Origin of the sequence: Candidatus Marimicrobium litorale (assembly GCF_026262645.1) — a bacterium.
GTDB lineage: Bacteria > Pseudomonadota > Gammaproteobacteria > Pseudomonadales > Halieaceae > Marimicrobium > Marimicrobium litorale.
Window position 1 is genome coordinate 2994258 of the sequence record NZ_SHNO01000001.1, and the last position, 56608, is coordinate 3050865.

At 55.3% G+C, this 56608-nt stretch carries 59 protein-coding genes and 1 tRNA gene (2 of these 60 only partly in view); 26 read left to right on the forward strand and 34 right to left on the reverse strand.

Features of this window, described 5'->3' with window-relative positions; genetic code table 11:
- Window positions 1-1505 carry the 5' portion of a penicillin-binding protein 1A gene (locus tag EYC82_RS13530; RefSeq protein WP_279250071.1) on the reverse strand. It extends 934 nt beyond the left edge of the window, so only the first 1505 of its 2439 coding nucleotides appear in the window; it begins with the start codon at window positions 1503-1505; its stop codon lies beyond the left edge, outside the window.
- 172 nt (window positions 1506-1677) lie between these two features.
- Between EYC82_RS13530 and EYC82_RS13535 the strand changes: the two genes are divergently transcribed.
- The 8 genes from EYC82_RS13535 (at window position 1678) to hemE (ending at window position 9563) form a co-directional block, all read left to right on the forward strand.
- Complete coding sequence (locus tag EYC82_RS13535) at window positions 1678-2742, forward strand: pilus assembly protein PilM (protein WP_279250072.1); 1065 nt, start codon at window positions 1678-1680, stop codon at window positions 2740-2742.
- On the forward strand, window positions 2742-3314 hold the full coding sequence (locus tag EYC82_RS13540) for a PilN domain-containing protein (protein ID WP_279250073.1): 573 nt from the start codon (window positions 2742-2744) through the stop codon (window positions 3312-3314). The genes EYC82_RS13535 and EYC82_RS13540 overlap by 1 nt, the downstream gene beginning before the upstream one ends.
- 3 nt (window positions 3315-3317) lie before the next feature.
- Window positions 3318-3932 carry a type IV pilus inner membrane component PilO gene (locus tag EYC82_RS13545; RefSeq protein WP_279250074.1) on the forward strand — a complete coding sequence of 205 codons (615 nt, stop codon included), beginning with the start codon at window positions 3318-3320 and terminating at the stop codon, window positions 3930-3932.
- Between the two features lie 2 nt (window positions 3933-3934).
- Window positions 3935-4468 carry a pilus assembly protein PilP gene (locus EYC82_RS13550; RefSeq protein WP_279250075.1) on the forward strand — a complete coding sequence of 178 codons (534 nt, stop codon included), beginning with the start codon at window positions 3935-3937 and terminating at the stop codon, window positions 4466-4468.
- Window positions 4469-4528: 60 nt separating this feature from the next.
- Window positions 4529-6643 (forward strand): type IV pilus secretin PilQ, encoded by a 2115-nt coding sequence (locus EYC82_RS13555; protein ID WP_423243908.1) that lies wholly within the window; start codon window positions 4529-4531, stop codon window positions 6641-6643.
- Window positions 6644-6657: 14 nt separating this feature from the next.
- Window positions 6658-7176, forward strand: a complete 519-nt coding sequence (gene aroK, locus EYC82_RS13560) for a shikimate kinase AroK (RefSeq protein ID WP_279250076.1) — start codon at window positions 6658-6660, stop codon at window positions 7174-7176.
- Between the two features lie 109 nt (window positions 7177-7285).
- Window positions 7286-8380 (forward strand): 3-dehydroquinate synthase, encoded by a 1095-nt coding sequence (gene aroB, locus EYC82_RS13565; RefSeq protein WP_279250702.1) that lies wholly within the window; start codon window positions 7286-7288, stop codon window positions 8378-8380.
- A gap of 115 nt (window positions 8381-8495) precedes the next feature.
- Window positions 8496-9563 (forward strand): uroporphyrinogen decarboxylase, encoded by a 1068-nt coding sequence (hemE, locus tag EYC82_RS13570; protein ID WP_279250077.1) that lies wholly within the window; start codon window positions 8496-8498, stop codon window positions 9561-9563.
- 48 nt (window positions 9564-9611) lie between these two features.
- On the opposite strand, the gene cysE is transcribed toward hemE, so the two are convergent.
- The gene (gene cysE, locus EYC82_RS13575) at window positions 9612-10442 is read right to left on the reverse strand and encodes a serine O-acetyltransferase (protein ID WP_279250078.1); all 831 of its coding nucleotides are present in this window, start codon (window positions 10440-10442) and stop codon (window positions 9612-9614) included.
- A 49-nt stretch (window positions 10443-10491) separates the two neighbouring features.
- Window positions 10492-11151, reverse strand: a complete 660-nt coding sequence (trmB, locus tag EYC82_RS13580) for a tRNA (guanine(46)-N(7))-methyltransferase TrmB (protein WP_279250079.1) — start codon at window positions 11149-11151, stop codon at window positions 10492-10494.
- A 134-nt stretch (window positions 11152-11285) separates the two neighbouring features.
- Between trmB and EYC82_RS13585 the strand changes: the two genes are divergently transcribed.
- On the forward strand, window positions 11286-12008 hold the full coding sequence (locus EYC82_RS13585) for an acyltransferase (protein ID WP_279250080.1): 723 nt from the start codon (window positions 11286-11288) through the stop codon (window positions 12006-12008).
- An 18-nt stretch (window positions 12009-12026) separates the two neighbouring features.
- On the opposite strand, the gene EYC82_RS13590 is transcribed toward EYC82_RS13585, so the two are convergent.
- The 5 genes from EYC82_RS13590 to EYC82_RS13610 are packed head-to-tail and all read right to left on the reverse strand — an operon-like array spanning window position 12027 to window position 16217.
- Entirely contained in the window at window positions 12027-13007 is a 981-nt protein-coding gene (locus EYC82_RS13590; protein ID WP_279250081.1) for a serine/threonine protein kinase, read from the reverse strand.
- On the reverse strand, window positions 13004-14092 hold the full coding sequence (gene modC / locus EYC82_RS13595; RefSeq protein ID WP_279250082.1) for a molybdenum ABC transporter ATP-binding protein: 1089 nt from the start codon (window positions 14090-14092) through the stop codon (window positions 13004-13006). The genes EYC82_RS13590 and modC overlap by 4 nt, the downstream gene beginning before the upstream one ends.
- A complete protein-coding gene (modB, locus tag EYC82_RS13600; RefSeq protein ID WP_279250083.1) occupies window positions 14089-14775 on the reverse strand; it encodes a molybdate ABC transporter permease subunit in 687 nt (228 codons plus the stop codon). Before modB ends, modC begins: the two co-directional genes overlap by 4 nt.
- Complete coding sequence (gene modA, locus EYC82_RS13605) at window positions 14766-15461, reverse strand: molybdate ABC transporter substrate-binding protein (RefSeq protein WP_279250084.1); 696 nt, start codon at window positions 15459-15461, stop codon at window positions 14766-14768. The genes modB and modA overlap by 10 nt, the downstream gene beginning before the upstream one ends.
- Before the next feature lie 24 nt (window positions 15462-15485).
- Entirely contained in the window at window positions 15486-16217 is a 732-nt protein-coding gene (locus EYC82_RS13610) for a double zinc ribbon domain-containing protein (RefSeq protein ID WP_279250085.1), read from the reverse strand.
- Window positions 16218-16296: 79 nt separating this feature from the next.
- On the opposite strand from EYC82_RS13610, the gene bioB reads away from it, so the two are divergent.
- The 7 genes from bioB (at window position 16297) to EYC82_RS13645 (ending at window position 23131) form a co-directional block, all read left to right on the forward strand.
- The gene (bioB, locus tag EYC82_RS13615) at window positions 16297-17337 is read left to right on the forward strand and encodes a biotin synthase BioB (RefSeq protein ID WP_279250086.1); all 1041 of its coding nucleotides are present in this window, start codon (window positions 16297-16299) and stop codon (window positions 17335-17337) included.
- Between the two features lie 7 nt (window positions 17338-17344).
- A complete protein-coding gene (gene bioF, locus EYC82_RS13620) occupies window positions 17345-18511 on the forward strand; it encodes an 8-amino-7-oxononanoate synthase (protein ID WP_279250087.1) in 1167 nt (388 codons plus the stop codon).
- On the forward strand, window positions 18512-20086 hold the full coding sequence (bioC, locus tag EYC82_RS13625) for a malonyl-ACP O-methyltransferase BioC (protein ID WP_279250088.1): 1575 nt from the start codon (window positions 18512-18514) through the stop codon (window positions 20084-20086).
- Window positions 20083-20760, forward strand: a complete 678-nt coding sequence (gene bioD / locus EYC82_RS13630) for a dethiobiotin synthase (protein WP_279250089.1) — start codon at window positions 20083-20085, stop codon at window positions 20758-20760. Before bioC ends, bioD begins: the two co-directional genes overlap by 4 nt.
- Window positions 20761-20887: 127 nt before the next feature.
- Window positions 20888-22687, forward strand: a complete 1800-nt coding sequence (locus EYC82_RS13635) for an acyl-CoA dehydrogenase C-terminal domain-containing protein (RefSeq protein ID WP_279250090.1) — start codon at window positions 20888-20890, stop codon at window positions 22685-22687.
- 94 nt (window positions 22688-22781) lie between these two features.
- Window positions 22782-22997, forward strand: a complete 216-nt coding sequence (locus EYC82_RS13640) for a DUF3094 family protein (RefSeq protein WP_279250091.1) — start codon at window positions 22782-22784, stop codon at window positions 22995-22997.
- A 57-nt stretch (window positions 22998-23054) separates the two neighbouring features.
- Window positions 23055-23131: transfer RNA gene (locus EYC82_RS13645), tRNA-Pro, on the forward strand.
- A 126-nt stretch (window positions 23132-23257) separates the two neighbouring features.
- On the opposite strand, the gene EYC82_RS13650 is transcribed toward EYC82_RS13645, so the two are convergent.
- The gene (locus EYC82_RS13650; protein ID WP_279250092.1) at window positions 23258-23731 is read right to left on the reverse strand and encodes a Dps family protein; all 474 of its coding nucleotides are present in this window, start codon (window positions 23729-23731) and stop codon (window positions 23258-23260) included.
- A 378-nt stretch (window positions 23732-24109) separates the two neighbouring features.
- Window positions 24110-25111 (reverse strand): EF-P beta-lysylation protein EpmB, encoded by a 1002-nt coding sequence (gene epmB, locus EYC82_RS13655; protein WP_279250093.1) that lies wholly within the window; start codon window positions 25109-25111, stop codon window positions 24110-24112.
- A gap of 149 nt (window positions 25112-25260) precedes the next feature.
- Here epmB and mtnA point away from each other — a divergent pair, with 149 nt between their 5' ends.
- Complete coding sequence (gene mtnA, locus EYC82_RS13660; RefSeq protein WP_279250094.1) at window positions 25261-26340, forward strand: S-methyl-5-thioribose-1-phosphate isomerase; 1080 nt, start codon at window positions 25261-25263, stop codon at window positions 26338-26340.
- A 97-nt stretch (window positions 26341-26437) separates the two neighbouring features.
- On the opposite strand, the gene EYC82_RS13665 is transcribed toward mtnA, so the two are convergent.
- Window positions 26438-26653, reverse strand: coding sequence for a PA3496 family putative envelope integrity protein (locus EYC82_RS13665; protein ID WP_279250095.1), 216 nt, complete (start codon window positions 26651-26653; stop codon window positions 26438-26440).
- Window positions 26654-27103: 450 nt separating this feature from the next.
- Here EYC82_RS13665 and gcvT point away from each other — a divergent pair, with 450 nt between their 5' ends.
- Window positions 27104-28213 carry a glycine cleavage system aminomethyltransferase GcvT gene (gcvT, locus tag EYC82_RS13670; protein WP_279250096.1) on the forward strand — a complete coding sequence of 370 codons (1110 nt, stop codon included), beginning with the start codon at window positions 27104-27106 and terminating at the stop codon, window positions 28211-28213.
- Here the strand turns inward: gcvT and EYC82_RS13675 are convergent.
- The 9 genes from EYC82_RS13675 to EYC82_RS13715 form a co-directional block, all read right to left on the reverse strand.
- Window positions 28185-29276, reverse strand: a complete 1092-nt coding sequence (locus tag EYC82_RS13675) for a hypothetical protein (RefSeq protein WP_279250097.1) — start codon at window positions 29274-29276, stop codon at window positions 28185-28187. The two genes, gcvT and EYC82_RS13675, sit on opposite strands and share 29 nt — an antisense overlap.
- Window positions 29273-30928 carry a VWA domain-containing protein gene (locus EYC82_RS13680; protein WP_279250098.1) on the reverse strand — a complete coding sequence of 552 codons (1656 nt, stop codon included), beginning with the start codon at window positions 30926-30928 and terminating at the stop codon, window positions 29273-29275. The genes EYC82_RS13675 and EYC82_RS13680 overlap by 4 nt, the downstream gene beginning before the upstream one ends.
- The gene (locus EYC82_RS13685; RefSeq protein WP_279250099.1) at window positions 30918-31919 is read right to left on the reverse strand and encodes a vWA domain-containing protein; all 1002 of its coding nucleotides are present in this window, start codon (window positions 31917-31919) and stop codon (window positions 30918-30920) included. Before EYC82_RS13685 ends, EYC82_RS13680 begins: the two co-directional genes overlap by 11 nt.
- A complete protein-coding gene (locus EYC82_RS13690) occupies window positions 31912-32409 on the reverse strand; it encodes a DUF4381 domain-containing protein (RefSeq protein WP_279250100.1) in 498 nt (165 codons plus the stop codon). Before EYC82_RS13690 ends, EYC82_RS13685 begins: the two co-directional genes overlap by 8 nt.
- Window positions 32406-33344 carry a DUF58 domain-containing protein gene (locus EYC82_RS13695; protein ID WP_279250101.1) on the reverse strand — a complete coding sequence of 313 codons (939 nt, stop codon included), beginning with the start codon at window positions 33342-33344 and terminating at the stop codon, window positions 32406-32408. The genes EYC82_RS13690 and EYC82_RS13695 overlap by 4 nt, the downstream gene beginning before the upstream one ends.
- A gap of 6 nt (window positions 33345-33350) precedes the next feature.
- Window positions 33351-34319: an AAA family ATPase gene (locus EYC82_RS13700; protein WP_279250102.1), complete on the reverse strand. Its 969-nt coding sequence runs from the start codon at window positions 34317-34319 to the stop codon at window positions 33351-33353.
- An 80-nt stretch (window positions 34320-34399) separates the two neighbouring features.
- The gene (locus tag EYC82_RS13705) at window positions 34400-34951 is read right to left on the reverse strand and encodes an HNH endonuclease (protein ID WP_279250103.1); all 552 of its coding nucleotides are present in this window, start codon (window positions 34949-34951) and stop codon (window positions 34400-34402) included.
- 168 nt (window positions 34952-35119) lie between these two features.
- Window positions 35120-36139: a DUF4382 domain-containing protein gene (locus tag EYC82_RS13710; RefSeq protein ID WP_279250104.1), complete on the reverse strand. Its 1020-nt coding sequence runs from the start codon at window positions 36137-36139 to the stop codon at window positions 35120-35122.
- A gap of 312 nt (window positions 36140-36451) precedes the next feature.
- Window positions 36452-37288, reverse strand: coding sequence for a Rossmann-fold NAD(P)-binding domain-containing protein (locus EYC82_RS13715; protein ID WP_279250105.1), 837 nt, complete (start codon window positions 37286-37288; stop codon window positions 36452-36454).
- A 54-nt stretch (window positions 37289-37342) separates the two neighbouring features.
- On the opposite strand from EYC82_RS13715, the gene EYC82_RS13720 reads away from it, so the two are divergent.
- Complete coding sequence (locus EYC82_RS13720; protein ID WP_279250106.1) at window positions 37343-38368, forward strand: hypothetical protein; 1026 nt, start codon at window positions 37343-37345, stop codon at window positions 38366-38368.
- Window positions 38369-38493: 125 nt separating this feature from the next.
- Here the strand turns inward: EYC82_RS13720 and EYC82_RS13725 are convergent, their stop codons facing one another.
- Window positions 38494-39558, reverse strand: coding sequence for an NAD(P)H-dependent amine dehydrogenase family protein (locus EYC82_RS13725; RefSeq protein ID WP_279250107.1), 1065 nt, complete (start codon window positions 39556-39558; stop codon window positions 38494-38496).
- 25 nt (window positions 39559-39583) lie between these two features.
- Window positions 39584-40114 carry a nuclear transport factor 2 family protein gene (locus EYC82_RS13730; RefSeq protein ID WP_279250108.1) on the reverse strand — a complete coding sequence of 177 codons (531 nt, stop codon included), beginning with the start codon at window positions 40112-40114 and terminating at the stop codon, window positions 39584-39586.
- Window positions 40115-40361: 247 nt separating this feature from the next.
- Here EYC82_RS13730 and EYC82_RS13735 point away from each other — a divergent pair, with 247 nt between their 5' ends.
- Entirely contained in the window at window positions 40362-41102 is a 741-nt protein-coding gene (locus EYC82_RS13735; protein ID WP_279250109.1) for a glutathione binding-like protein, read from the forward strand.
- A 3-nt stretch (window positions 41103-41105) separates the two neighbouring features.
- On the opposite strand, the gene EYC82_RS13740 is transcribed toward EYC82_RS13735, so the two are convergent.
- Together EYC82_RS13740 and EYC82_RS13745 are read right to left on the reverse strand one after the other, a co-directional pair.
- Complete coding sequence (locus EYC82_RS13740) at window positions 41106-41789, reverse strand: PaaI family thioesterase (protein ID WP_279250110.1); 684 nt, start codon at window positions 41787-41789, stop codon at window positions 41106-41108.
- Window positions 41790-41873: 84 nt separating this feature from the next.
- On the reverse strand, window positions 41874-43355 hold the full coding sequence (locus EYC82_RS13745) for an FAD-dependent oxidoreductase (protein ID WP_279250111.1): 1482 nt from the start codon (window positions 43353-43355) through the stop codon (window positions 41874-41876).
- Window positions 43356-43609: 254 nt separating this feature from the next.
- Between EYC82_RS13745 and EYC82_RS13750 the strand changes: the two genes are divergently transcribed.
- Both EYC82_RS13750 and EYC82_RS13755 read left to right on the forward strand, forming a co-directional pair.
- Window positions 43610-44017 carry a GFA family protein gene (locus tag EYC82_RS13750; RefSeq protein ID WP_279250112.1) on the forward strand — a complete coding sequence of 136 codons (408 nt, stop codon included), beginning with the start codon at window positions 43610-43612 and terminating at the stop codon, window positions 44015-44017.
- Between the two features lie 15 nt (window positions 44018-44032).
- Window positions 44033-44800, forward strand: coding sequence for an enoyl-CoA hydratase/isomerase family protein (locus EYC82_RS13755; protein WP_279250113.1), 768 nt, complete (start codon window positions 44033-44035; stop codon window positions 44798-44800).
- 9 nt (window positions 44801-44809) lie between these two features.
- On the opposite strand, the gene EYC82_RS13760 is transcribed toward EYC82_RS13755, so the two are convergent.
- The 4 genes from EYC82_RS13760 to EYC82_RS13775 all read right to left on the reverse strand — a co-directional run bounded on the left by EYC82_RS13760 (window position 44810) and on the right by EYC82_RS13775 (window position 47578).
- Window positions 44810-45181, reverse strand: a complete 372-nt coding sequence (locus tag EYC82_RS13760) for a cytochrome P450 (RefSeq protein ID WP_341475062.1) — start codon at window positions 45179-45181, stop codon at window positions 44810-44812.
- The gene (locus EYC82_RS13765; protein ID WP_279250115.1) at window positions 45103-45609 is read right to left on the reverse strand and encodes a cytochrome P450; all 507 of its coding nucleotides are present in this window, start codon (window positions 45607-45609) and stop codon (window positions 45103-45105) included. The genes EYC82_RS13760 and EYC82_RS13765 overlap by 79 nt, the downstream gene beginning before the upstream one ends.
- Before the next feature lie 21 nt (window positions 45610-45630).
- A complete protein-coding gene (locus EYC82_RS13770) occupies window positions 45631-46119 on the reverse strand; it encodes a cytochrome P450 (RefSeq protein WP_279250116.1) in 489 nt (162 codons plus the stop codon).
- A gap of 250 nt (window positions 46120-46369) precedes the next feature.
- Entirely contained in the window at window positions 46370-47578 is a 1209-nt protein-coding gene (locus EYC82_RS13775) for a phytanoyl-CoA dioxygenase family protein (protein WP_279250117.1), read from the reverse strand.
- Between the two features lie 188 nt (window positions 47579-47766).
- Between EYC82_RS13775 and EYC82_RS13780 the strand changes: the two genes are divergently transcribed.
- Window positions 47767-48285, forward strand: a complete 519-nt coding sequence (locus EYC82_RS13780) for a hypothetical protein (protein ID WP_279250118.1) — start codon at window positions 47767-47769, stop codon at window positions 48283-48285.
- A 35-nt stretch (window positions 48286-48320) separates the two neighbouring features.
- A complete protein-coding gene (locus EYC82_RS13785) occupies window positions 48321-49190 on the forward strand; it encodes an LLM class F420-dependent oxidoreductase (protein WP_279250119.1) in 870 nt (289 codons plus the stop codon).
- 16 nt (window positions 49191-49206) lie between these two features.
- Here the strand turns inward: EYC82_RS13785 and EYC82_RS13790 are convergent, their stop codons facing one another.
- Both EYC82_RS13790 and EYC82_RS13795 read right to left on the reverse strand, forming a co-directional pair.
- Window positions 49207-50052, reverse strand: coding sequence for a metal-dependent hydrolase (locus EYC82_RS13790; protein ID WP_279250120.1), 846 nt, complete (start codon window positions 50050-50052; stop codon window positions 49207-49209).
- A gap of 92 nt (window positions 50053-50144) precedes the next feature.
- Window positions 50145-50945: a glucose 1-dehydrogenase gene (locus EYC82_RS13795; protein ID WP_279250121.1), complete on the reverse strand. Its 801-nt coding sequence runs from the start codon at window positions 50943-50945 to the stop codon at window positions 50145-50147.
- Window positions 50946-51245: 300 nt separating this feature from the next.
- On the opposite strand from EYC82_RS13795, the gene EYC82_RS13800 reads away from it, so the two are divergent.
- Both EYC82_RS13800 and EYC82_RS13805 read left to right on the forward strand, forming a co-directional pair.
- A complete protein-coding gene (locus EYC82_RS13800) occupies window positions 51246-52676 on the forward strand; it encodes a carotenoid oxygenase family protein (protein WP_279250122.1) in 1431 nt (476 codons plus the stop codon).
- Between the two features lie 248 nt (window positions 52677-52924).
- Window positions 52925-53677 carry a pteridine reductase gene (locus EYC82_RS13805; protein WP_279250123.1) on the forward strand — a complete coding sequence of 251 codons (753 nt, stop codon included), beginning with the start codon at window positions 52925-52927 and terminating at the stop codon, window positions 53675-53677.
- A gap of 11 nt (window positions 53678-53688) precedes the next feature.
- On the opposite strand, the gene EYC82_RS13810 is transcribed toward EYC82_RS13805, so the two are convergent.
- The 4 genes from EYC82_RS13810 to EYC82_RS13825 all read right to left on the reverse strand — a co-directional run.
- On the reverse strand, window positions 53689-54489 hold the full coding sequence (locus tag EYC82_RS13810) for a lysophospholipid acyltransferase family protein (protein WP_279250124.1): 801 nt from the start codon (window positions 54487-54489) through the stop codon (window positions 53689-53691).
- Between the two features lie 136 nt (window positions 54490-54625).
- On the reverse strand, window positions 54626-55057 hold the full coding sequence (locus EYC82_RS13815) for an MAPEG family protein (protein WP_279250125.1): 432 nt from the start codon (window positions 55055-55057) through the stop codon (window positions 54626-54628).
- Between the two features lie 224 nt (window positions 55058-55281).
- Complete coding sequence (locus EYC82_RS13820) at window positions 55282-56262, reverse strand: sialate O-acetylesterase (RefSeq protein ID WP_279250126.1); 981 nt, start codon at window positions 56260-56262, stop codon at window positions 55282-55284.
- Window positions 56263-56539: 277 nt separating this feature from the next.
- A protein-coding gene (locus EYC82_RS13825; RefSeq protein ID WP_279250127.1) for an endonuclease/exonuclease/phosphatase family protein crosses the window boundary here: on the reverse strand, window positions 56540-56608 show its end. The gene runs 1104 nt beyond the window's last position; 69 of the gene's 1173 nt are visible here — the last part of the coding sequence; its start codon lies beyond the right edge, outside the window — the gene reads right to left on this strand; its stop codon occupies window positions 56540-56542.

The following is a 56608-nucleotide window of genomic DNA, read 5'->3' on the forward strand; positions in this document are numbered from 1 at the left end:
TTCTCTGCCCCCTGGCCTTCCATCACGATGGGTGCATCATTGATCACGGTTGCTGCAGTGTAGCCGGCGTCAATAGCGGCACCGTAGAGAAAGGGTTTGAAGTTGGAGCCAGGCTGTCGCCGAGCCTGCGTAGCGCGGTTGAACTTACTTTGCTCAAAGCCCATGCCTCCGACAATACTGACGATAGCGCCATTGTCGGGGTTCAGTGATATCAGCGCGGCCTGCGCAGCGGGAACCTGTGCGAGAAACCAATCTTCTTCCTCATCCTGCGTGACGCGGATCAGGTCACCCACAGCGAAGACCTGGCCGGGTGTTTTGGGCGCAGCGCCCCGGGCGTTCTCCGACAGATAGGGCGTTGCCTGCCGAATGCCATTTTCAAATGACAGTTCCGGTGTGTCGCCCTCCCGGAGTAACAGGCTAACGCCGTTGTCCCCAACGGCGGTGATGATAGCGGGCACCAGGTGGGCAATGGGTGGCGTTTTCTGCAAGGTTTCCCGCCACAGTTTTATGGTGTCTGAAGCGCTGTCCCCAGGAGGAAATTGCCCTTCTGGCCCGCGGTAGCCATGCCGTTTATCGTAACCGATCAGGCCGTCAATGACAGACTGGCTGGCGACTCGCTGCAGCGCGCTGCTAATGGTTGTATAGACATGATAGCCATTGGTATAAGCGGCCATGCCATAGCGCTGGATCATCTCCTGTCGAGCCATCTCAGCGGCATAGTGCGCGGCGAAGCCAAGCTTGGTTCCGTGCAACCGTGCATTAACGGGTTCGCTCAGCGCATCCTCGTAGTGGGCTCGGGTGATGTAGCCCAATGCGTACATTCGTCCCAGAATCCAGTCGCGGCGCTGTCGGCCGGCATCGGGGTTGCTCACCGGGTTAATGCGTGAAGGCGCCTTGGGCACCCCTGCCAACATGGCGTGCTGGGCCAGGCTCAGCTCACCGATGCTCTTGCCGTAGTACACCTGGGATGCGGCTTCAAAGCCGTAGGCCCGGTGGCCAAGGAATATGCGGTTGAAGTAGAGGGCCAGAATTTCCTGTTTATCCAGGTTGCGCTCGATCTCGATAGCCAGAAGGATTTCGTTGAACTTTCGGATAAACGTTCGCTCCCGGCTAAGGAAAAAATTTCGTGCCACCTGCATTGTCAGCGTGCTGCCGCCGGAGCCTTTTTCTCCGGTGAGTAGCAGTTCAGAGACGGCCCGGGCGAGGCCCATAACATCGATCCCGCGGTGCTGAAAAAAATTGTCGTCTTCTGCCGCGAGTAGGGCCTGAACGAACTGATCAGGAATCTCGGTATAGGGCAGCGGTCTGCGCTTCTGCTCGCCAAATTGGCCGATTAGTTCGCCCTCGCGGGTATAGACCAGCATGGGTGTTTGAAGTTTTACCTCTCGCAGGGTTTCTACGTCCGGCAGGCCTGGTGCGAGATACAAGTAGACGCCAGCGAGCAACCACACCGAGGACAGGAGGCCGTAGAGGAGCACTCTCAGAATCAGACGAAAAAAGCCCATTTATTCCTTTTTAAAACAGTTACTTATTGTCAGGCGCTGCGAAAATGGCGCGAGGTAATTGGTAATTATAAGCTTTTTTTTAAGTTTGATATATTTTGTCCGTGGTATATCTTCAATTAATGTAAATAAGCATAAGAACAAGCTAAGTTAGTGAAACTGATAGGGAAAAATCTTGTTAGAGCTATTTCGAAAGGGCAAGTCGGCTCAGATTCTTGGGCTCGACATCAGTTCGACGACAGTGAAGTTACTGGAGTTGAGTCGGACGGGAGTCGGCTACCGAGTTGAGAGTTATGCGGTGAGCTCGTTGCCGCAAGACGCTGTGATCGAAAAAAGCGTAAACGATGTTGACGGCGTAAGCAATGCCATTCGCACGGTTCTGGCGCAATCGCAAACCAAAGTAAAAGTCGTGGCGGCCGCAGTGGCGGGATCCTCTGTTATTACCAAGCTTATTGATATGCCCGAGGGACTAAGCGATGACGAAATGGAGCTCCAGTTAGCTCTGGAGGCCGACCAGTACATCCCTTATCCACTGGAAGAAGTGTCGATGGATTTCGAGGTACAGGGCCCTTCCCCCGACAGTGAAGGCCGGGTAGAAGTTCTGCTCGCGGCCTGCCGCCGGGAGACGATTGAGGCGCGTGTGGCGGCGATTGAAGGCTCTGACCTCGAGCCAAAAATTATGGATGTAGAAGCCTATGCGATGGAGCGGGCCTACACCCAGCTGCAATCGCAACTTGGCCTGAATAATGAAAGCAAAGTAGCCATAGTGGATATTGGCGCCACAATGACGACCTTGAGCGTGCTGCATAACGGGCAAACTATCTACACGCGAGAGCAGTTGTTTGGCGGCAAACAGCTCACAGATGAGATTATGCGGCGCTACGGCCTCCCGCTCGAAGAGGCGGGTCTCGCCAAGAAGCAGGGCGGTTTGCCTGACGATTACGAGCCAGAGGTGCTTGAACCGTTTAAGGATGCGGTAGTACAGCAAGTTCAGCGGTCATTACAGTTCTTTTTTTCCTCCAGTCACTATAACGACGTCGACCACATCATACTGGCCGGTGGGGTCGCCTCTATGGACGGACTGGAGCAATTAGTCCAGAAGCGGCTTGGCACATTGACGTCCCTTGCCAACCCCTTTGCTCAGATGTCGATTTCATCTCGGGTGAATACCGTGGCCCTCAATGGCGATGCGCCGGCAATGATGATCGCCTGCGGATTGGCCATGCGGAGTTTTGACTGATGGCACGGATCAACCTATTGCCATGGCGCGAAGAGCGGCGCCAGCAGTTGAAGAAAGATTTTTTCGTTTCGGTTGCCCTCGTGGTGGCACTCGCTGGTGTTCTGGTTTTGCTGGCTGATCGTATTGTCGCCAACCAGATTGACTCACAGGAGTCGCGCAACGCGTATATGACTAAGAATATCAAGACACTAGACAAGGCCGTGCGTGAAATTCGTGATTTGCAGAAGCGCCGTAATCAGTTGTTGGACCGTATGCGCGTTATTCAAGAGCTGCAGGGTAACAGACCCATTATTGTCCGAGTGCTTGATCAGCTGGTTCGAACGGTTCCCGACGGAGTTTTCTATAAGAAACTTGACGCCCGGGGTAAGAAGATCGCGATTGGTGGAGTGGCCGAATCCAATAATAGAGTGTCGAGCCTGATGCGTCGGTTGAGTGCATCGGATTGGCTGGCCAACCCAAGTCTGGACAAGGTGAGTGCCGCGCCCGCGTTTGGCGATCAGGCGAATAATTTTGATCTGTCGGTACAGGTCGAAGCCCCGAAAATTGATGAAGAAGAGTCGGGAGAGCGGTGATCCATGGCATTTGAAGATAGCCTGCAGGCAATACGTGAATTCGATATCTCCAGCCTGGAGTTCGACAATATCGGAGCTTGGCCGACACCCGCAAAGGTTATCACCTGGGTAGTACTGTTCATCGGTGTCATCGTCGCTGGTTACTACTACGACATCGAGGGCTTACAGGTTGAGTTGGCCCGGCAGGAGGCCAAAGAGGTCAAACTCAAAAAAGAGTACGAGGAGAAGGCATTTCAAGCCGCTAACCTGGATGCTTACCGGCAACAAATGGTGGAGATGGAAGAGTCTTTTGGGGCGTTGGTCAGCCAGCTGCCTAGTGATACTGAGGTGCCGGGTTTGCTAGAGGACATTACAAACAAGGGCTTACTCAATGGCTTGCAGATCTCTTCTATAGACTTACAGAAAGAACGGGCTAAGGAGTTTTACATCGAGCTCCCGATTGAGATCAAGGCGAGCGGTTCTTATCATGACCTGGGCGCGTTTGTGAGTGGCATGGCAGGTTTGCCCAGGATTGTGACGCTGCACAACTTTGAGATTGTAGCGAAGAAAAAGAATACCAACGAACTGGATATGAAGATTTTGGCTAAGACATACCGCTACAGGGATGAGGACGCCTAGTGATGAATGCGCTCTTTCGAACCCTGTTATCTGCGTGCGTGGCAGGGTTTATTCTCACCGGCTGTTCCAAGGCAGATTTTTCGGACCTGGATGCCTTTATGGAAGAAAAACGATCTCGCCCGGGCGGTATTATTGCGCCTATACCAACGTTTAAGGCCTATGAAGCTTTTGCTTACAGTGCCACAACAATGCGCAGTCCGTTTGACCGGCCTATTGAGGTTCGTGAGATTGCCCAGCTGCAGGCGGTGTCAGCGATTAAGCCGGACGAGAACCGCGCCAAGGAATTTCTTGAGCAATTCACGTTCGATTCATTACAGATGGTGGGTACGTTAGAGCGAGATGAAACGAACTGGACCCTGATTAAGGACCCGGACGGTGGCGTGCACCGCGTCAGGGTCGGTAACTTTCTGGGGCGCCACCACGGCAAGATTGTCGATATGACAGATACATTCGTCGGCGTGGTCGAGATTGTCAGCGATGGCACAGCAGATGGCTGGGTTGAGCGACCTCGGGCAATAAAGCTTAGCGGTACGTAGACTGAGTTGCGACATTGGGCGTCGTGGCAAATGGAAAAAATCTAGTTGGGGACAAGGGCCGTGGGGACAAAACTTAGGTATTTACAAAGTGGGTTGCGTAGCGCGCTTGTTTCAATCGCGACAGGGTTTTTTACCTGCGCAGCGATAGCCGCGCCGACGGTGCAGGATATTGAGTTCAGCTCCCGACCGGGGAGCAAGTTTGAGGTTCGGCTGGAGTTTAATGAAACGCCGCCAGATTTCAAAACCTATGCTATTGAGAAGCCCGCCCGTATCGCGGTGGATTTTCCCGGAACAGGTAGTGCTTTGGAGCAAAAGCGCTACTCGCTGCCCTACGGCAACGCCAAGAAAGCGGTTGTACTGGAGTCGGGCGACCGAACACGGCTGGTACTCGAGCTGATCAAACTGGTTCCGTTCGATACCCGTGTAGAGGGGAATAGCTTGTACCTTTTGCTTGGCCAGGAGGGCACAGACTATTTGAAGCCCGTCGGTGAGCCTCTGCAGGTCAAGGCAGCGGTGTCGGAGGTTGTTGAAGAAGATTCACGCATAATGGACCTGCAGTTCCAGCGTACTGGCGACGGTGAAGGCAAGTTGATGCTGGATCTGACCAATCCCTCTGTGGATGTGAATGTCTACAGTGAGGCCGGCAAGATAAACGTGCAATTCATGGATACCGCAGTTGATGAGCGTCTTATTCGTCGCTATGACGTTACTGATTTCGCGACGCCGGTCGATAGCGTGGAAGTGAATACCTCGCAGCGAGGCGCCACGTTAGTCCTCGATACAACCGGTGACTTTGATTATCTCGCATACCAGACAGACAATCAGTATGTGGTCAGTGTCAAGCCACTTTCCAAGAAAGAGCTGGAGCGGCGCAAGAATGAATTCAGCTACGTCGGAGACCGAATATCACTTAATTTTCAGGATATTCAGGTCCGCGCGGTACTGCAGTTGATTGCTGATTTTACTGAGATGAACCTGGTCGCCAGCGATACGGTGACGGGACGTATTACACTGCGTTTGCAGAATGTGCCGTGGGATCAGGCCCTGGAGCTGGTGCTGAAAACCAAGGGTCTGGACAAGCGTCAGGTGGGCAATGTCTTGATGGTAGCACCGGCAGCCGAGATTGCTGAGCGAGAGCGCCAGCAGATAGAGGCCAATAAGCAAATCGCCGAATTGGCGCCGCTGGTGTCAGAGTTTGTCCGCATTCGATATGCCAACGCCAGTGACCTTGTTCAGTTGTTCGCCGCAGGCTCTGAGGATGGTGGCAACTTGACATCCCCCCGTGGCTCCGTAGTGGTGGATGATCGAACGAACTCATTAATCATTACTGACACAGCGACGAAGCTCGCCGAAATTCGTGAACTGATAGAGTTGGTGGATATTCCGGTTCGTCAGGTCATGATCGAAGCTCGCATCGTAATCGCGCAGTCGGACGCCTCGAAGAATCTTGGTATCGAATGGGGTGGTGGTTACTCCAATAGAGGCGACGACAGCGTAACGTCGATCTCTGGTGATACTACCAACGTGGTTGACCTGACTGAATCCGCGATTAACGGCACGGATCCGACACTGAGCTATCCCGGCGCCCTGCTGGTCGATCTGGGTGTGGCGTCCAATAGTGGTTTTGCCATCGGCTATGCCGCCAGCGATCTTTTCCTTACCGCCGAGCTTTCCGCACTGGAGGCGGAGGGCGAGGGTGAGGTTGTCTCTCAGCCGAAAGTGATCACTGGTGATAAACAAAATGCGGTCATCAAGTCGGGCACCGAAATCCCGTACCAGGAATCATCGGCAAGCGGTGAGACCACCACGTCTTTCAAAGATGCTGTACTGCAGCTGGACGTAACACCGAATATAACGCCGGATGACCGAATTTTGCTCACGCTGCAGGTGAATCAGGACTCAGTTGGTGAACTGGTTCCCAGTGGCCGTGGTGGATTTATTCCCTCTATCGATACGACCCAGCTTGATACACAGGTGTTGGTGGGTAATGGAGAAACCGTTGTTCTCGGCGGTATCTTCAAGACAGAGGATATCGAGTCTATAAACAAGGTGCCCTACTTCGGTGATATTCCGTACGTTGGTGCTTTTTTCCGCAGTGAGTCGACGTCGCACAAGAAGACTGAAACACTGATTTTTATCACGCCGCGTATCCTTGCCGATACGCTCCTCGATTAGGCCCGACCAGACAAATGCCAGTCCTTCATAGAGTTTTCCTCGTCGGCCCCATGGGGGCCGGTAAGACCACGATTGGCAAGTATCTTGCCCAGCATCTGAAGTTGCAGTTTTCGGATACCGATACTGAAATAGAGGAGCGAACCGGTGCCGATATCCCCTGGATCTTTGATGTCGAGGGCGAGGAGGGTTTTCGCGACCGGGAACAGCAGGTCGTAGCCGAGATGACCGAATGGGATAACCTGGTGCTCGCCACGGGCGGCGGTGTTGTGCTGCGAAAAGAGAATCGAACCGCACTGGCAGCCAGGGGATTCGTGGTATACCTTTATGCCTCCGTGGAGGAACAGGCGCGTCGTACCCGGCGGGACCGGCGCCGACCTCTGTTACAAAAAGGTGATCCGGAGGAAATACTTGGTGAACTAATGGCGCTGCGTGATCCTTTGTACCGGGAAATTGCCGACCACATCATTGAGACGGATGCCTGTAGCCCTAAGACTGTCGCTCAGCGGCTGGTCAAGGAACTGACCGCTACCTGAGCGGCCTCTGCCTTTGGCTTAGTGGGCCAGGTAGGTACACTCCTGCTGACAAGGCGTTATCATAACTGCCCATCGTACTTGGCCCGGAGGAATGGACGTGCCGCTGTTAATGCATACCTTGCATGTAGATCTGGGTGAGCGTACCTATCCCATTTATATTGGTAGAGACTTGCTGGCCGACGACTCTCTGCTGTCTCAGCACGTTAGTGGCTCCCAGGTGGTGATTATCAGCAATGAAACCGTGGCGCCACTCTACGTGGAAAAAGTGCGCACTGCGCTGGGCTCGCGCGACTTGGTTACGGAGATAGTGCTGCCCGACGGAGAGCAGTATAAGACGCTTGAAACGTTGTCTCATATCTTTGACCGGGTAATGGAGCATCGGCACAATCGTGGCACTACCTTCATCGCCGTAGGCGGGGGCGTTGTTGGCGACGTGGCTGGCTTCGCCGCGGCAAGCTATCAACGGGGCGTCAATTTTCTGCAGGTCCCTACTACGCTATTGTCCCAGGTGGACTCGTCAGTGGGTGGCAAGACGGCGGTCAATCACCCGCTGGGAAAAAACATGATCGGCGCGTTTTACCAGCCTCAGGCGGTTCTGATAGATATCAATACCTTGCATACGCTGCCCGCCAGAGAGCTCAGCGCGGGCTTGGCAGAGGTGGTGAAGTACGGACTGATCAGCGACGAGCCATTCTATCGCTGGCTACAGGATAATATGCCTCGTCTCCTGGCCCGTGAGGAAGCTGCCTTGGCTGAGGCTATCGAACGCAGTTGTGCGAACAAGGCGGAGGTGGTGGCAGCCGATGAGCGTGAGGGCGGTCTGCGAGCGATTCTTAATCTGGGCCACACTTTCGGTCATGCGATAGAAACGGCTCAGGGTTATGGCCGCTGGCTGCACGGGGAGGCGGTCGCCGTCGGGATGCTTCTGGCGCTGGACTTGTCTGCGCGTCGCCGCTGGATACCTGCACGCGAGGTGAGCGCCTACCGGGATCTGCTTGTAAGCATGCATTTGCCCACAGACATACCGGTCGACATGGGGGAGGAGCAGTTTCTGTCCCTTATGGGCCGTGACAAAAAGGTTATCGATGGGACGCTGCGCCTCGTTCTGCTGCGGGGAATCGGCGAGGCATGCATAGTGGATGATACCAGCCGGGAGGAATTGCGCACGTTGTTGCAGGCCGCCGCGCAAAGCGCCTCCGGTTGAACGTGGCCCCGAAACGCGCAAGCGGTTAGAATACGCCTCCTATGAGAGCGAGGGTGTGCGCGGCGGCTTGGCCCCTGTCTACCCCTTGCCGACACCGAGAAGCCAGGAACTCCCGATGAATGAGCTCAAGAACGATCGTTTTCTGCGTGCCTTGTCACGCCAGTCGGTCGACCGAACGCCTATCTGGATGATGCGCCAGGCGGGGCGATATTTGCCTGAGTATCGAGCGACTCGCAAGCAGGCCGGTTCCTTCCTCGATCTGTGTATGAATGCGGAACTGGCATGCGAGGTTACGCTGCAGCCTCTGCGTCGCTACCCGATGGATGCTGCAATCCTGTTTTCCGACATACTGACCGTGCCCGATGCACTCGGTCTTGGCCTGTACTTTGAAGAGGGTGAGGGGCCGCGTTTTCGCAAGACGGTGCGCAGCGAAGCCGACCTGGCCGGTCTTAATAGTTTTACTGCGGACGACGATCTCGACTATGTCATGCGCGCGGTCAGTACCATCCGCAGTGAGTTGAACGGCAGCGTACCCCTGATCGGATTCTCTGGCAGCCCCTGGACACTGGCTACTTACATGGTCGAGGGGGGCTCCTCAAAAGATTTTGCCCGTGTCAAGAGCATGGCTTACGACAAACCCGCGCTCATGCACGACCTGCTTTCTTTACTGGCTGATGCCGTAGCCGACTACCTTGCCGCGCAGGTCCGCGCAGGCGCGCAGGCACTGCAGATTTTTGATACCTGGGGAGGAAGCTTGAGTGCGTCCGCGTACCGAGAGTTTTCTCTCGCGTATATGCGGCGTATTTTGGAACGCCTCCCTGCAGAGGCGGAGGGGCGCCCGGTCCCCGTGATCGTCTTCACCAAGGGCGGCGGGCAATGGCTTGAATCAATTGCGGACTGCGGTGCGCACGCCGTTGGCATAGATTGGACCACAGATATTGGCCTCGCGCGTAAGCGTATCGGCGATAAGGTTGCCCTGCAGGGGAATATGGATCCGAGTATGTTGTTTGCATCACCTGAGAGAATTCGCGCTGAGGTGGCAGAGATACTGGCAACGTTTGGCCACGGTAGCGGCCATGTATTTAACCTCGGTCATGGCATTACGCCCGGGGTGAATCCGGATCACGTCACGGCGTTTGTAGAGGCTGTGCAGGAACTGTCACCGCCCTATCACGCAAGTTAAGGTCGGTTTATGCGGCCACAGCCGCTGCGCCTTGGCAGCCAGCAGCCGTCAGGGCGTCTTGGGTTTTTCGTTGCGATCGTCTTCGACTTCGTCGCAGCCAAAATCATGCTCCATTTCCAGGGCGGGCTGATCGGATAACGGCTTGCCGACAATTTTTGCCGGCACGCCTGCTGCGGTGGTGTGCGGCGGGATATCTTCGAGTACAACACTGCCTGCCCCGACTTTGGCACCTTCACCGACGCTAATGTTGCCGAGTATTTTTGCGCCGGCGCTAATAAGTACGCCGTCGCCAATCTTGGGGTGTCGGTCCCCTTCGTCTTTGCCGGTGCCGCCGAGTGTCACTGACTGTAGGATAGAAACATTATTGCCGACCACCGCGGTTTCGCCGATAACAACACCCGTTGCGTGATCCAGCATTACACCCCGCCCAATTCGAGCCCCTGGATGAATGTCCACGCCGAACTCCATGGACACCCGGTTTTGGAAAAATAGCGCGAGTGATTCTCGTCCGTTTTGCCACAACCAATGCGCAACGCGGTGCGTTTGTAAAGCGTGGTAGCCTTTGAAGTAGAGAAATGGGATGTACAAATGGTTGCAGGCTGAGTCCCTGTCTTCAACGGCTTGCAGATCGGCGCGGACCGCCTCACAAATGCCAGGGTCGCTGTCCATCGCCTCCAGCATCACTTCCCTGAGCAGCAGGGAGGAAGCTGTGGGACTGTCTAGCTGGCTGGCCAGACGAAAGCTCAGAGCGAGCTCCAGCCGGGTGTGGTTTAGTATGGTTGCGTGCAGAAAGCTTGCGAGTATAGGCTCATCACCCGTGTGCTCCGAGGCTTCCGTGCGAATCCGGTTCCAGACGGGGTCTGCCTTGTTTGCCGCCATGATGGTATCTCCTTTTGAACGCGCACTTTAGCCTATAACCGGTTAATCGTCACTGCGATATCCTGCCTCGGAATGACCACAGGTCATGCCCGCTCTGGCGGTACTTATCCTCAAACAGGCTAAGGGGAGTGTCGGAGTTTGAAACGCGTGCGACAGACCCGTAGTGACCTGCCAGGTGCAGCGCACTGCCGAACTCCTCCACGTAGAGCTGCCAGTTTGACCGCAGTTCGACCTGTCCCCCTAGCGCGAGGAGATGCGGCAGACTGGCGTGGCCGTGAATTCGCCGTTGCAGGTGCTTGGCCTTCGGCCAGGGGTTCGGGTAAAGCATGTAGTGATAGGCGGCTCGCAATTTGTCTTGTGTGAGTAGTGCCCAGATATCCTCGCAGTTGGCCTGCAGTAGGCAGTAGTCAGGACAGAGGTTGCCGCGATGCTTGCCCAGTCTGTGAGCAGACTTATCAATACCGATAACAAAGTGATCCGGATGACGTTGTGCTAATAGAGCGGTGCTGTGTCCGGTACCACAAAAGGAGTCGATAACGAGCGGTCGCGGGTTCGCATCCAGTGCCTCCGCGGCATGGGCATACGCGCGACGGCTGTAATCTGAGATCTGTCCGCGGTGCGAGTTATGCAGATGGCGTTGGACGACCGTTGCTAGCCTCGGGTGAAGGTGGCTCTGATTGCTGTGGACCGGACTTGAGTTATCTAGCAAGGGTGTTTCGCCTCTCGTTGATTTGCCATCTCAGGTGCCTGCCCTCTTGCCCCGGACACTGGATTTGATGTTGATGAGGGTGACTGCCATGATACGGCTAACTATCGACAAACCGAAGTAGAGTAAAGGCTCCCATGCGTGAAGACTTGCGGCCCTATTGGCTGAAAAAAAGGTACTTGGATTTTCGGCGATGGTATGCCGAGTATTTTTTACGCCCTGAGTGTATTTCACTTGGTCCGCACCATAACATTATGAAACCTTGGTATGTGCATTTGTCTGGAGGCAGCATACAAATAGGCCGCTGCTTTACTGCCATTGGCGAACCGGGTAACAGAGTCGAGGTTGGCGTATGGGGGCGTGAGGCGGGCGCTGGCCGTGTTGTCATTGGTGACTGCTGCCTGATGAGTCCTGGTTCACGGCTGAGTGCGAGTGATGAGATTGTACTGGGCGATGGCGTAATGCTCGCGAACGGCGCGTACGTCACGGATTCCGATTGGCATATGATTTACGATCGTATGACACGGGATGGGCCTACCCCCGTCCATATTGGTAACAATGTCTGGTTGGGAGACCACTCCACCGTGCTCAAGGGAGTGACCATCGGAGATAATAGCGTCGTTGCCGCGCGAGCCGTTGTTACCCGTGATGTGCCTGCTAACGTTGTCGTCGCGGGAAGCCCCGCGAAGGTTGTAAAGGAACTGGACCCTGATCGCGGGTTTAAAACGCGCATGGATTACTTCGAGGACCCGGTCGGTTTGGAAACGTTTTTTGATGCGGTAGATTGCGAGGTTCTGAAAAAAAATAGCTTCTGGTCCTGGCTCTGGTCAGTCCTCTACCCGCCGTCGCGTCTTCCCTGATGAGATAAGTGCGGCTACCTAAATTAATTGCAGTGGTTCTTCGTGCAGGGCTGACATTTGCTCGCGTAATTCGAGGATATGGTCCGCCCAGTAACGCTCGCTGTTAAACCAGGTGAAGCTTCGCGGAAACGCCGGGTCTTCCCAGCGCCGCGCAAGCCAGGCCGCGTAGTGCACGAGGCGCAGAGTTCGCAGCGCCTCGACCCAGCGTATCTGTCGCGGATCGAAATCACAGAACTCTGAATACCCCTCTATCAGCTCTGACAGTTGTAGCTGCCGATCATGGCGTTCGCCATTGAGAAACATCCATAGATCTTGAATAGCCGGCGCGGAACAGCAGTCATCGAAGTCTACAAAGTGCGCCGTATCATCCCGCCACAATATGTTGCCTACGTGACAGTCGCCGTGTACGCGGATCAGGTCCTCGTCACCGACTTCTGCCATCAAGGTGCTTGTCAGCGTGTCGAGATCGCTGGTGAGAGACGCGTAGGCATCAATCAAATCCTTCGGGATAAAACCATCTAGCAGGAACTCGCAACTATCGCGCAGCATGCGTTGTACTGAAATCGCCTGGCGATGGGCAAACGGCTGCGTCCTTCCTATGGCGTGAATGCGCCCGAGGGTTCTGCCCAGCACCAGCAGGTTATCGAGGTTATCCAGTTCTGGCGGATAACCGCCGCGGCGTGCAAAGAGTGCGAACTGAAAATCATCGTAACGGTGCAAAGTGGAGCCGTGTGCATCGACCATGGGAGGCACGACGGATATTTCCGCCTCGGCCAACTCCAGACTAAAGGCATGTTCCTCCCTGATCTGTGCCTCGCTCCAGCGCCCGGGGCGGTAGAATTTTGCGATGATTGGCTGCGCATCTTCTATGCCAACCTGGTAAACACGGTTCTCGTAGCTATTCAGGGCGAGCAGGCGAGCGTCACTCAGGTAGCCTACTGATTCCACGGCGTCGATTATCATGTCCGGGTTGAGGCGGTCGTAGGGATGGGTTTTCATACGGTGTCCGTGGGTCCTGTCAGTAATGCGGCACTCTTGATCTGCGCGTACACGTGATCATTTTTTTGCAGGCCAAGTTCGAATGCGGAACGGCGGGTAATGCGTGCCAGCAGGTATTGCCGGCCAAGAGAGAGTCGCAGTAACAGGCGCGGTGCGGTAGTGTCCTCCAGCTCCTCAATCGTGACAGGAAAAATATTCAGGATGCTGCTGTTACGCGGCTTTTCGCGGCAGACACTGACATCCCTGGCGGGTATGCGGATACGTCGTGACTGTCCTGCAGGCAGGCGCAACTGGCTCACGCGAAGAATGTGACCGCCGATATCCAGTTCCGTGAGACCGAAGGACTCATCCTGTCCTGAAATGGTCCCCGTGATGATGGCTGCTGCCTGCTCTTCGCGAGACAAGCGCGTATCCAGTCGGCTGCACAAATCCAGCAGTGAGCCTTGCTCCGTTACGCGGCCTGACTCGAGCAACAGGAGGTGATCCGCCAGCTGGCAGACCTCCTCGATATTATGGCTGACATAAAGCATGGGTATGCGGGTGTTGGCAGACAGCTGCTGCAGGCAGCGCAGGCATTCACTGGCGGCGACGTGGTCGAGGTTTGCCAGCGGCTCGTCGAGCAGTAAAAGCTCCGGTGAGCCAAGCAGCGCTCGGCCTATGGCTACCCGTTGTTTTTGCCCCGCGGACAGGGTGTTCACCTTGTATGCCAGCAGGTCTTGCAGCTCCAGCCAGTTGACTACCTGGTCGAGTGTGATACTACCCGGCTTGCTCCGCGCCAACGGGTATTCCAGGTTGCCGAGCGTGTCGAGATGGGGGAATAGCCTGGCATCCTGAAAGACGTAGCCAATGCCGCGCCGCCACGGTGGTACGCAGCGCCCTGGCGCGTGCCAGCGAGTGTGATTGAGCCTTATAGTGCTTGAATGCGAGGGCTTGCGGAGGCCTGCTATGCAGTCGAGTAAAGTACTCTTGCCGCTGCCACTGGGCCCGTAGATGGCGGTTATACCCGCTGCGGGGAGTTGGCACTTGAGATCGAGCGTAAAGTCGTTCTCGCCCTGGCAGTGAATGTCCAGTTGCAGGGAGCTCACGTGCGAACCCGCCAACTACTTGTGCCGCTACTGCGGTATAAAAAGAATAGCAGGGCCAGTGAAAATAGGACGAGACCTCCTGCTAGACGGTGCGCCTCATCAAAACGCAACGTTTCCACAAAGTCGTACAGGGCGATAGACAACACTTGCGTCTCCCCCGGGATGTTGCCGCCAATCATTAACACCACACCGAATTCGCCAACGGTGTGTGCAAAGCCCAAACTGGCGGCCGTGAGGAAGGTGCGGCGGGTCAAGGGTAAGACCACCGAGCGGAACCGGTCCAGGGGACTCGCGCCCAGTGTCGCCGCGGCTTGCAGCAAGCCCTGCGGAATCCGCTGAAATGCGGACTGCAATGGCTGTACTACAAAGGGAAGGGAGTAGATCACCGAGCCGATGACCAATGCGGAAAAACTGAACGCCAGTTGTGATCCGGTTAGACGCTCCCAGGCCCGTCCAACAGCAGTGTCGGGTGCGAACAGCAGCAGCAGGTAAAAACCCAGTACTGTGGGCGGCAGTATCAGGGGCATTGCAACCAGCGCCTCTATAGCAGCGGACAGGTTGCCTTGACGACGGGACAACCACCACGCCAGTGGTGTGCCGAGCAGCACCAGCAGCGCCGTGGTGACAGAGGCCAGTGCTACAGTGAGATAGATCGCATCCAGTTCTGCAGAGTTCAGGGGCACGATTCGTAGCCGGCTTGGGTGATCTGATCGCGCACCGTATCACTTCTCATCCACTTGAGGTAGGCGTCTACCGCAGGGCCCTGCTGCCGGATGAGAGCAAACTGGGTCAGTGATGCATGCCACGCCCGGGGGACGTCGATAGCGCCTGAATCAGTGGCCAGTGACTTGGGCACCAGGGCAAGGTCTACCGCGCCGCTGTACCAGAACTGGTAGGCCTGGATTGCGTTATTGCCGCGCACCAGCTTGCGCGTGTTACCCGGCGAAAATTCCGCTCGATCGAGAACCTCTATTGCCGCTGCGCCATAGGGGGCGGTCGCGGGGTTCGCGATTGCCAGGCTCAGGCCGGGGTCGGCGAGAGCCGAGAGGTCGCTGGCGCCGACCAATGCCAAGCGGCCGACTGCGTAGCAGAAGGGTGCCAGTCCATCGTTGTCGGCTGCGTAAAGTTGTTCAGGCGTCGTGCTGTCGGCGGCGAAAAACACATCAAAGGGTGCGCCGTGGATTATCTGTGCCGCAAGCACCCCTGTTGACGCACTGCTGAGGGTGACGGCGATGCCGGTATCTGACTGGAACTGCTCACTGAGATGCAACAGTGTGGGTTTAAAGTTTGTTGCGACCGCCACACGCACAGTGTCATCGGCCCTGAGCACGGGCGCCAGAAGAATGGCCAGTAGCGCCAGTGTGCGCATGCGAGGGCTCCATGCCTTTTTAATTCAGATGTATGGTGTCGGCGTGCGGGCCAGGCACCATACCTCGATGTGGCGGGCGCCCGCTTGTTTGAGGGCTCGCGACAGGGCGGCCGCAGTAGCCCCTGTCGTCAGGACATCGTCCACAATGGCTATGCGGAGGTTGTCACAGGGTCTTGATACTGTAAAGGCGTTGGCCAGATTACGCTTGCGTTGTGCGGCACACATTGCGGACTGCGGGGCGGTCGGGCGGTGTCGTTTTACGGTGCGCAGGTCGGGGGTTAAGCCACCGGCGGCAGCGACATGATCACCCAGGTGTGCTGCCAGCAGTTCCGACTGGTTAAAGCCGCGATGCCAGCGTCTGCGCCAGTGCAGCGGAACGGGGATCAGCAGGTCTATGTCCGTCCGTCGGCCTGCTTTTTTTAGCCACAGATGAGCCAAAACGGGGGTGAGATGACGTTCCCGCTGATACTTCCAGCGCTGGATCAGGCGCGCCAGATATTCACCGTATAGCCAGGGCGCGATGACCCGGTCGTAGGGTGGTGGATGTGCCAGGCACTGGCCGCAAAGCCGCGATGCCGCAAGGTGGTTTGCGCCCGCCAGTGGAATCGCGCACTGTTCGCAGGCCACTGTGTTCGCGGGGAGTTCCGACTCACAGGGCCGGCATAGCGGCAGGTGCCGGTAGCTGCGCATGCGACACAGTGCGCAATGGTTGGGTAGCAGGCCCTCCAACAGGCGTATGCGAGCGCTGTTAACCATAATGCCTCCGTTGGGTTGACAGCGCTTTACCCCCCTGTATCATATTGTTTTAACTCCAAATTTCAATCAGGTAAGGCTTATGAATGCGCCGAATACCGCTCCGTCCATGCCGCAGGCTGACATTCGCCACGACTGGTCGCGGGATGAGGTTGAGGCACTGTTCGCACTGCCTTTCAACGATCTGTTGTTTATGGCTCAGTCGATTCATCGGCAGTATTTTGACCCGAATGAGGTGCAGATAAGCACACTACTTTCCATCAAAACCGGCGCCTGTCCGGAGGATTGTGCCTACTGCCCCCAAAGCACCCGCTACGATACCGGGCTGGAGGCGGAGAAGCTGCTGGAGTTAGAGAACGTGCTGTCCCAGGCTCGGGCTGCGGCGGCCTCCGGAGCAACTCGGTTCTGCATGGGTGCGGCTTGGCGTTCGCCCAAGAATAGAGATATGCCTTACCTTGTATCCATGGTGAAAGGGGTGCGCGAACTTGGTCTGGAGAGCTGCATGACGCTGGGCATGCTGAGTGAAAGCCAGGCCTCGGAACTGGCGGAGGCGGGGCTCGACTACTACAACCACAACCTGGACACGTCACCGGAGTTTTACGGCGATATTATTACCACGAGAACCTACAAGGATCGTCTGGACACCCTGGACCATGTCCGCAAGGCAGGTATGAAGGTTTGTAGTGGCGGCATCGTAGGTATGGGTGAGGAGCAAAATGATCGGGCCGGCCTGCTGCAGCAGTTAGCCAATTTGCCGCAACACCCGGAGAGCGTGCCGATCAATATGCTGGTCCGGGTGGAGGGAACACCTCTGGAAAATGAGGCTGACCTGGATCCCTTCGAGTTCATTCGTACCATCGCCGTTGCGCGTATTCTGATGCCGGTATCGCAGGTTCGCCTGTCCGCCGGGCGTGAAGAAATGAACGAGCAAATGCATGCCCTGGCCTACTTCGCTGGTGCCAATTCGATTTTCTATGGGGAAAAACTCCTGACAACGCCGAACCCACGAGGCAACAGTGACATGGCATTGTTTGAGCGTCTGGGCATTTCGCCCGAGCAACGCCACGTTGACCGGCCACCCCAGGCCCCAAGCCCGCACTTTTACGACGCCGCCGCGACTTAGCGCAACCATGGAGGGTTTCGAGGCGCGTCTTGGCGCGGCACTGGAGGAGCGGCGCGTTGCGGGTCTGTACCGGCGGCGACTGACCCTGGAGTCATCCCAGGGCGTGGTTGTCCGGATCGCGGGGCGAGACTGTCTCAACTTCTGCAGTAATGATTATCTGGGCCTGGCGGCTCACCCCCGGATTGTTGCTCGGTTCCAGCAGGCCGCTGCTCATTATGGTGTGGGCAGTGGGGCCTCGCACCTTGTCTGTGGGCACAGTGCGCCGCATCATGAGCTGGAAGAGGCTCTCGCAGAATTTACCGGACGGCCTCGTGCCCTGCTCTACTCCAGCGGGTACATGGCCAATACCGGCGTCCTCACCAGCGTGCTGCGCAAAGGTGACCAGGTGTTTGAGGATCGACTGAACCACGCATCGTTACTCGACGGTGGACTTTTCAGTGGTGCTCGTTTTCGTCGTTTCCCTCACAACGATACGATTGCGTTGGAAAAAAAGCTGAGTGCCGCTGAGGGCGCCAAACTCGTGGTGGTCGACGGTGTCTTCAGTATGGACGGCGACAGTGCGCCACTGGCTGATCTGGCTGATGTCTGCCACCGACATGAAGCGTGGTTGATGGTAGATGACGCCCACGGTTTTGGTGTGCTCGGTGACCGCGGTGCGGGCAGCACCGCGGCGGCGGCGTTGGGGGTTCAGGGTGTGCCTGTTTTAATGGCAACCCTCGGTAAGGCGCTCGGCACCGCGGGGGCTTTTATCGCGGGCAGCGAGCTGTTGATAGAGATGCTTATCCAGCACTCACGAAATTATATATACACCACGGCGATACCTCCGGCGGTGGCGGCGGCGACCCTCGAAGCCCTGGCGCTGGTGCGCGAAGAGGCCTGGCGTCGGTCACACTTGGCCGCACTGATCCAGCGCTTTCGCTTGGGTGCAGAGCAGCTGGGTCTGCCGATAATGGCCTCTGACAGCGCGATACAGCCACTGCTTATTGGCTCTTCTCAAAGGGCTTTTGAGATAAGTGAGCGCTTACTATCTCAAGGTTTTTTAGTGGCCGCCATCCGGCCACCCACGGTGCCCGCCAACACTGCTCGCCTACGCATTACGTTGAGTGCCAGCCACACAGAGACACAGGTCGACCAACTGCTGGAAGCGCTCGCGAACAGTGCGTCGGGTAGCTGAGTGACACTGCAATGTGAATATCTGCCGGCCACGGAGCAGGCGCAGCACGATCTGGTTCTTTTGCATGGCTGGGGTTCCGGGGTAGAAATCTGGCGCCCTCTCCTGACCTTGCTGCGTCCCGGGGCCAACCTGACCTTGGTCCACTTGCCGGGCTGTGCCCCCGGAGTTGAGGGGGGTGATGATCTGTCTCTGCCGACCTTGCTGACAGACATCTTGGCGTGTGTCCCGCGACAGGCCGTGTTCATCGGCTGGTCCCTCGGTGGGCAGATCGCCCTCGCGTTGGCCCAGCGTTGCCCCGAGCACGTGGCCGGAGTGATCACGCTGTGTAGCAATCTGAAGTTCATCGCTGCTGACGACTGGCCCGGGATGGACCCGGATTTATTTCACCAGTTCAGACAGTCGGTTAGCGCTGATCCTGTGGCGGCTATGAAGCGCTTCGATAGGTTGCAGGCTCGTGGTGCCCCGCGGCCGCGAGCTCTGCTGCGGCAGTTGCGAGCATTGGGTCGTGCGCCGGCCACCTCTGATTTAGTAATTGGGTTGGATTGGCTGGCGAAACTGGACCTGCGGCAGACTGACGTTTCGCTGCCACGACTGTATTTGCTGGCTGGGCAAGACGCACTGGTGCCCGCATCGGTGGGCGCTGTCACGGCGCGTTCAGTGGGGTTAGAAGTCGAGCGAGTCGATGGTGCGAGCCATCTCATGCCATTGGAAAGCCCCGAACTTGTGCACCGTCTTATACGCCGTTTTCTTTCTCGTCTGCCGCTGTTGGAGAGGCCTGGGGCCTGCGTTGAGGGTGTGGCAAAAAGTGCAGTGGCCGCTTCCTTCAGCCGGGCGGCAAGAGGCTATGACTCCGCTGCCCACCTACAGCGAGAGGTTGGTGAGCAATTACTCACTTACCTTGATCAGCAACCACTGACACCGGCGACCATACTGGACTTGGGTTGTGGCACAGGGTATTTCCGGGCGCCTCTGGAGCAACGCTTTCCCACTGCCCGTTACCTGGGGCTCGACATTGCCCAGGGCATGGTGGTGCTGGCACGAGATCGGGGCGAGGGCACAGGCGAATGGCTGCAGGCCGATGCCGAAGCCTTGCCCCTCGCTGCGGCATCGGTTGACCTGGTATTCAGCAGCCTCGCGGTGCAGTGGTGTTATCGGCCGGAGCACCTATTCAGCGAGCTTGCGCGGGTGTTGGCACCCGGTGGCAGGTGCGTGTTTACAACGTTGGCACCGGCTACGCTGCACGAGTTGCGAGACGCCTGGGCGGCGGTCGATGGGTATCAACACGTGAATGCATTTATCGAACTGGCTGAACTGGAACTGGCAGCGAGTACTAGCCCCGGCGTGACAATGCGGCTGGAGCGACGCACTTACGAACTCACCTACACGCGTGTGCGAGACTTGCTGCGCGAATTAAAGGCACTGGGCGCGCACAACATGAATCCCCACCGACCTGTTGGGCTGACCAGCCGTCGTGCACTGCAGGGTATGTTGCGAGCGTATGAGCAGTGGCGCAAGCCGGACGGATCGTTGCCGGCAACCTACGACGTAGTATTTGCTGTTCTGGAGAAATCATGAGCAAGAGTTGGTTTGTGACGGGTACGGATACGGAAGTCGGCAAGACTGCGGTGAGCTGCGCCCTGTTGCATGCGGCGGCCAATGCGGGTCATCGCACCGCAGCAGTAAAACCGTTAGCGGCTGGCTGCGACGCCCGGGGACAGAACGCGGACGCCTTGCAATTGATGCAGTCGATGACAGAGGTAATGGACTACGAGCAAGTTAATCCGGTGGCGCTGGGTCCCGCTATTGCGCCCCACATTGCCGCGCAGCAGGCAAAGCGAAGGCTGCAGGCATCCCGGCTGGCGGGCTTGTGCAGGGGGGTAATGATGGGTGGAGCCGATTTCGTGCTGATCGAAGGGGCCGGCGGGTGGCGAGTGCCCATCGGACCTCGTGAAACCCTCGCGGACCTAGCGCGGGAATTGCAGGTTGGTGTCATTCTTGTGGTCGCGATGAGACTGGGCTGCATCAATCATGCGCTGCTGACAGCCGAGGCTATTAGGCGGGATGGATTGCACCTGGCGGGGTGGGTTGCCAATCAGCCGTCACAGCGTATGGACTGCCATAGCGAAAACCTGGAGACATTGCGGGCGCTGTTGGGAGCTCCTCTGCTGGGTGAAATTCCTCGCCTGACGCCCTGGGATGCAAAAGCGGCGGCGGAGCATCTCGACATTTGGCCATTATTGACCGATTAGAGACGGCATTTGCCGTCTGCAAAGGTGGTTGACTTCTCGATCGTAATCCGCAGAATGTGAACACCGAACACATACGCGACTTCTGCTATGGGCTCCCCGTCCCGGACGTCGCAGCGAGGAACTGAACATGCCTGATTACAAAGCGCCCCTGCGCGACATGCAATTTGTTATCAACGAGGTGCTGGAGTCGGAGAAGCTGCACCAGACGCTATCCGGCTACGAAGAGGCCACCGAAGAACTGATGGATGCCATTGTGGAAGAGGGCGCCAAGTTTGCCGAGAACGTCCTTTCCCCCTTGAATCAGTCTGGTGACGAGGAAGGGTGCCACTGGGATGATGGTGTGGTCACAACTCCCGCCGGCTTCCCTGACGCTTATCAGCAATACGTGGAGAACGGCTGGCCTGCGCTTAGCGCCAGCGTGGAATCGGGTGGACAGGGGATGCCGAACCTGCTGAGCATCGTGCTGAGCGAGTTGACAGGCACTGCGAACTGGTCCTGGGCAATGTATCCGGGGCTGAGCCTCGGTGCGATTGAAACCGTGCAAACCCACGGCGATGCCGAGCAGAAAGGAAAATACCTCACGCATCTGGTGTCGGGTCAATGGACAGGCACCATGTGCCTGACAGAGTCACACTGCGGCAGCGACCTGGGATTACTGCGCACCAAGGCGGAGCCGCAGGCCGACGGCACTTATGCGATTTCCGGTACCAAGATTTTTATCAGTGCCGGGGAGCACGACATGGCCGAGAATATCGTGCATATCGTTCTTGCACGACTGCCAGATGCGCCGGCGGGCACCAAGGGTATCTCCCTGTTTATCGTGCCCAAATTCAAGGTGAACGATGATGGTAGTCTCGGTGAACGCAATGCCGTGAACTGCGCGTCGATAGAAAAGAAAATGGGAATCAAGGCCTCTGCAACCTGTGTGTTGAACTTTGACGGTGCGACGGGTTACCTCATCGGAGAGCCCAACAGGGGCCTGAATTGCATGTTCACCTTCATGAACACGGCCCGCATCGGTACTGCAGTGCAGGGCCTTGCGCACGGTCAGCTGTCCTTCCAGGGCGCATTGAGCTATGCCCGCGAGCGTCTGGCGATGCGCAGCCTCACAGGACCGAAGAATGAGGACGGCCCGGCCGATCCCATTATCGTGCACCCGGATGTGCGTCGTATGCTGCTTACTCAGAAAGCATTTGTGGAAGGAAGTCGGGCACTCATTTATTTCCTTGCCCAGCAGGGTGATATCGTGGACCGGGGAGATGAGGAGGCGGCTAAAAAAGCAGACGACCTTATGGGTATGTTAACTCCCATCGGAAAGGCTTTTGTCACGGAAACCGGATTTGAAGTGGCCAACCACGGCGTCCAGATTTATGGTGGACACGGGTTTATTCGCGAGTGGGGTATGGAGCAAATCGTTCGCGATGCGCGCATCGCCATGCTGTACGAGGGCACTACCGGTATACAGGCGCTGGATCTGCTGGGGCGCAAGGTGCTCGGCAGCGGCGGACAACTGTTGCTGGAATTTACGGGCTTGATTGATGAGTTGTGCGGGGGAGATGTTCCGCCTGAGTGCGTTTCATTGACCGAGACTCTCCAGCAATACAAAGGCGAGTGGCTCGATTTATCGGCCAAGATTGGCGAGGCCGCAATGCAGAATCCTGACGAAGCCGGTGGTGCTGCAGTGGATTATCTGATGTACAGCGGTTACATCACATTGGCGTACTTCTGGGCGCGTATGGCGATTGTCGCCCAGCTTAAAATCAGCGGGGCCGGTAGCGATGATGATACGCAGTTTTACGAGGCCAAACTGATGACCGCGCGTTTCTATTATGATCGTTTGCTACCGCGAACAGCTGGTCATCGGGAAACTATGCTGTCCGGTGCGAGTAACCTCATGGACATGCCGGAAGCGATGTTCGATCTTTAGCCGAAACCCGACAGAAGATTGACGGGTGACTTTTTCTCAGTGCAGGGGGACAATAGGTGAAGGCGTTGTCCCCCAGTACGCGCAGTGCAGTGTAATGAACGAAGAATCCTCAGAAAAAACCGACCGCAGCTTTAACAACAGCCTTCATCCTGAGGATCAGGAGAAGGTCGATGCGTTTATCCGCCAAGGGGTGAACTCTGTTGAGCGCAAGCCGTTCAGGCCCGGCAGGATGATCGTCCTGTTGCTTCTTGTGGTAACCAGCTTGAGTGTCCTGAGCCAGTTTCTCGCCCGGTTTGCAGGGGTGGAGTGACCAGGGTAACGTGGCCCCGAGTGTCACATTTTGTTATAGTTTTGCGCTTGGGATGCTCGGTGTGTGGCGCAGCCTGGTAGCGCACTTCCTTCGGGAGGAAGGGGTCGGAGGTTCAAATCCTCTCACACCGACCAACATCCAGTCCTATCTTCCCTATGTAAACAAAAAGCCCTGAAATAAAAGATTTTTCTACTAGCGCCTGTCGAGGTCACCACACTGCGCAGTAGCGGTATTGCCACGCTTACTTCAAAATACCCGCTTCAGGATTTATTCAGCGCTCGCAGCATCCATGCTGTTTTCTCATGGACTCTCATGCGGTCAGAGACGAGGGCAGAGGTGGATTCGTCGTCTGCCTGCTGGGCTTTAACCAGCACATCGCGGCAGGTTTTAACCACCTGCTCGTGCGCCTTAGTCAATATGCTGACCATACTTTTCCCATCGGGCACACCGTCGACCTCTTTGACTGCGCTTAACTCGGCGAAGGCCGTGTAAGTGCCGGGAGCCACAACGTCGAGAGTGCGAATGCGCTCGGCGATGTCGTCCACCGCTACCGCCAGTTCGGTGTAGTGCTCTTCGAACATGAGGTGCAGTTCGCGAAATTGTGGACCAGTGACATTCCAGTGAAAGTTGTGTGTTTGCAGATACAGCGTGTAAGAATCTGCCAGAAGATGCTTCAATCCTTCAGCGATACTTTCTCTGTCTTTCTCATTAATACCTATGTCGATGTTTCCCATCACAATACTTCCTAATCGTTTTAGGTTGGCGGTTAGGATACCGTAGCGCGATAAATTGTAAAAACGGTATTAATTTATAGAGGTCATTGCTGAAAGCTATTAAACCTTCGCCTGATCAGGAGAATAGAGTTGGACGCATCTCGCATCAAAGCGTTTAACAAGTGCTTCCGGCGGCAGGGTCGATTGTTTCCGCTGCTTGTCACCGGCAGATATCAGGGAATGAAAAATCTAGCGGTCTCTACCTTGTGCTTCACCTGATATCAAAAACAATGCGGGTCACGCTTCACTCTCCCTCATTTCCGGCTCTGGAAATGTGGCATTAGCCTATCTTCAAATACGAGACCGCACTAACAGCGTCCGAGCTTGCGTCAGGAAGACTCACACGGGACTCTTGGCTCTACCTCCTGAAATCTCTCTGACTAGTTTGGGAACCATATACCCTGGCAGTTGAGCACGGAGCTCCTGCATCATTACCTGCGCTTCTGCCTCACCGACATCGAAATGAGCCGCTCCTTTTACTTTATCCAGCATGTGCAGGTAGTAGGGTAGTACGCCTGCACTGAATAGCGACTGGCTCAACGCGATTTGTGCAAGCACATTATCATTTATGCCCCGCAGTAGTACGGTCTGGTTGAGTACGCTAACGTCACGGCGTCGCAATGCAAAAATCGCCTCTGTGACATGCTCGTCAATTTCGTTGGCATGATTGCAGTGCAGAACCATCACGGTCTGCACGTTCTGTGGGCGGATGGCGTCCAGCAGTCCCGCGGTCACTCGATCAGGTATGACGATAGGTAGTCGGCTGTGAATGCGCAGGCGCTTCACGTGGGCGATATCCGCAATCCTGTTTGTTAATTCCGTAAGTTGCGCGTCATCCATGACGAGAGGATCGCCTCCACTCAGGATCACTTCCTCGATACTCTTGTCATTGCGAATATAGTCCAGCGCCTCGTGCCATTCATGACGGCTGTTTCGGTTGTCCGAGTAGGGGAAGTGTCGCCGGAAGCAGTACCGGCAATTGACTGCGCAGCCGCCGCTGGCGATAAGCAGAACGCGACCGTTGTACTTATGAATGATGCCCCGGTGAGGTATGTGTCCCGCCTCTTGTAATGGATCTATGGTATATCCTGCGCTATCGGACATCTCCCGGTGCAACGACAGCACCTGCAGTAACAGGGGATCCTGTGGGTCGGCGCAGCGCATGCGAGAGACAAAGCTGCGCGGCACCTTCAGCGGAAAATCCTGGCAGGCCTCTCCTGCGGAGCCGACATCTTCCAAGCGAAGATTCACGGCGTTGAGCAATTCGTCGCGGGAAGTGATGACGTTGCGCAGCTGGCTCTGCCAGTCTTCGGCTGCTTTCTCAATCGCGCTGTGTATCAAGGCGTTTACTCTGAACAGGAATGCGAGTTTGCATTGTAGCAATACTGTTGAAAAAGCGACTATTCAGGCCACGAAATAACGCACTCTTGTGCTACCCGTCTGTCTGCTGCGATACTCTCTGAATTTGCTGCAAAAAGAGAGAAGACACGATGACGGGTAGCGATGATCTGTGCAGCCTGCGATGGGATAGCAGTCGCGGAATGGCCGCGATAATTGACCAGAGGCTGTTACCCCACGCACTGGAATGGTGTCACCTGGATTCATTGGAGGCGTACTGTTTTGCCATTCGTGAAATGCAGGTTCGTGGTGCACCTTTGATCGGCGTTACAGCTGCCTTTGGATTGGCCCATGCGCTGGCTCAAGATCCCTCCGATGAAAATTTGGCCAACGCCAGTCGTGCACTCCTGGCGACCCGACCGACAGCCGTGAACCTGCGTTGGGCGCTTGAGCAGGTCGGTAGTGTAGTGCGTGACTTGCCCGTCACTGAGCGAGCAGCGGTCGCGCACGACAAGGCTGTTACAGTAAGAAAAGAAGATATTGCTAACTGTGAACGCATTGGCAACAACGGCCTTGAGGTACTGCGTGGCATAGGCAAGAGCCGTCTTGATATTATGACGCACTGCAATGCGGGCTGGCTGGCCACGGTGCAGTGGGGTACGGCACTGGCGCCTATTTACAAGGCACATGCCAGCGGTATCGATGTACATGTCTGGGTGTCTGAGACTCGTCCCCGTAATCAGGGAACAAGCCTGACCGCCTGGGAACTGAATGAGGCGGGTGTGCCTTGCACGGTCGTAACGGATAACAGTTGCGGCCAGCTGATGCGTCAGGGCAGGGTCGACTGTGTGATTGTTGGTAGTGATCGCACTGCCGCCAACGGTGATGTTTGTAATAAAGTGGGCACTTATCTCAAGGCATTGGCGGCGCAGGCCAACAATGTACCGTTCTACGCTGCGCTGCCGGAATCGACCATCGACTGGACGTGCCGTGACGGTGCTGAGATACCCATTGAGGAGCGCGATGCGTCAGAGGTGCTGAGCATTGCGGGTCTGGATGCTAGTGGTGCCAGACGAGAGGTCAACCTCGCAGGTGCCGCAACGTCAGCTCTGAACCAGGCATTTGATGTCACGCCTGCACAGCACGTCAGGGGGCTGATTACAGACTATGGCACGTTTGACGCCAGTGAAGCAGGGCTGCAAAAAATGCGTTCGGTTATCGAGCGAGGGTAACCGCCCAATTCATGCCGCCAGGCGCAACGTGTGCGTGCACCCCAACAACTGTCTGGCACACAGGCTGTCGCTGTCACATGGCGAAAAGCCGTGCTAATCAGTCGAGGTGCAGATCGTACTCACCGAGTTCGTCCTGCAAACGCCTTTCTTCGAGTCGTTGCTCTGCCAGACGTCTTTTTTCGACCAGCCGTCGCTTTTCCGACGAAATGGGCAACGCTTCCTGAACCAACTCATCGGAAGCTTCACCAAGTGCCGGCTCAAACAAGTCTTCTGCCAGTTCGGTTTTGCTTGGTGCTTGGTTACGTTCTTCCATTCTGACCCTCCCCCTAATAAAAAGGTCAAACCATGGCACTGGATTTGATGTGCCAGTTGGAATGAGTAAATCAGAGTTATTAAAAGGCGACAATGAATTACTTGTGTCAGTTTTACGCAGATTTTGCATGTAAAAAGACCGGCGGCCCACAACCCTCCGTGGTTTCCCGGTGTCAGTTACACGTCCTTGTGGTCGCCTTCCCTGGCGATGTGACATCGGCGGGCCGCCGTCTGTCATAGAAAGCAAAATTAATGCCAATGAACGCTTGGACGTTTTTCACTGTTTTTCTGCGGTGATTTGGCGGCCAGATCTTGCCCGCGCCCGTTCGCACCTGTCCGCACTTGTTTGGACAGGTTTGCCGATGTTGAGAGGCGCGCCAATCCGATATCTTGCATGGGCGTTCCTGGCTCGCTAGAGTGAGCCCTCAATTCTGTAGACCGGGAATACGCCATGACGCTGTTGCGCACACCGTTGGACAGTTTGCACAGGGAGTTCGGCGCCAAGATGGTGTCGTTTGCTGGATACGATATGCCGGTGCAGTACCCGACGGGCATTATCAAGGAGCATCTACATACACGCGAGGCAGCGGGCTTGTTCGATGTATCTCACATGGGACAGGTGGTTGCCCGTGGGAAGGGGGCGGCAACCGCTCTTGAGACACTGGTGCCGGGCGACATTGAGGGTCTCGGGATCAACTGCCAGTTATATACCCTGATGACCAATGAATCGGGCGGCGTGCTCGATGATCTGATCGTAACGCGCTGGGGTGATGAGGAATTCTTTCTTGTATTGAACGCCGCCTGCAAATCGGCAGATATTGAGCATTTACGTACGCACTTACCTGACTTAACGTTCTCGGTGCTGGAGACCCAGTCACTCATTGCGTTGCAGGGCCCGGCTGCACGAGAGGTGATGCGTGATCTGTACCCACCAGCCGCTGACCTGCAGTTTTTGACTGGCTGTCGAGCGGATATCGATGGTGCGGAAGCGTATATCACGTGTTCTGGTTACACCGGTGAGGATGGTTTCGAAATTTCCCTGCCAGGCGACGTGTCCGAGAGCGTGGTACGAAGGCTATTAGTGATGGATGCCGCGCAACCCATTGGCCTGGGCGCGCGTGATTCACTGCGGTTGGAGGCCGGTTTATGCTTGTACGGACACGAATTGACTACGGACATTGACCTGGTGCAGGCAGGGCTTGTCTGGACAGTCGGCAAGGCCCGGCGACCCGACGGTAAACGCCCTGGAGGGTTTCCCGGAGCAGAAACCATCTTTGCTGGCATGGAAAATAAACCGCCTTTGGCCCGTGTTGGATTGAGGGTTGAGAGTAAGCGGCCTGTGCGAGAAGGGCAGGTCGTACTGGATGAAGCTGGCAGGCAGGTTGGGAAGATATGTTCTGCTGCTTATGGCGCGAGCGTTGGCGGACCGATCGCCATGGCGTATATCGCCAGGGAGCTGGCCGTTCCGGGCACATCGCTTGCGGTAACCGTGCGGGACAAGCAGATACCTGTGAGCGTGGCGGCCCTGCCGTTCAATCCTCATCGCTACCACCGGGGTTAAGCCGTGTCCCCAGTGCCGGCTTGCGCCATTCGCTCCACTGTTGCGTCGCGCGCGTGATGGCAGCGCGCAACGCGCGCCATGCCGAGGCCGGAAGGCTTGACTTCGCAAGCCGCAGTGCGAGAAACGTGAAGGCTAGAACAAGCGCCCCAATGGCAATACTCATGACGGTGAGTGTGCCGCCGGGTCGAGTTTTTCGGGCCGGGTTTGTTCCTGCGACGGTGAACCCTGTTGGCGGTATGGATAACAGGGATAGTGCCTGGCGTGTTGTATCCCACCAGAGATAGTCCCTGCCCGCTAGAACATACGCCCCGGGCTGTTCTGCAATGTAGCTAATTTGAATACGGCGTTCTGCCCGTATCTGCCCCCGGTTCACACTGTTATCGAGTTCGGGTGGAGCGGGGTAGGCAGCCAAGCCTGGAAGCAATTCTGCCACGTAGTTTGGCAGCATCATGGCCCGCACATCCGCTGCCTCGAACGTGATGATTTGCTGAAAAGCATCACCGACCGCTAACTTTTTGAGATCGCGATCAAAGCGCTGGATAACCCTGAAGGCCGGTGCCGCAGTCCAGGAGTCGGCCTCCGACAGCGCTTCGGGTAGGGTCACCAGAAACGTCACCGGCGGGCTAAATAAAGACCCTTTCGTATTACTGCCGTCACCGCTGTTGACCTGAACTTGAACCGCAATGGACTCGATGCTGAAGTTACCTGCGTGTTGGGGATACACATCAAGAGTCCAGCGTTGGATTACCCATGTCTGACCATCACGCGTCTCGGTAGCGTTGGCAGCGAATTGCTCTGTCTGCAGGATAATGAGGTTGTGCACCTCGGGAATCACAATCTTTGTCCCAGCGGTAAACCAGGTGGTGGTCGCGATTTCCAGGGTCAGAGCAATTCGCTGACCCGGCACAATTGTTCGGGCGGGCTCAATATAGCTGTTGATTCGCAGGTGGCCTGAGTCTTCCATCGCTTTCAGTGTGTTGGCAGTGGTGTGCGGCGATAGGAAAAAGATGATTATGGCGAGAGCGTGGAACAGTGCTTGACCTGTCGCCTCCTTGTGCATCATGGAGCGACTTCTGCTGTAGGCGCAGCCCGGTCTTCCCGCAACTGCAGCTGCATGGCAAATTTTATCGCGAGGAAGCTGCTCGGATCCTGTTGTACCGCGCGCAGCCACATTTCTGCGGTGGACTCATCCTGCAGAATATCCTCTGCACTCAGCTGTCTTACCTCTGCCTTTTCCCAGGTGATCTCGTCCGCGCCTTGCGCGGGTATGGCGTCGTTGCTGTCCAGCGCTTTGTCTTCACCACTAACGCCTGCTTCGGGCTGCTGGCTTTCACTTATCAGATTAATTTCGTCAATAATAGATTGCACTGTCGCCCGGTTATCAGCAGCTCCAGGGTAGTCGGGAGCACGCGCGAGCAAGCGGTCATAGCGGTGCACTGCACGGAGGTAGTCTCTGGCCTGGGCTCGAGCATTGGCCTCATTGAACAGCGCTGCGTTACTGTCACTGCGGGAAAAATATTCCGCGGCGCGCATGAACTCCTCGTTATAGTAATAAGCCATACCCTTCCACATGGGATGGGAAAAACGTTGCGCTGCCTCTGGATAATTCTGTAACTGCATCAATATGCGACCCTGCTGATCGCGAGTAAGCCACTGGTCAAAAAACCACTGTTTAACCGCGATACCGTGCTGTATGTCCGCATTGGGTTTATTGGCATCGGCAAAAACGGGCGGCGGCGGACCACCAACAATCAGCGACATTAACAGGGCGTTCCAAGTGAGTGTCCAGCCCTTGCGAAACCAAAGCAGGAACAGTGCGATAGCCGGGAAAAGCAGAGGATAGCCACTGTCCAGCCACGGCAGGGCGCTGTCTTCTACCATGACATAGTGCGTGTCAATCTTGCGACTGAGTTGCTTTACGTCACGGTTGTTCACTGTTAGCGACTGGTAGCTGCCGTTTGACGCACTCGCAAGTCGCTTCAGTGCCGCCTGCTCCAGCGGCACGTTGCTCTCAAGTGTGCCCATTCCCAGAATTAATAACTGATGCTCGCTACTGTGAAAATATCGCTCGAAAGCTGCCTGGCTGTCTCCGCCGGTACCATCAGTCAGTAATACAATAGTCGCCGGGGCATTAGTGTCACGCAGCACTGTGTCTGCCAGTGGCAAGGCGTACTCGGGAAATTTTCCGCTGCGAGGCATAACGCTGGGTTTTATCGCTGCGAGGTACTGTTTGAGAATATCCTGCTCCGCCGTCAGGGACAGAACCGTATGCGCGGTGCCAGCATACGCAATCAGCGCCGCTTTTTTGTCAGGTCGCAATGCCAGCAGATCGGAGACTTTTTGCTTGGCGCGCTCCAGTCGGCTGGGTTGTGCGTCCGTTTGCTGCATCGATGAAGAGACATCGATCAGAATAACGAGTGCGGCATCGTCCTGATTCAGGGGGGAAGGTTGTTGACGCCAGGTAGGTCCCATGAGAACCAGCATGACAAGCACAAGGAACACAATAGAAATGCTGCGCGGATTGAACAATCGAGAGTCGTATTGTCGTACCCGGAGGTGAGTCAACAAGTGTGGAGCGATAATTCCCCCAAAGCGATCCCGCGAGGCTCTCTGTTTTATCTGTGCCCAGACAATGATTGCCATTGGCAGAAGCAGCAGTGCCCATTGTGGTCTCAGGAAATGGAAATATTGTAGCGTCTCCAGATCACCGACCATCAGAATGCCCCATCTTGCGATGCCAGAGCCAATTCCGCCCGGCACTGAAAGCGTGATAAAGCGTGTATAGAATAAGTGCAATACTGACTGGGAACCAATGCAGACTTTGTCTTGGACGAAAGCTTACAGTCTCATACAGCTCCGGTTCCAGTTCACCGATAGTGCGGTAGGCTTCCTGTAATGCGCCCTGATCCAGTGCCTCGAAGGTGCGGCCGCCGGTTAGCTCGGAGACCCGCTCCAAAGTATGCATATCCAGCATGTCCTCACCGGCAGAGGCGGGGTCGCCGACGGCTATAGTGTAAATTTTTATGCCAAAAGTGGCGGCAACTTTTGCCGCGTCAATCGGCGGTACCGTGCTGCCCGTGTCGTTGCCGTCGGTCAGCATTATCAGTACGCGTTTATCCGAGTCGTTCTCTCTGAACAGTTTAATGGCTAGACCGATGGCGTCGCCGAAGACAGTGCTCTGACCTGCCATACCGATCTCGGTTTCCAGCAGCAGCTGTTTCCAGACCGCGTGATCATCTGTAAACGGGGTTTGCAGATAGGCGGCATTCCCGAAAACAACCAACCCCAGCCTGTCGGAGGGCCGCTGTGACGCGAGTTCTTCCAGTACGATCTTGACGGCGTCCAGCCGGTCTATCCGCTCCCCTGACGGCAGCTCGAAGTCCCGCGTTTCCATAGAGCCGGAAAGATCCACTGCTATCATCAGGTCGCGTCCGGATTTTTGTTGTTCTACAGGCGCGCCTACCCACTCCGGCTTGGCTGCCCCGACAATCAGGCAGAGCCACATGAAGCCCACCAAAAATCGCTGCGCCAGATCACGGCGCAACACCTTCGCCCCGACGCCAGGTTGCTGTTCACTCAATTCCACCAACGTGTCGAAAAAAGGCACTCGAACAGAGTCCCTCGTCTCCCTATAAGCGGGAAAAAATCGCATTAACAGCGGCAGAAACAGGAGTATCAGTATCCAAGGGTGTGCCAGTTCATACATCGTGAGGACTCTTGTGATCCCGTATCCACGATAGGGCCGCTGCCACAAGCTCTTCTCGAGTCGAATGAGTAAGCTGCGATTGACGATAGGCTCCGTCGGCAATGATTTTTCCCAGAGCCGGAGAAAATGGGGAAGACTCACATTGGCGATTCAGAAAGCTCACCCACTCTTCGCCTGACAGCCGTGCAACCTGCTCACGTGGAAACGCGCTCAGAGCAGTCAGCTTCAATAGCTTATTCAGTGCTACGATTGAAAAACTCTGGTCGGTAGTGTGCACCAGTCTGTCGATGGCTTCCCGGCGATAGCGATTGTGATGCCACCGACGCAAGCGCTTAGCGCCGCGAAACAGGAAAAGGCCGCCTAGCAATGCGCCAAGGCAGGCCCAACCCGCAGTCTGTGGGAGCCAACTCACAGACACGGGTGAAACGACCTCGACGAAGTCCCCGAGTATATAGTTGCCGAATATGTCTGGCAGCGGAGGTGCGCTCATTGCAGAATCCGCTGGCCACCCAGCTTTTCTCGTAGCTGCTCGGCAACAGGTGTCATTGTCTCCATTAGCAGCACAGGGATGCGGTGTCGTTGCATAGCGTCTTGCACGCTGGCCATTGAGTTATCAAAGTTCGCTTCAAACCTTGCGCCCAGGTTCTTACTGCCGGGATCGATTTCTAACTGGTACATTCCGTCGCTAACGACCAGTTCACCGGCGTCGGTAATATCGCGCTCCAACGGATCGTAAACGATCGTGCAGATGACATCGTTATGCTGGCTGATGCGGCGGATCGTCTTGAGTGCGTCGTCGTTCCATCCAGAAAAATCTGATATAAGCACGACGAGGTAGTCATGTCCGATGCTATGTTCCAGTTGTTGCAGTGCTTCTGACAATGCCTCGGGATTGCAGCGGGGGCCAGTATTGACGGACAGAGATTGGTTCATATCCGCGAGGTCGCCTAGCCAACCCATGAGTCGTTTCTCGCTTCTTGAGGGCCTCGCTTCGATTATCGTTTCGTCATTGAAAAGAACAGCTCCTATACGGTCGCTCGCGCTGAGCACGCGCCAGGCAGTCAATGCGGCGGCCTCAGCTGCAATGACAGATTTCATTTTTTTCTTGCTGCCAAAAAACATTGGCATTCTCTGGTCTGCCAGTACGATTACTGGTCTGTCGCGTTCTTCTGTATAAACACGTACGTGGGGTTTTCCGGTGCGGTTTGTAACTCGCCAATCCATCGTGCGGATATCATCACCCGGACGGTAGTGGCGCAGTTCGTCGAAATCCAGCCCTCGACCCCGCAGTCGCGACCGCTTGCGTCCACTTAGAATAGATCTCACCGGCTGACGTGGGAGATAGCTGAAGCCTCGTGCTGCAAAACGCAGGCGAACGAGGGCCGATAAACTGGTGTAAATATCGTCAGGGCGAGGCTCGTACATTGTCCGTTAGCCTACCGCCACCTGGCGCAGGAGCTCATCAATAATATCGTCAGGACTGATATGGTTGGCCAGTGCATCATAGGTCATGATCAAGCGGTGCCGCAGTATCGAGTGAACAACCGACTGCACGTCTGACGGCTCAACGTAGTCTTTACCCTCCAGCCACGCGCTCGCTCTACTAGCCCTGTGCAGTGAGATACTCGCTCTTGGGCTGGAGCCCGTATCAATCCAATGCAACAATTTATCGCCATAATCGCCCGGGTTACGCGTCGCCATAACAATGTCAACGATGTACTGCTCAATCGGGGGAGATACTGCCATCCGCTGGATAACGTCTCGAGCTGCGAAGACATGTGATTGGGGTATGCTTGTTAACGTATCCTTCGATTGGCCCTCTTCCTGCTGCAGCAGCCTTACGATGGATAGTTCAGCATCGGATTTTGGATAGTCTACAGATATCTTCATCATGAAGCGGTCCATCTGTGCCTCCGGGAGAGGGTAAGTGCCCTCTTGCTCGATAGGGTTCTGAGTCGCCAGCACCATGAACAGTTCGGGTAGTGGATAACTTCTGCCCGCAACAGTAACTTGCCTCTCTTCCATTGCTTCGAGCAGGGCTGACTGTACTTTGGCGGGCGCGCGGTTTATTTCATCTGCCAGAACGAGTTCGTTGAAAATGGGCCCGGGCTGAAACCTGAGCTCTGATGTGCCCTTATTGTCCTGATATATTTCGCTGCCGGTAACATCTGATGGCAACAGGTCGGGTGTAAACTGTATGCGACCGAGCCCTGCTTGCAATACCCGGGACAGCGTTTTGATTGAGCGTGTTTTGGCAGTGCCCGGCAAGCCCTCAAGCAGCACATTGCCATTGCACAGTAACGCCAGTGTCAGTGTGCGCACCACGGCGTCCTGTCCAATGACGGACTGCGACATTTGTTGCATCATGCTATTAATGGCGTTGAGATGTTCGTTGGACACCTGAATCTCCTGCTGGTCGATGAGCAACGCGCGCCCTGCACGTCACGGGGTAGTAGAATTGCCGAATTATGCCTGGTTTTTCATGCGGCCCAGTCCCTCTCAGCACGGAACTGGAGCGACAGGTATTCCATTTGGTCCGCGAGAATGCGGTCCTTGGCCAGAAAATGCCATTCCCAGGGGTTCGGCCGGAAAGGGATGGCGAGCAGTGGCATTTTTGCCTCTTCGGGCGTGCCGTTGTCTTTCTGCCAGTTACACCTTCTGCATGCAGCTACCACGTTTTCCCAGCGATCCGTGCCCCCGCGCGATGTGGGCAGTACATGATCCCGGGTCAGATCGGCCCGTTGTTGCTGTCGTCCGCAGTAGAGGCAGCGGTGATCGTCGCGCCGAAATAGAGTGCGATTGCACAGCGGGGGTGTAAAATTCGGAGGTATCTTGCCCTGTATGGCAACGATGGGCTGGAGGTCGATTCTAGAGCGCTTTCCGCTACTGCGCTGTGTACCCCCCATCACAGGCGCCAGAGTGTTGCCTATGCCGTAGATGACGTCACCTTTGGCATAGGCGGTTACCGCCTCAGGCACTGTCATCCAGCCTCGGGGTTGCCCAGCTACGTCGAGTCGCAGGATAGTCTGCATAGCGCTCCATCCATCAATCTACCGGTAAAACTACTGCAAAATCCCGGCAACTACAATCGCACTCTCATACAGTCTAGCGGACTTTTCGGTAGCTCTTGTGGTCCGCACCACTGTGAGGATGCGTGTTATCGGTGGACAGGGCGTTTACCTACAGGCCACGCAGTTTTTCTAGCAGCGCGCGTTGCTGGTAAGGTTGCACTGGACGCGAGCACCTGTATCCAGCGTGACCTCGTACACCTGATTTGTGGGCAGAGGTATCTCTAGCCCCTCGTAAGTGATTGAGTTATCAGTGCTGGCATTACAGGAAAACGCCATCGTATAGTCGCCGTCGGGCAGATAACCGAACGCATACTCCCACTCACTGGTTGTCCTGCTCTGAACGATACTCGCGACAGCAAACGGTGCGATAGCGTTGGGCGGAACATTGTCAGCGCGGGCGGGGTTATAGACGTCGGCTAAGGCTTGCTGCTCCAGACCTTTGCCTTGATACAGATAAAGACGATTGCCATTGTTGGGATCCTCCTTTGAACTGCACGGCTCGACCTCGTCGAACAGGTTCCGGTCGATCTGACCCCACAAGCGGGCGCTGCTCGCATGATTCTGCATGCGGATACCCGTGGTGTTGAGAAGATAAGGCTGAGAATCGGACTGATATTCGAGCGCCTGTGCCAAAGCGAATTCTACGGCAACAATCTGCTCCCCGGACGGTAGCGACAGGTCTTTGAGATCCAGGCTGCCTCCGGGTACGTTCAGCGCTACCTGACGCCCTGTCGCTGACTCTGTCACGGAGGAAGCATTGATATCATTACCTGCGATAACGATAGAGACCTCTCTATAGAACCCGCTGGGTATTTCAAAGTCAGTAATGACATCTAGCTGGCTATCCCCCTGATAGTCCAGCAGGTTCATCTGAAATTCTGCTGAGTCGACGTCGTTCAATGGTTTGATGGTGAAGCTATCTACCACAATGTCTTCATTTCCGCTGCGGCGAAAGATAATGGATTCGACCGTAATCTCTACTGCATCGAGATCCTCAGGAAGGGCATCGGAAAACCCGAGTGTCAGCCGAGTAGCATCATTGTTGTTGTTACTGCCGCTACAATCGAACCCGCAGCCACCGCAGCCGGCTGGTAACAGGGACAAGGCCGCCAGTAGCAGGGTCAGAATGCATCGATCAAGTCGTGTCATGCCATTGGTAATCCATATTGGTTTAACCGCGTTTCCCACCGCATTATGTGTCAAATAAGAAGCAAGTAACAGTGCGGTAGCTCGGCGCGGTTGTTGTCACGCTGGGCGCACCGTTTGCCAATGGCGATGATCTCTAGATGTCTGCCCGTGTTGTCGACACGGTGCAGCGCATGTACCGACGTTTTCGCCGAAAAACCCTATTTACGCCGCAACGGCAGAGTGGCCAATCAAGCCTGATGCCGAATGTGGCACCAAGAATATCGACTACATCGGGCAGCCGCACCCTTGGCTTGGATCGCACGCGCCCGATTGCTAGTCGGATGAGCGCATTCTGGCCTCGTACGCTTTTGCATATGCAATACTGTCAGCATTGTCGAGGAGTGTGTAGTTTGGAAGTTCTTTGGTGCGAGCACTGATCTCCAGCATCGACTCGCCTAACTGCTTGCCGGTAATAACCAGGTGCCCGGGCCGCAACAAATACTCCGCTAGATAAATTCCGGCATTTGATCTTTCGCTGGTGGGCCGGACAAATGCGGAGCGATACCCAAACGTTCTTAGGCCATTGCCGTCTGCCATTTCGGCCACTTCGATTTCTGCGCGCCCCTTTTCTCTGGCCCAATGCTGATCGCCTTCGGGGTCAGTGCCCATGCCGGTTACAGAGTGAAACGACATCGGCCCTGCGCTGCGATGTGAGAGCCATTCCTTCACAAACGCTACCGGAAAATCCACGTGTATCAAGGTATAGATATCGTCGTCCATTCCTATTGAAGTGGCACCAAGGCCCCAGAGCACGGTATCGACCTCTTGCAGCGCGTCTCCCAGCGCCGCATAGTCAGTGAAATCTTCGTGCATGTGCATGGTCACTTTACCTTCTGCGACGCCCTCTTCTATTCTTGGGGACGTCCGACGAGTAACGACGTGAACCTTATCGACCTCGGGCGCTTCAATCGCCGCTTTCAACAACCCATCGCCGACAGAGCCAGTTGCTCCCATCACCATGACGACTCGGTTTGCGTTGTCGTCAATATAGGCATCCGCTTGTGGCGTAATTTTGCCGAGGGTGAGGTAACCCCAGATGTCGAATCCGGCAATCAGAAGAATGAAGCCAAGGAGTCCGAAGACAAGAATTTTCTTTAGAATGGATATCATATAACACCTGTCGTGCTAGCATATGTGGGGCTTCATTCTGACAGGAAAAACTCAATGAAGAAAATCAAAGTCATCCAGTGGTTCACGGGAGAAATTGCCCGACACCAGATAAGGCTGTTGGCGCAATCTCCCACTATGGAGCTCGTGGGTGCTTTTGTATTCCACGAGGAGAAAGCCGGATTAGACGCAGGCGAGTTGGCGGGTATCGAATCACTCGGCGTCATTACGACAAGCGATAGAGAGGAGATGCTTGCGTTGGACGCGGATGTGGTGCTCTACAACCCACCGCTGGAGCGATACGACGATATTATTCCGATTTTGGCCAGTGGAAAAAATGTCATCAGTATTATGGCGGGCTGGAACCCAAAGAAAAATAGGCACTATCCTGAGATCCTAGAGGCCTGCAAGAAGGGTAATTCCTCTTTGTTCGGGACCGGATTGAACCCAGGATTGAGCTATGAGTTGGCGCTATTGGCCTCGTCCTGCTGTAGCGAAGTGGATTCTGTCTATATCAAGACCTGCGAACAGCAGTCTTCACTCAGCGAGGTCTTTCTGCAGCATTTCGGCTTTGGTAAATCGGAGGAGGAGCTGCGTAGCACCGCTGATACGACTTACGCAATTTTCCACAACCTCATGGACATTACTGACTTGATAGCAGAAAAAATCGGCTTGCCCCATGACGGGCGATGTTTCGATATCGATTTCGAACCGGCGACCATGGACTATGTCGATAAAGTAACGGTAAAAAAAGGCACGATGGCAGGTTTGCTCATCAAAGCGAGCACGACGAATGGAAGCGAACCGGTTGCGACTATTGAGGTCCGTTTCCTACTCGGTGATGAGTATGTCAGCGAGAGTTTTCTTGCGGAGCGTCCGAAACAGGGCTGGATTGAAGTGGATGTCAGGGGAGTACCAGGCAGCCGTATTTGTCACGAGGTCTATATGGAAGAGGATATCATCGGCACTTGGTCCACGGGTACTCGGGCGGTGTACGCCATCCCCGGAGTGGTTGCGGCAAAGGCTGGCTTGTTGTCGCCTCTGGATCTGCCTATGCCACACAAACTGGCATCAAACGCATAGTGATAGGTCTACGCCCGGCATATCTGGTCACTGCGATCGGATTGACGTGCAGCCCTTATTTGCGCAGTGTTGTTAGATGCTGAGAGCCCTACTGAAAGACGGGATTTTGTCAGCAGGGCTATCGCTCAGACTGACAACGCCGGGCTTGCTCGTCCTGCGATCAAGGGCAGGTCAAGATAGGTTTTAATACCTGGCCCTGCTTCACAGACGTAGGGAATCGCACTGACACAGTGATTTGCCGTTGCCACGATGCCGGGATTGCGAATCAAGCCTGCGGCGACAGACTCCGGATGCCATCCATGAAAGACCACATGTGAGGACGGATCACCGCTTACCTCGACTTCAAAGCGCTCCCCCTCCGGGCCAAAATTCCATGCGGGCTCTAGGTTTTCCTCACCCATAAACCAGTTTACCCTGACGGTTATCACAGGCTCGGATGCAACCGTATGTTGCCAAGTGAAACGCTGTGCGGCGACCAGCCCCGGTTTGATAACGCCTATGGGCGAATCAATCGGGGCCGTAGCAACGGCGACTTCGTGTCCTGCTTTAATATCGCCATCTACCTTGAACCCCATTTCTGCAGCGACCATGTCCATCGACTGTCCGAAGCCCCCGCCGAGTAGGTTGACCATAGGGCTACTTGCGGCCTCTTCGGGTGTTTTCCCAAACAGCATAATGTCACTGACTACAGCGGGTGCGTTGTAAGTGCGAATATCGGAGAATTCCTCTGCTCTCACATGTGTGATTGCGCTAGACAGCGCCGACACCATCAGAGGGAAGCGCTCAGTAATCCCGCCGGGATGAATGCCGGTGCCATGCAGAGTGCTGTTGCCCTGCTGGCAGGCAGTTTCGAGATCTTCAACTTTTCGCTTCCCCGGATAAAACCAGTTCAGTGGTGTGACCACGTTTTTGCCTGACGCCAGAATACGGGCGACGAGCGCAGAGTCTGGCATGACCGGGCTGTAGAGAACACAATCAGCATCCATGGCGAGCAGTGTGTCGATGTCGTTAGTTGCCTTCACGCCGATGGGAGAAAGCCCGCAGATGTCACCCACATCGCGGCCCGCTTTATCTTCGCTGTGTACCCAACAGCCCACGAGCGCTAGTCCAGGGTGTGCGAGGATGCCTTCTATCGCTGCGCGGCCGACCCCTCCGGTTGCCCATTGAATCACATTTATAGTACGTGCCATTTTTATATCCTTTGTATTTTGGAGATTACTTCTGTGTGAAGGCGTCAGGCAGTGATTGCCAGGCTTCGGGTAAGTGGGTGCGCCAGTCTGGCTTGCGTGGAGGCATATTAAAACCTTCGGGTGGTTGCCATTGCATGGCCTTCATGGTTTCGCCGATGTACGTCATGTTGAGGTAGTCATGGCTGTAGCAGAAGAGACCATCACCCGCATAATAAAGAATCGATAATCCGGGCACCATCCATTGACTGCCATCGGGCTTCTCGCCGAGAACCTGGTCCCAGTGGCTGACCAGGCGGTGGCCGTCTGTCATGGTCCATCTTTCGGGCGTTGACCAGCCGTGCCCCGTGAGGCCCGCCATGGAGTCTACGAAGAATTGGCGTATACCCTCCCGGGTTTCCTGGCGACCCCATGCAGGATCGATATACACCGCATCCTCGGTGAAAAATTCCGCCATCTGGTCCCAGCCGCACTCGCCGATATCTACCTTATCGCGCATAGCGACAAACCGCTCGTAGGTTTCGAGAGCGGCTTTTTCGATGTTTTCTTTGCTGTCCATAATTACCTCTTCCGATATGTTCGACTTACATAGTAGATGAATACGCGCGGGTGAAACCCCATGAAGGGTTCATTACTTTGTACTCGCTCATGGGTTAATGTCTGTCAGTGGGCTTTATGGTGAAAGCCGGTGTTGGAAGCTCGATGGTAGAGCTGACAGGTATCGCTTTTGAGCAGATATTCGGCTGTGCATCTTGCGCAAGTGTGAGTTTATAATCAGCTATGCAGACACAGAAGAGACGAAAAATATGATCGATGTGCATTACTGGCCTACACCCAATGGCAAAAAAATTACTATCCAGTTGGAGGAGAGCGGTATCGATTACAACGTCGTTGCGTGCGAAATTGGTCGCGGAGCGCAGTTCGAGGAGGGGTTTCTCGCGATAAGCCCTAACAACCGTATGCCCGCTATTGTTGACCATGCTCCAAAAGATGGCGGTAAGCCCCTATCCGTGTTCGAGTCGGGCGCTTGTATGATGTATCTGGCAGAGAAGTATGGCCAGTTCGGCGGTGACAGCTCAAGGGATAAGTGGGAAGTGTACCAGTGGTTGATGTGGCAAATGGCTAACCAGGGCCCCAAGACAGGCGAGCGAGGCCACTTTGCGCGCCTTAAAGACCGTGAGGGCGACCAGTCTTACGCTTTGCGCCGTTTTAATGATGAGCTTCACCGCCTTTACGGCGTGATGAATAATCGTTTGTACGATCGACGTTTTCTCGCTGGCAATAACTATTCAATTGCCGACATGGCCTGTTACCCATGGGTGGCAGGCTGGAAAGAACAAGGCATCGATATTGATGAGTTTAAATACTTCAAACGTTGGTTCAATCAGCTTAGCGAGCGTCCTGCTGTGCAAAAGGGCATGGCGATAGGGGAAGACCAAAAGCAGGATTACTCCAAGCTGTCTGAGAAGGAGATTGAGCGGGTGGTATCACTGCTCTATAACCAGCGAGCGCGGCCCGCGCCAGAGACGGGCGGTTTGCTTGAGTAAGCGTTAATTATTGCGTAATGCAGCTTCTTGTGTTTTTACCGCGTACATGCCGCCCCTGGGTTGCACGAAGAGGCCCTCTGCGCTGGCCGTCTTGACGCCTTCTGCAAACATTTCTCCGCGAATAATGTTTTTTCGTCCTTCAGTTTTTACCACATGCGCCTCTAACCTGAGTTCGGTATTCAACGGTGTGCGAGCGTGGAAATCAACATGCAGGTAGGCGGTCATCCCGGGCTGCTTCGTGATTAACTGAGCCATTCCCAGGAACTGATCGAAGATGGCGGTGACATAACCGCCATGCACACTGCCTGGAGGGCCTTCATAGGCCCAGCCGCATGTACAAGTAGCAAAGGCGATATCGCCCTCGATCCAGTTATTGATTGGCGGGGCAAGGGGATTGCTCAATCCGGCGAGAGGATTAAGTTCATGACTAATTTGTCCGAAATTGCCGTGTTCCTGACTTTGTGCCCAATCCCACCGACCGAAAATTCGGGGTGACTCTGCAAATTCTGATGCAGTGCGTTCCAGTTGATTTGCGATACCATGCATCTTCTCGATACTGGGAGAGCTGGTCACCAGTACTTCGGTAAGCTGTTGGATCGCTTTGGCTACCCGACGCTTGGCCTGCCACTCTTCGTTGAAAGGCGGAGTTATTGCTTCGGAAGCGAAGGGGTTAATGTCTTCAGTCATTGTTTGCCTGGTGTTCTAAGTTCCTTCGGGGAGGCCAGTGTACAGCAATTTGTGCAACACGTGATGCAGGTAGCAGGTGTTGATTCAGGTTTTGATACGCGATGAGCCGCGATTTCGTGAGGCAGCACTTTGGCCTGCCAGGCGTCCGAAAAAGGTCGCGTCGCCGATGCTCATTCCGCTGGCGTAGCCCGCGGCGCTGCGTGGTAACCCTGCACTGTTACGACCAGCCGCGTACAGGCCAGGTATTATTGCTTTCTCTGTATTGAGAACTTCACCTGTTGGTTTTGTATCCAGTCCTCCAAAAGTCATTGTGGCAAATATCGCGCCGTTACCCGGAGTGAGATCGAAAGCGGCATAGGGGGGCGAGTCCAATGGGAAAAGGTATTTGGGGTTTTTATGGTGCTCGGGGTCGACGCCTGCAGATGCATGTCCGTTGTAGGTTTGGAGTGTTTGCGCGAGTGCTTCCGGTGGAAGGTGCAGCTCTTTCGCCAGTTCTTCTATAGAGTCGCCCGTGCCCGCTACCGGATACCCACCCATTGGCGCACGATCCAGTACGTCAAAATGACGGCTGTCTATGACGAGGTAGTAGCGACCGTCTTGTCGCTCCAGAATAGCACTGCCGAGTCGGCCATGGTACACATCTTCATTGATAAACCGTGCACCGTGTTCGTTAACGATAATAGATTCCAGGAATTGCTGCGGCGGGTAGAACGGGGTGCAGATAAATCCCTCATGCATGCACACAATTGACCCGCCAGCTGCCATGCCTATGCGAATTCCTCCACCGGTATCATTCGGGTTCCCGTTAGGCCAGTTGCCGCGTGACAACGTCGGGGCATAGGTGGCCACCATATCCTCGTTCATGATAAAGCCACCAGCAGCGAGGATCACGCCCCGACGTGCGCTGATGCACATTTCTCGCATGTCGATCCTTGCTGTCACGCCCACAACGGTTGATCCATTGGTAACCGGGGCAAGCGCCCGTGCATTGCAGATCACATCCACACCCTTCAAGCGCGCGCTGTTCAGCAGGCTGTGCATTAATGGAATACCACCATGATCGCCCTTTATTCTGGGCTTGTGCCCACGTGGTGCCGGCTTGGCATGATCGACATACGGCCAGGCTTCTTCATTGCCGGTGATCATAAGTGCCGCCTCGTTGGGCGTATTGGTATGTTTGCCCGGGTAGTATTCAGACTTGAATTCAACCCCCTGTCTTACCAGCCAGTCGTAGTGCTCCAATGAGCGGTCGCAATAAAGACGTACTTTCGCCCTGTCTGCATACGGGCCTGCCGCAAGTAGCAGAAACTTATACATCTCTTCGGTATCATCCTCGAAGCCGCAAGCTTTCTGAACCGGCGTGCCGCCGCCCATGTAAATGAGACCTCCTGCCATCGCGGTTGAGCCGCCAGCCTCGTCGCCAGCCTCCAGCACAATCACGTCTGCTCCACGTTCTGCGGCTTCGATAGCAGCGGATATGCCGGCGCCACCTCCGCCCACTATGATGACATCCGCTTCGGTGTGCCAGGTTCTGACGGTGGATTGATCAACCGGTTTTTCGTTCATTTCAGATTTCTCCACAGATCTTGATCCCGTTATTAATGCCCGCCGCGGCGCCAAGACACTCTGCGCTCGATGTAGCACAGGCCCTTGGCATGATAACGCTTGTGTCCAATGTCTCGCATTGTTGATTGTGCTAGATACGGTCGGTAAAACGGGCTCCCGGTGCGCCTATCAATCTATCGTGAAAAGCCGCTACACTAAGAGCGCCGCATGCATGGTCATCGCATGCCCGATACCACAATAACGAGGTGCGTCCTATGAAGCTTACAGGTGGCTGCTATTGCGGAAAAGTTCGCTACGAAGCTGAGGGCGAACCTGTTCTGCGCGGGCTGTGTCATTGCCGGGAGTGTCAGTACATATCTGGCGGCGCTGCTAATGTTGCGCTCGGGATGCCTGTAAGCGGCTTTCACTATACAAAGGGACAGCCCAGGGTTTTTGAGCGTACCGACCTGGAACAACCTGTGAAACGTCAGTTCTGTCCGGATTGTGGCACCTCTCTTGCCAGTTTACCCCCCGCGCTTGCCGACATTATTGTACTTAAGGTGGGCACACTGGACGACCCTGCCAGTTACGGGACACCGGATATTGCCATGTACTGCATTGAGAAGCAGGATTTTCACTACCTTCCCGAAAATATGCCCCAGTTTGATCGTTTTCCTGGCTGAGCGAGGTACGTCGACGTGAGTTTTTCTATCGATACAAGCTGGAGTGGAAAGGTAGCCGTGCTGACTTTCCGCGACGCTGGCCGCAACAATCGCATTTGCTGGGCTGCAGTAGATGCTCTTGGCGCGACTTTGAAAGAGTGTCGTGAAGCGGGAGCAAGGGCAGTGATACTTGCATCAGGTTTAGAAGGACACTGGCTGGAGCACGCTTGGTTGGTCGATTTGATGAGCGGCGCTCAGGGTGGTGAACAAACCGGGAGTGGTGCTGGATGGTTCACCGTGCAAAAAGAGCTGACGCACGAGGATGTCGTCAGTATTGCAGCGATTGCGGGCAGTGCGTCTGGTGGCGGGGCGGAGATTGCCTGGGCTTGTGATATCCGCATCGCAGAACCACAAGCCTGTTTCGCGCAGCCGGAGGTCAATATGGGCCTGACCACGGGCATAGGGGGCTGCTCACGCCTTGCGCGGTTGGCAGGTCGCGCAGCGGCTCTCGACATGGTGTTGACCGGTTCTGTGGTCAGTGCCGAACGTTTGTATGATCTCGGTGCAATTACCCGACTGGTACCTCAGGGTGAGGCCCTGGATCAGGCGCTCACATTGGCTCTGCAGATGGCCGAGAAATCCGCCGACGCACTGTCAGGGCTGAAGAAAATTTTGGTTCCCGGTTGTGACCTGCCACTGGACGAAGCCCTTCGTCACGAGCAATCGGTATTTCAGTCAGTGGTGGTGACCGAGCGGGCCCTGTCCGACATGCGCAGCGTACAATCGGGATATGACGAAACGTAGGGTATCAATTCACGCCTGTACTCGTTTCTCGAACGTGATGTGCAGTCCCTTCAGGCCGCGCAGGACAATGTTCGGCCAATGGGCTAGATCAGATTGGCTAGGGTCAATTTTTATATTGTCCAGACGTGACAGCAACGCGTTGAACGCGATCAGCATTTCCTTGCGCGCCAGCATCGCACCGGGACAAAAGTGTATGCCCTGCCCGAAGGCAATGTGATCACTCGCGTTTTTGCGCGCGATTTCGAGGTCGTTGGGATGCTCAAAAAGGGCGCGGTCTCTGTTTGCCGCGTGATAGCGTAGCATTAGGAGTGAACCTTTGGGGATTTGCACATCGTGAATCTCGTTGTTTTTTTTTGCCACACGCCACACGCCACACGCCACATGCCCGCACTGGGAGATTCCATTCGCAGAATCTCCTCTATTGCATTGGCTATTTGCTTAGGCCGGTCTTGCAGCTCTTTGAGTTGCTCCGGATTTTTTAAAAGGCTCAGCATTTCCCCTGTAATTGCCGAAGTGGTGGTTTCATTGCCCGCTACCATTAGCTGTTGTAGCAGGCTCTGGAGCTCCTCCATATCGAGTGGTCGGCGGACGCCTGTATCGGGATCAGCAATCTTTGTTGTGACAAGGTCTGTGATCATATCGTCCCGAGGATTCTCACGCCGCGTTTCGCACATGTTTGCGAAATAGTGGTGAAAGGGGACGATATTTTCTGCGTCTTCAATTTGTTCTGCAGGTGTTGCCATCTGGCTCAGTCGACGCGCGAAGGCGTCTGACCAGCGTTTGAAGTCGCGTAAATCTGTCCTTGGCACTCCCAGTTGATCAGCGATCACTTAGACTGGCAGTGGCGTACTGAATTCGCGAATAAAATCGCATTCTCCGCGTTCGATAAAGCTGTCTATCAACTCGTGCGCCATTTCTTGCATATAATTTTCCATGGCATTGACGCGCGCGGCGTTAAATACTTTATTGACCAGGTTGCGATAGGTTTTATGCCGCGGCGGATCGGCGGTAATCAGGGTGTCGACTGGTTGCCACGCTTTCTCGTAGATCGCAGTGACCTCTGGCGCGGGCTCTGGCCCTTTGAGCAGGTGGGTAAAGTTACTGGAGAAGGTTTTGGTGTCCTTCAATAGCTGTTTGATATCTGAATGATGGCTGACCATAAAAATATTGGTGCCGGGCAGGTTGTAGACCGGAGCCTGCGTCTGTAAGTGCTCGTAGAACTCGTAGGAGCAATTTAATATCTCTTCGTCAAAAAAATCGAAATCCGCGGGGCATTTGCTTTCTGGCATGGCTCCGCTGGCTTTTTTGGTTAGGCTCATAGCGCACCTCTCACTGTTTCGCATACGCGGGGTTGCCGTTATTCAGCCCCCCTCGTGCATGGCCGGGTGGAAAAGGCCCATTGACGCTCTTAACCGGTTTCTCATACAGCAGGGGTCAAAATAGGGTGCTTCATAATAAAAAAACAGGTTTGACTGTTTTAAATGCGGCAATAGTGATCCAGATCAAGCGTTGTCCCATGCCTGACCTGCTATTTAAGAGTGGCAATGCTGCTGCCGAAACAGCATCGAACTACTGGGAAACGTTCTTGTGCGCGGCTTCCCGCACCCGGTTGATGCGGGCTCTGCCGGTACTGCTGGAATCAACCGAGACCGAAGGGAGCCTGAAGCCGGTATACAGGACCCGGCGCTCCCTGGCGGTGGGCGCCTGTGACATGTGGTGCGTGCAGCTCAGATGCACAGTGATGTCCCCTGTCGCGGTCGGGAGGTCGATAATGGGTAGCCCCAAGTTTTCTGGTCTGGTGATGAGCGCGGGCCACATCAACGCCCGGTGAGAGCCGGCGATGACGCGCAACTGGCCCGAGTCGGGGCCTGCCCCGGTAACAGAGATGCCTACAGTCAGGCTGCAGCACTCGTAACTGTGCCGACCAAGGCTACAGTCCTTGTGCCAGGGCAGGTCGGAAATGCCCTCGACAACGTCCAGTGGTTTGATCAGTGCCTCGATGGCGTTTCCCTCCAGCCCACAATGAGTGTGACCGGCGCCACTGACTTCACCGATGCGGAGAAATCTTGGGTCTTGCAGCAACGCCCGTGTGGCAGAGGAGTGTTTATCAAAGCTCTGCAGGCGCACCAGTCGGCGAGCGCCGTCTGCCGTGGTGGCCCACCAGCTGCTCTGATCACCCTCCGTATATCGGTCATGATATCGGTCGATATCTGCGGATATCTGCGCCATCTCGCTTTCGCTGAATACCCCGGCCAAGTGCAGGAAGCCTGCAGTTTCCAGAAAGTGACGCATGTCTTGTGTATCGTCGAGCGGCGTAAACGATTGCTGCAAGTTCAGCGGTTCTCCCGAGGCGTCCAGGAATTCCAATGCGCCGGCAACGTGGATCGGCCTGCCGTCGACCAGAGCGCGAATAATCATCCACCAGTCCAGAAAATTGGACATGTCGCCCCGTTGAATACTCAGGCCACCACTGACGAAGAAGGTCATTGGGGTGTAAAGGTCGTTCACCAGGCCGGAGAATTCCTCGGCACTGAGCTTCACCCTGAGGCCTGTCTCACGGCCACCCCGGCAGGACTCAATCCCTGCTGCGCAGACCGCCAGTGACCACAGTGTACCCTCGCAGTCGATGGTCAGTTCGCCGGGGTTGTTCTGCGATAACCAGGGCTCGACACAGGAGGAATACCGCGACAGCAGGTCGGGGAAAAGGCCGCAAAAGAACTCCTCAGGCCCGATAGAGCGAATATCGGTGTCGTCACGAGTGCGATAGTCCACACTCATGTTAGTTGAGCGCGCCGGCTTTCTCTTGAAAGCGGCACCTATGCTGGCGTATTTTTGTTGTATAGAACGACAACGGCAGCGTTCCCTAGAAGAGCTATTGCTTACACTATGCAGGGACGATACCCTTCGAGCAACACAATACAAGGTTGGCGACCGCAGTGACAGAGGTACGCGAGGTGAGCGGAGTAATGAAGCATCTGGCAATGGCGATTTTTTTGTTCTCGCTGAGTCTTCAGGCCCTTGCGCAGGTCGCTACTCAGGCTTACACCTCGGACGGGCGCAGGGTTCTGCTGGACAGTGACGGTACCTGGGAATACTTTGACGTGGGAGCGAGTGATCCCGACAACAGCGCCGTACTGAGAGTCACCGAAGTGTATGAAATGGACGATGCGTGCAGGGTGCAGTTTCGGCTAACTAATAATCTGGGCTACAGAATTAGCTCTCTAGTGCCGCGGCTTGCGGTGCATAACATGGATGACATTGTCTACACCGAACGGTCGCTGTCTTACTCTGCAGTCAAGCCAACCGATTCCAAATGGAAGTCTGTCCAGTTCACCGGTTTGGGCTGCAGGGATATTTCACGGGTGGTGGTCTTCGATGCGAGTCGTTGCAAGATGGGAGAGATAGACCAGTTCAACGAAGAGAAAGGTGAATGTCTCTCTCGGATCTATGTGGAGCCCAGCGACCTCATCAACATAATCAAGTAATATCGCGCACCTCTCGCGCGGGAGTATACCTTTTCATGAAGTTTGTTATGTCCACCTCTTTCAGCAGCGTGGCCCATCTCACCAAGTTGGCGCCAGTTGCGGATACCCATGGCTGGCACGCCATGTCATTCTCCGATCATGTGGCAAACCCGCAGGAGATTTCAACACCTTACCCCTATACAGAAGATGGCAGTCGCCGTTGGCCGCCCTTTACCGACTGGCCTGATCCCTGGGTGATGATTGGCGCGCTGGCCACAATTACGGAGCGTTTGCGGTTTACCAACAATATATTTGTGCTGCCCATGCGCAACCCATTCTTGGTGGCGAAGGCAATCAGCACTGCGGCCATTGTTTCCAATAACCGGATTACCCCAGCTATCGGTGTGGGCTGGTCGGCGGATGAATTCGCGCTGATGGATGCAGATTTCCGAACACGCGGGAAGCGCACGGATGAAATTCTTGAGATTCTTCGGCTTCTTTGGACCGGCGAGTTGGTTGAGTATCAGGGTAAGTACTATCAGTTCGACGCGCTGGAAATGAATCCAGCACCTGAGGAGTATATCCCTATCTGGATTGGTGGCATCTCAGAACCGGCCATGCGCCGAGCAGCCCGTCTGGGTGATGGATGGGTCACCGATCTTCAACCCTCTGATGAGATTATTGAATCGATTGACTCAATCAATCAGTGGCGACGTGAATACGGCCGAGAGAATGAGCCCTACGAAGTAATGGCGACGCCGTCAGATGCATGGGATGTTGACGGATATCGCCGCCTCGAAGACGCCGGTGTGACTCATATCCTGACGATGCCATGGCCTTTTTACCACGGCGAGACAGATGACCTCGACCAAAAAATCGATGCTGTAAAGCGCTACTCAGACGACATTATCAGCAAGTTTGAGTAGTGCGGCCAAGCCGATCTCAGGCCGTCAAAAGTTGCTGATCGTTTTCTTTCCATGATGCCAGTAATGGCCGGGTGTCTCTGTCCCAGGGATGGAATCCGTCTTTGTAGTATTCCTTGTACGCGGGCCATACACTGCGCAATATTCCCCCGTTCCGTCCGAACAGGAATTTCCAGCCCTGTCCCCAGAGGCGCAGATTCCAGAGTTGTCCATCCCGGCGTAGCATGTGTACCACACCGGCCATGACGTCTATCATCAGGAACAGCGTTGATTGACGCATAGCGCGCTTGCGCATTTTTTCGGTGCCACCCATGGCGCGGTAGACATCGAAAGCAACGGATTTGTGCTCCATCTCCTCAGCTGCATGCCATTGCCACAGGGCCAGCATCAGCGGGTCGGCTTCATTGCGCATGGGGTTACTTTCATCAAGAGCCGATTCCGCGAGGATAGCGGTAATGTGCTCAAGCGATGCGGTGATGGCAAGCTGCTGCATCGGCGAAAAAAACTTCTTGCTTCGCTTGATATTGGCCTCGAGTCGGCCTTCCATCAGAGCGAGATCATAGCCTCGCTGTTGGCAAAGGGTTTCGTTGTAGTGCTGGTGCTCTCGACGATGGAACCCTTCCTGGCCGCAGAAACCGCGTATGTCATCCGTCAGTTTTGGGTCGTCGATCCGGTCAGCAAAATGTCTGACACTGTCGATAAAAAACTTTTCTCCCAGGGGAAAAGTGATCGACATGGCGTTAAACCATGCGGTCTTGAAGGGGTGGTTATCGAACCAGTCGCCGGCCAGAGCCGGCCCGAGACTGTGTTCGCGGTTGCGCGGTTCAACCGGTACATCAGCTGGAGTATTCGATTGTCTGACCATGGTATCTCTCCTCTGCGCTAATACAGTGAGACTACTCTTCTGCCCTGAAAAATAATCAGTCTTATATGGCCAGATTGCGGTCAGTCTGCTCGTTAGCCCATGCCGCCCCAAGCTCGGGGCATCTGCATGTTCAAGCGCTCAAGGCCGCCGTTGACCGCCAATATTTCGCCGGTGACGTAGCTGGCAGCGGGCGTGCATAGATAGAGTGCCCCCAGGGCGATATCCTCCACCTCGCCCAATCGCGCCATGGGCGTCAGCTCCACCATGGTTTGTTCAATTTCCGGTGACAAAACAGTGTTCAGGGCATCGGTTTTTGTTGAACCTACTGCAATAGCGTTGACCCGCAGGTAGGGGGCGAACTCCTGTGCCAGTTCCTGTGTGAGTAGGGACAGGGCGCCCTTGGCGGTGCCGTATGCGGCGAAACAAGGCGTAGGCTTGTGGCCGGCGACAGAAGATATATTGAGAATATTGCCGTCACTGCCAGAGTCCTTCATCAGTGGTGCACAGATACGCGACATTTCGAACGCGGTACTGACGTTAAAGCGGAACGCGCCCTCGAATTCTCTGGCGCTGGTTTCCAGAACAGGCTTGGGCGGAAAGCCCCCCGCGTTGTTGACCAGAATGTCGATACGGCCGAACTCTGCCATGGCGCGATCCGCGAGATTTTGCAGCTGCGCATAATCGAGCACATCAGTAGGGACAACCAGTGCGCGCCTGCCCAAGGCTTCAATATCCCCGGCCACCCGGTTCAAATCCTCCTCTGTGCGGGCGCCGATGATGAGGTCAGCACCCGCCTCGGCAAAAGCGATCGCGATGCCTGCACCGATGCCTTTGCCTGCGCCGGTGACGATGGCGGTTTTACCATCCAGTCGAAACTTATCCATCAATGACATGTGAAATCTCTCCATTGCGTTGCGGTCGCCTGATGCCCGGATTGAGGCGCGAGGGGAATTGAAGCGAAAGACAGTGTGATATCAGTGCGTTGCTGTGGCAAGGGGGTGCGATGAAGGAAAGGCCGTGTGGGTTTAAATGCTTGGTACTCAACTGAACCTGTTTTGTAGCGTCTGCGGCTGAACCCGCCCGGGCTTTCGCAGCGGCTCTCTCGCGAATAAAGACAGTGCTACACAGTGCGCCCTGATAGGTTAAACTATGCGGCTAGAATAAAAATAGATGTCACGCTGGAGCGGAACGCCATGAAACGCAGAGATTTTCTTGGATATACGGGTATGGCGGCGATGGGTGCTGCGGCTTCAACCGCACTCTCCGGCTGCTCCGAAGATGCGCCGGTGGTCAAGTTTTGGCAGGAGGGCAACTTCAGGCCCGTAACGGAGGAGGTCACCGAGACCAGCCTGAAGGTAGAGGGCTCCATTCCACCGGAGCTCTCGGGTCTCTATGTCCGTAACGGTACCAATGCGTCCTCTGGAGTGGCGGAGCATTTCTTCGGGGGAGACGGCATGATGCATGGTGTCCGGCTCGAGGCTGGCGAGGCAAAGTGGTATCGCAATCGATACGTAGATACACCGGTATATAGACAGGAAGCCGGTGGTATGGGCTCACCCAAGCCAGAAAATACAACCAGCGCGGTTTCTCTGATTTACCATGGTGGCGAGCTGATGTCCCTTGGTGAGTTTGGTTACCCCTACCTCATTAATGCGGAAGACCTTTCCACGAAAGGGTCGTTCAATTATGAGGGAAAATTGACGGGCAATATGACTGCCCACCCGAGGATTGATCCAATAACCGGAGAGCTGCTTTTTTTCGGTTATAACGTGATGGAGCCGTACCTCACGTACATGCGTGCCGATACAAATGGCAACATGTTGCAGGTGGAGCCGATCAAATTGACCGGGCCAAGCATGGTTCACGACTTTGCAGTCACGGAAAACTATGTCGTTTTCATGGAGATGCAGGTACGATTTTCCTGGTTCTCGGCGATTGCTGGCAGTGGTCTCCCATTTAAGTGGGATGACAACGCGCCCTGCCGTTTTGGTGTTATGCCGCGCACGGGCACCAACGCAGATATAAAATGGTTTGATATCCCAAGCTGCTTTGTTTTCCACGTAATGAATTCTTTCGAGCAAGGCGACGAGGTGGTTGTCGATGCGGCGCGCTATGATCACCTGTGGGTAAAGAACTCGCACGATTTTTTCCACCCGGCGCATCTCTCGCGTTTCTCTATGAATATGAAAACCGGTAAGGCTTCGGTGGATCGTGTTTATGGTCACCCGATGGAGTTTCCGCAGGTGAACCGCGAGTACTGGACCCGGGACTACCGCTATGGCTATAGCCTTGCCGTCGATGAAGAAAACGACGGCCCGGAAAAAGCACAGCAGGCGGAAGGTGGTATCCGCAAGTATGACCTGAAGTCAGGCGAAGTCGATGACTGGCTTCCCGGCGTGGCGCTGGAACCGGGGGAGCCTATATTTATTCCGGCGGCGGATTCCAGTACAGAGGATGGTGGTTATATCGCTAGCTATGTATATGACAAGAACACTCAGGCCACTGCTTTTTGCCTGTTTGATGCGACCGCTATATCATCCGGTCCCATCGCAAAAGTGCATTTACCGGTGCGTGTCCCCGTAGGGTTCCACGGCGTCTGGGTGCCCGACTCAGCCCTGGGCTGAGCTCCTGCTTGTAATCCGGAGCAGTTTAGGCAGATGGTTACGCTCGAATTCGCATGTGCCCGATGAAAACGGCGCGCCATGATCGTATTGCCTCACGTTAAAGTGCCTTAGGCGTTGTTCGAAGCTTTTGCCAGTGTGCTCTGATTCCCCGGCTGCCTTGGATGTGCAATGCGTGTGGTGAGGCTCCGCTCTACTATGAGGAGTGACAATGCCATTCACTGCCCAACGCGTTGGATTGGAAAAAAATTATGGAATCAGATAACAACAGTAAAATAGCGCTTGTAACAGGCGGCGCTAGACGTATTGGTAAAGAGATTGCGCTGCATTTGCATCGCAGGGGGTTCGATATAGTGCTTCACTATCGGAGTTCCAGTGAGGACGCAGAAGCCTTGGCGCAGTTGATGTGTGATGAGCGACCTGATTCCTGCGTGACTCTTCAGGCGGATATACAACACACTGAAGAGATAGAGAGACTGGGCAACACCCTGGCAGAGCGCTACGGCACCTTGAGCGTGCTGGTTAACAATGCGTCAGGGTACGCGCCGACGCCGATTGATCATTGTACGCCGTCTCAGTTCAACGACATGCTGAACGCAAATTTGCGAGGCCCCTACTTTCTTGTGCAGGCCTTGCTGCCCTTATTGAAAAACGCGCGAGGAAGCATTGTTAATATTCTCGATGTCCACGCCGAGCGTCCTTTGCCTGGGTATAACGCGTATTGTGCAGCAAAGTCCGGACTCACTTCACTGACCCGCAGTCTGGCTGTAGAGTTGGCACCGCAGGTGCGCGTCAACGGCGTCTCTCCAGGTGCCATACTGTGGCCGGAGGGGGGCGAGTCTTACGACACGTCAATGCGTGAGGAAACGTTGGCTCGCACCCCACTCCAACGTCAGGGTGATCCTGCCGATATTGCCGGGGCAGTTGGCTTTTTGGCCTGTGACGCGCCGTTTATTACGGGCCAGGTTCTGATTGTCGACGGAGGGCGCTCTCTGGTGGGCTGAAGTCCGATGGCCTAAGTATTTTTTCCTTCGAGGTGCCGTGTCGCCTTTTCCATAAGGCCGGTCACCGCCTCTTCAACCCGTTCGCGAACTTCCCATAGTGTGTCCTCATCAGTGGCGCCTTTATATTTTCGAGTAGAGATCGGCCTACCAACGGCAAACACCATAGGAATCTTTTTGGGGAAGAGGGTGTTGTAGCGACCGAGAGCAATAGGTGGAACTAACTCACCGTCGCGAAGTAGCTCGTTCAACTTACTCCGCTCCTTGAACAATGGCGCGAGAGCCCGGTTTTTCTTGATTCGACTGTAATCCCACAATATGTCGTAGCCGAGGTCTGCGCCATAGACGAAAAACGGAGTGATAGGATACCTGTTGGCTAATGCCATCCGCGCAAAGCCAGTGCGTTTCTTCCAGAAAAGACGGTGTTCCTCTCCCTTTCGTTTAAGTGCTTCGCGGGCACCGCCGGGAAATACCAGAATATGCTCACCAGACTGCATTAGTCGTGTGCAATTATCCGGTGTTGCAGGCACCACGCCATGACTTTTGAGAATATCACGCCAGTAGGGAATCCTCTCATGTAACCGGTCGCTCAGTGCGCGCAATCGAATGTTCTTTTGCAGTTTCAGTTCGACCAGAAGTATCGCGAGGTCGTAGGAATAGATTGAATGATTACCGACAAGAAGAGAGGGCTTATTATTATCCAGGTTTTGCAGGCCGAGAAATTCATAATCAAATAATCGACGTTGCAAGAGATTGAGCAGTCTCAATGCACGAGGATTTTGCAGTGCATTGCGCTGCGAGTGGCGGGCTGTCATGCCATGATTTCTCTAGTTTTGAGTCGCAGTTTTCGGGCGCAGCGTTGGACAGACAAAAAAGTGGTTAGTTTAAGCATGAGAGAGTTGTCTTTGTTAGTTGTTAACGTTCATCTACAGGTGGCGTATATCTGCGTGCTTAGCGGCCCCAGACATCCAATGCGGTTCTGATTACCATAGTGATCAGCACCAGTGACGACACCGTAAAGAGGGTAAAGCGCACCTCAATCTTATTCCACAAGGCCTGCTGCAATGTGTGTATAACGCGCAGGCAGACGTAGGTCCAGGCCAGTGTCAGGTTTGTTCCTTCGCCTGTGCCCAGCAACGCCATAGTTAAAGCAATGGCGTAGAACATGGTCGGCTGTTCGAGTAAATGGTTATAGTTGTCTGCCTTCCAGCGCACCCGGGCGGGCAGTTCGGACATCTGTTGACCCTTGGGCAAATACGGATCCAGTTTCATGCCCATTTTCACAAGGGCGGGAATGCGCGTGGCATACATCCATACCCATGCCACGCTGGTCAGTAGCAGGAGGGCGACGACGGGCGCCAGTATATCGGTTGAAATGGGCATGGCTCGATCCTGCTGTGTTAGTCAAGGAAAAGAGAAACTGCGTAGACTATTGATACTGCGAGTATTGAAGTGAACAGGGGGCGCTGTCCAGTGCTTTTGAAACTAAGCTTCCTTACGCCATCCCGTCTGTATTTATGGATGGTTGCAGCAACGGTCTGCGTTGCCACACCATCGCCCTATGTACGCCGCGGTACTGATACTGATCCTCGCCTCTGTAAACGGGACTAACCGGGGTTTTTGGCTGCCTGCGCGGCGTTTGATACGCGCGCTTCAGAGGCTTCGAAAGACAAGATGGAATCGTTCCACAGGGCGGCGTGCTCGACCAGGCCTGTCTCGGAAAAGTGGCAAAAGTCGTGTCGATCGTGCATATCGGACAGGGTGTCGGTGTCGGCGCCGGGATAAACACCCTCGATCGCGTCGGGCAACCCGCGCTGTGCCGAGCGTATTGCATCACTTCCGAGGTTGTTACAAATAGTGGCCACTGCCACGAATACAGGGGCGCTAATGCCATAGTCACGCAAGGAATCAACGAGTTCCGTAAACATCCCGGCGTATGCATCTTGCGGGGTGCCTGCTCGCGCATCGTTTTCGCCCTGATGCCAGAGGACATGCGTGGGTGTGATCCCTGATTTCTGCAGTTGTACCGCTGCGTGCTTCACGCGGGGATGAAGGCGTCCACCAGCGGTCCATTCGTTTAAGGAGGTGCCACCGATGCCGAAGGGCGCAATTAGTACCTGATCAAAGGCCCCGCTGGCTACCAGAGAGTCCCCGAGAATTCCCCAAACAGATCCGCCGCTGCCATCCGTGCCCAGCAGTGGATCTTCGCTGGTGTAACAGTGTCCGTCATGGATATTGAAATTTGCCACCCCAGGACCTGCTGTATGGCGGGTCTGGCCGAAGTTGGCACTGTTGGATTGACCGAAAGTCATAAGCACTGCATGTCGCGGATTGTCTGACTGGAATGCATCACAAGGGACGCGTTCGCGGCCCGCGTCCGATACTCCACAGACGGTGACATCCTCGACGTCGCAGTAGGCTTGTTGCAGCGGTAATACGATGGCCATAGCCCAATCGCTGAAGGGTCTCGCCAGCTCAGGCCTGTACTTGCCGGCTACGGCACCAAGCCCGAACAGTGTGCCAAAGCCAGCGGCCAGCACGAAGAAGAGTAGCGCGCCAATCAATATGCGGCGGTAGTGTCTCGTCATGGCCCGGGCCTTTTTCTCGGATCATTTTCTCGCTTGTGCGAAGAGTGTCTCCCACATGGCCTTGGCGGGCAACCTTCGTATCGCCATCGTGCCGGCGGCGCTAGCGGACGGACCAAACGGGGGGGCGTCGATCGCGCCATGGCGGTGCCTGCTCAAACTGGCCAGCCAGCTGTATTAACAAGGCATCGTTGCCGTAGGCGGCAGAAAACATCATTCCGATAGGTAAACCGTTGTCGTTCCAGTGCAATGACAGAGACATTGGTAGTGGACGATTCTCTCAGCGGCGGCATGCCAGTTGCGCGAGATTACCGCTGTGATTAGACACCCAGCAGATATCGTTTGGCGA

Coding starts and splice junctions, on each gene's coding strand:
- EYC82_RS13820 (WP_279250126.1), bottom strand. CDS start 56,262: ATGACGAGACACTACCGCCGCATATTGATTGGCGCGCTACTCTTCTTC.
- EYC82_RS13680 (WP_279250098.1), bottom strand. CDS start 30,928: ATGGTCGGTGATCTGGAGACGCTACAATATTTCCATTTCCTGAGACCA.
- EYC82_RS13540 (WP_279250073.1), top strand. CDS start 2,742: ATGGCACGGATCAACCTATTGCCATGGCGCGAAGAGCGGCGCCAGCAG.
- EYC82_RS13665 (WP_279250095.1), bottom strand. CDS start 26,653: ATGGAAGAACGTAACCAAGCACCAAGCAAAACCGAACTGGCAGAAGAC.
- EYC82_RS13810 (WP_279250124.1), bottom strand. CDS start 54,489: ATGACAGCCCGCCACTCGCAGCGCAATGCACTGCAAAATCCTCGTGCA.
- hemE (WP_279250077.1), top strand. CDS start 8,496: ATGAATGAGCTCAAGAACGATCGTTTTCTGCGTGCCTTGTCACGCCAG.
- EYC82_RS13730 (WP_279250108.1), bottom strand. CDS start 40,114: ATGGACAGCAAAGAAAACATCGAAAAAGCCGCTCTCGAAACCTACGAG.
- EYC82_RS13705 (WP_279250103.1), bottom strand. CDS start 34,951: ATGCAGACTATCCTGCGACTCGACGTAGCTGGGCAACCCCGAGGCTGG.
- EYC82_RS13715 (WP_279250105.1), bottom strand. CDS start 37,288: ATGATATCCATTCTAAAGAAAATTCTTGTCTTCGGACTCCTTGGCTTC.
- EYC82_RS13780 (WP_279250118.1), top strand. CDS start 47,767: ATGAAGCATCTGGCAATGGCGATTTTTTTGTTCTCGCTGAGTCTTCAG.
- EYC82_RS13775 (WP_279250117.1), bottom strand. CDS start 47,578: ATGAGTGTGGACTATCGCACTCGTGACGACACCGATATTCGCTCTATC.
- EYC82_RS13550 (WP_279250075.1), top strand. CDS start 3,935: ATGAATGCGCTCTTTCGAACCCTGTTATCTGCGTGCGTGGCAGGGTTT.
- EYC82_RS13735 (WP_279250109.1), top strand. CDS start 40,362: ATGATCGATGTGCATTACTGGCCTACACCCAATGGCAAAAAAATTACT.
- EYC82_RS13740 (WP_279250110.1), bottom strand. CDS start 41,789: ATGACTGAAGACATTAACCCCTTCGCTTCCGAAGCAATAACTCCGCCT.
- EYC82_RS13690 (WP_279250100.1), bottom strand. CDS start 32,409: ATGAGCGCACCTCCGCTGCCAGACATATTCGGCAACTATATACTCGGG.
- EYC82_RS13750 (WP_279250112.1), top strand. CDS start 43,610: ATGAAGCTTACAGGTGGCTGCTATTGCGGAAAAGTTCGCTACGAAGCT.
- EYC82_RS13720 (WP_279250106.1), top strand. CDS start 37,343: ATGAAGAAAATCAAAGTCATCCAGTGGTTCACGGGAGAAATTGCCCGA.
- EYC82_RS13640 (WP_279250091.1), top strand. CDS start 22,782: ATGAACGAAGAATCCTCAGAAAAAACCGACCGCAGCTTTAACAACAGC.
- EYC82_RS13675 (WP_279250097.1), bottom strand. CDS start 29,276: ATGATGCACAAGGAGGCGACAGGTCAAGCACTGTTCCACGCTCTCGCC.
- EYC82_RS13710 (WP_279250104.1), bottom strand. CDS start 36,139: ATGACACGACTTGATCGATGCATTCTGACCCTGCTACTGGCGGCCTTG.
- EYC82_RS13800 (WP_279250122.1), top strand. CDS start 51,246: ATGAAACGCAGAGATTTTCTTGGATATACGGGTATGGCGGCGATGGGT.
- EYC82_RS13770 (WP_279250116.1), bottom strand. CDS start 46,119: ATGAGCCTAACCAAAAAAGCCAGCGGAGCCATGCCAGAAAGCAAATGC.
- EYC82_RS13650 (WP_279250092.1), bottom strand. CDS start 23,731: ATGGGAAACATCGACATAGGTATTAATGAGAAAGACAGAGAAAGTATC.
- modA (WP_279250084.1), bottom strand. CDS start 15,461: ATGCGCACACTGGCGCTACTGGCCATTCTTCTGGCGCCCGTGCTCAGG.
- EYC82_RS13815 (WP_279250125.1), bottom strand. CDS start 55,057: ATGCCCATTTCAACCGATATACTGGCGCCCGTCGTCGCCCTCCTGCTA.
- bioF (WP_279250087.1), top strand. CDS start 17,345: ATGGAGGGTTTCGAGGCGCGTCTTGGCGCGGCACTGGAGGAGCGGCGC.
- EYC82_RS13585 (WP_279250080.1), top strand. CDS start 11,286: ATGCGTGAAGACTTGCGGCCCTATTGGCTGAAAAAAAGGTACTTGGAT.
- aroB (WP_279250702.1), top strand. CDS start 7,286: ATGCATACCTTGCATGTAGATCTGGGTGAGCGTACCTATCCCATTTAT.
- EYC82_RS13725 (WP_279250107.1), bottom strand. CDS start 39,558: ATGGCACGTACTATAAATGTGATTCAATGGGCAACCGGAGGGGTCGGC.
- EYC82_RS13635 (WP_279250090.1), top strand. CDS start 20,888: ATGCCTGATTACAAAGCGCCCCTGCGCGACATGCAATTTGTTATCAAC.
- EYC82_RS13795 (WP_279250121.1), bottom strand. CDS start 50,945: ATGTCATTGATGGATAAGTTTCGACTGGATGGTAAAACCGCCATCGTC.
- EYC82_RS13590 (WP_279250081.1), bottom strand. CDS start 13,007: ATGAAAACCCATCCCTACGACCGCCTCAACCCGGACATGATAATCGAC.
- mtnA (WP_279250094.1), top strand. CDS start 25,261: ATGACGGGTAGCGATGATCTGTGCAGCCTGCGATGGGATAGCAGTCGC.
- gcvT (WP_279250096.1), top strand. CDS start 27,104: ATGACGCTGTTGCGCACACCGTTGGACAGTTTGCACAGGGAGTTCGGC.
- EYC82_RS13745 (WP_279250111.1), bottom strand. CDS start 43,355: ATGAACGAAAAACCGGTTGATCAATCCACCGTCAGAACCTGGCACACC.
- EYC82_RS13805 (WP_279250123.1), top strand. CDS start 52,925: ATGGAATCAGATAACAACAGTAAAATAGCGCTTGTAACAGGCGGCGCT.
- EYC82_RS13610 (WP_279250085.1), bottom strand. CDS start 16,217: ATGGTTAACAGCGCTCGCATACGCCTGTTGGAGGGCCTGCTACCCAAC.
- EYC82_RS13685 (WP_279250099.1), bottom strand. CDS start 31,919: ATGTATGAACTGGCACACCCTTGGATACTGATACTCCTGTTTCTGCCG.
- EYC82_RS13790 (WP_279250120.1), bottom strand. CDS start 50,052: ATGGTCAGACAATCGAATACTCCAGCTGATGTACCGGTTGAACCGCGC.
- bioB (WP_279250086.1), top strand. CDS start 16,297: ATGAATGCGCCGAATACCGCTCCGTCCATGCCGCAGGCTGACATTCGC.
- aroK (WP_279250076.1), top strand. CDS start 6,658: ATGCCAGTCCTTCATAGAGTTTTCCTCGTCGGCCCCATGGGGGCCGGT.
- EYC82_RS13695 (WP_279250101.1), bottom strand. CDS start 33,344: ATGTACGAGCCTCGCCCTGACGATATTTACACCAGTTTATCGGCCCTC.
- EYC82_RS13545 (WP_279250074.1), top strand. CDS start 3,318: ATGGCATTTGAAGATAGCCTGCAGGCAATACGTGAATTCGATATCTCC.
- EYC82_RS13785 (WP_279250119.1), top strand. CDS start 48,321: ATGAAGTTTGTTATGTCCACCTCTTTCAGCAGCGTGGCCCATCTCACC.
- bioD (WP_279250089.1), top strand. CDS start 20,083: ATGAGCAAGAGTTGGTTTGTGACGGGTACGGATACGGAAGTCGGCAAG.
- cysE (WP_279250078.1), bottom strand. CDS start 10,442: ATGGCGGCAAACAAGGCAGACCCCGTCTGGAACCGGATTCGCACGGAA.